This is a genomic window from Mediterraneibacter gnavus ATCC 29149 (assembly GCF_008121495.1).
Lineage (GTDB): Bacteria > Bacillota > Clostridia > Lachnospirales > Lachnospiraceae > Mediterraneibacter > Mediterraneibacter gnavus.
In genome coordinates this window covers 3,098,097-3,155,767 of record NZ_CP043051.1, presented here as the reverse complement: position 1 = coordinate 3,155,767, position 57,671 = coordinate 3,098,097, and the positions used below count along the sequence as shown (strand labels likewise).

Genomic DNA, 57,671 nt, shown 5'->3' with positions numbered 1-57,671 from the left:
CTTCTGGACTAGGTATCTTATTTCCAAATAAGCGTTGAAATTCCGCTTGCTTGTCTGGGTCATCACTATTTCTAGCTTCATCAATAGCATACTGCATTTCTCTGCGAATTTCAGATACCGAACAGCCATTTGTTTTAGCCATTCTTTTTATAAGCTCTTTACTATCCTTTTTACGAAATCTTAACATATAGACATACCCCTTTGCATTTATATTCTTCCATATTTTAAACTTTTTAGCCTGAATATATACTGAAAGAATTGTTCATTTATACAGAGTATTATATTACACTCTGCGAATGGTTACAATATAAAAAAGCAGGAAAGGAGAGGAAACTGTGGAAGTTGATTACAAAGCAATCGGACAGCGTATTAAAATTGCAAGAATTAAAAAGGGCGTAACACAAGAAACCGTTGCCGACCTTATAGACATTACGCCAGCACACATGAGCAATGTAGAAACAGGAAAAACAAAAGTCAGTTTACCAACCTTGATTGCGATTGCCAATGCACTTTCTGTATCAGTCGATACTCTTTTATGCGATAATGTGATTACTTCTAAAATCGTTTTTGAAAAAGAAGCAAAAGATATTTTGTCAGACTGTGATGAATACGAAGTACGTTTCTTAGTAGATTTAATGAAGTCTGCTAAAATAGCGTTTCGTAAAGACAAGGATATACGCAATCAATTTCAAAAATAACCGTAGCTGTAAGGCACATAAATGTGTATTACAGGCTACGGTCTTTTTATATCATTTATTCTACAATCTTCCAGTTGCTATCCTTTTGTAGCACAAGTTCATACTGTGATACTTGTGTTGCCTTTGTCTGATTATCAATGAATTTTACCGCAACCTTGACTTTCACATTGTCCCCGTCCTTTGTAAAGATAGGGTTTACCAATTCAGAATAAAGATAGTCCCTGCCGATAGGTTCAATCACATTTCCCGATACATAGTAGGCAAGTTCTTTTTCTGTGGCTGTCGGGTACAGCTTAAAGAATGTTTCCAGAAATGCGGTAGCGTCATTTACCGTATCAGCGTCTACGCTTGTGTCTGTTTCTGGTGTCTTAGGCTCATAGTCTGATTTTTCGATTGCTGGTGCAAGGGTAGGGTTCTGAACGATTACCATATCCCCGTCAGCGTCCACATGGACTTTTACGGTATAGGTTGCCGTGACATTACTTGTCTGTTCTCCCTCTTTTATCTGCTGATCTACTTCGTAGGTAGCAGAAAAAGTGTCCGTTCCCGATTGCTCGATATGCCATACAATCACATCTGTAACTGTGGAGCTGGTCGGTATATCCGTTCTGATTGTATCAACATTCAAATCCTGCAATTCTTTTGTCAGATAACCGCTGATTGCCTGCGTTCTTGCTTCAATCGCTTCTTTGCTGTTATCCCATGTGTAATAGGACTTCGCAAAATTCTTCACGAAATTTTCAATCCCGTTGGTGTCCTGCAAGCGAAGTTCAATGATTTCTTTTTCATGGGTCGTGTGCTGGTCGATAGCGGTAAAATTCTTATACACTCCAAAGCTCACGCTTGCGATAAGCACCACCCACAACGCAATCACGGTTTTCTTATGTGTGCCTACCTTAACAGTACGCACCTTTTTTTCTTTTGGTTCTTTGATAGTTTCTGTCTGTTTCTTATTCTTCTTAAACATATTTTTCAAGTCCTTTCTATTGTTTTACTCGTCCTGCACCGATTAAGTGCTGTTGCCAGTAACTACTACTTAGGTCTGCATATCCTATCGGGTCGCCTGCATGGTACATCTGATTATTTCCTACATAAATGCCGACGTGGGTTACATACGAACCAGCGTTATAGGTAGAATGGAAAAATACCAAGTCCCCAGCCTTTGCCTGCGAGAGTGGAAGATGTTGGGTAGCGTCATACTGTGCTTGTGCTGTTCTCGGTAAGGAGATACCAGCTTTTCCATAACACCATTGCACAAGTCCGCTACAATCAAAGGAAGTGTTCGGGTTACTGCCACCATACACATATTTCCAGCCTTGATATTTCAATGCTTCATTCATAATCGCTTGTGCCGTCGCATTATCAAAATGTGCCACGGTCAGATATTGATTGACTAATTCCACATAGAACATATTTCCATAGCCATACCGCCAGCCCCCATTCTTTGCAACGGCTATCGGGTTGGTATAGGTTACTTTCTTTCCACCCGATTTCTCACGGGCGAAGCTCTCTGCAAGGTTAAAGGTATGTTTCTTTCCTTTTCCTGCCACATATCCCACATAGCCACCGCCATAGTTATAGGACTGTATCGCTACATTCAAGTCGTCGATACCTTGATTTTTGCAGGAAGAAAGCAGGGACGCAAAATACTTACACCCCTGCTTGATTGAGCTTTCCGTATCTAAAGAGTTGGGCGGTAGTCCCAGACTTTCTGAACTCTGCATAACATCTTCTGCCGTACCGCCACTTTCTACTTGAATGATAGCCAATAGCACATTGACATACTCAGAAATGCCGTATTCTCTGGCGTACTTTTCCACCATAGGCTGATGTTTCAAGACTTCTGCGGATAAGTTCATACCCGTAATGCCAGAAGAAAAATTGCTGTTTTCGTCGTCGCTGTCTGCACTAATGAGGACACCAAAGAAAAGCACCAGAGAAAAGAGGATAGGAAACAGACTGCCAATGAGAGCGATATGTTTCAGTTTCATTTTTTCTTTTGTCCTTTCTTCGTTACAAGGTTACGTTTTTTCTCTGTGGTCTGCTGGTTCTTTTGGACGGTCTGCGTCTGCTGAACCTTTATCCTGCGGTCTTTGGTGTAATTCTGGCGTGTTTCCTGCGATACTACTTTTTCTACATTCTGCCTATGTACTGTCTGCGTAGGTTGGGTCGCTTTTCTATCAGAAGCACCAGAAGATAACGGACGCTCTTTGATAACATTTGTCTTGACTGGTTCACTTGCTTTTGAAGTGGTCGCTGTGGCAGGGCGTTTGACTTCCTGCATTTTTTCCGCACTCGGCTTTGAAGCTGTGGCTGGTCGCTCATGGGGACGGGTAGCTCCCGTTGTCGCTGATCCGTCAGACTTTCGCTGTGCCTGCCTTGCTTCTTGTGCCTTTTGAAGCTCCATACGCTTGTCAGCGATATTTTGTCTATGTTGTTCCTGCTTTTCCAAGCGTCCCGTCTGTCTGTACTGCTGTTCCTGCACCATGCCACGCTTGAAGTCGGACACGCTGGACTTTGCCTTTTCCTTTGCGGAATACACCGCATAAGCGGTCTGTGTCGGCATATCCTTGATGTTTTCTTTGACAGCGTTTGCTTTGTCTTTCACTTTATTTTTCGTATCTAAGACAGCACCCACCTTTGAGCCTGCACGCTGTCCCATGCTGGAAGTGGTATTGCCCCGATTTTCTTTAGAAGCTGTATTTTTTCTTTCAGCTCGTTTATTAGCAACGGCACTTCCAGCCACCGCACCAGCCACACCGCCCGAAATACCGCCAGCACTTACCGCCCTTGCAATACGGTGTTCCATACGCCTAGCCCTATGTCGCATAAACAGATACGGTCTGCGGAATATCCTGCGTCCCATGCTTTGACTGTCGCCAGCATTAAGTGAGAACATACTCATTAAGTCGCCCAGCTTCATATAAATACCAGCAAAACACACTATCTGCAAGAACGCCACCATGAAAAACGGGTAGTCTGTGGAGATGTTATAAAACATACTGGAAATGCTGAACGCCACCGTTACAATGAGCGTTATTCCTGCCCGTGTCATTATGGTATTAAATACCCTCACGATTGCCTGCTTTGCCATGCTTTCATAGCTCGGTATCATGGAGAGTAAAAAACTGATAGGCAAAAACATTGCAAAGATAATAAAAAGTATCTGGCTGAACAACATCATGCCCGTAAGCAAGAATACAAATATCGTTATCCCTAAATTGAAGAACAGTAGGAAAAACACCATACCTAAACGGTTTACGACCTGCGGTATCGTCAGATTGTTGTTGTCGTTATCCTCAATTTCTGTTTTCACGACTTCCTCTCTGGTCTTGCCGTCCTCGTCCTCTGGGCTTGTTGATACAAGAGCTTCGACACGGTCTGTCCCGATTTCTTCTGCGTTGCTGTTACCGAATTGCAGAAGTAGCCACGGCTGTTGTACTTGAATAGAAAATAAGCTGTCCCGTATCAAGTCCACGCTGTCTTTGCCCTCGCTGTCAGAGTTGGGGAGCATGATTTTTGTTCCCAAGTCCAAAGAAGCGGTACTGATGTCTGATGAAAATTCATTTATCTTCTTGATATAGTCGGGAGCGTAGGCAATAAAGGAAGCGGACAGCACGAACACCACCACAAAGTTGATAACAGCGTGAAGTGCCTTGCTGGTTTCCCGTTTTATCAGTCCCGTATAAGCAACATAAAGTCCCACCACTAAGATAATGAGAAGCAGGAAACCGACATAAAAGCCAGAACTGGAAAAACCGTTCTGTGTTACGCCTGCAAGGGTCTGTATGCTTTTTCCGATACTGTCTGCCATATCATTGATGAAGTCCAGCTTATAGGCTTCCTGCACCACATAGCCCGTAGCATTGCTTAAATAAAGGCTTATCGTCCAGACAAAGTTGGTAATGCAGTAAAGCCCGTACTGCACCGATTTTCCAATCCCGTCCAGCCAGTTCCACGGCAACCACGACCAGCTATTATCCACATAAAAATCAAGCTGGTAGTTGGAAAGAGAATATTTTGAATATAGATTTTCTGCGTTTATGGTATCGTCCACAAGCCCCGTCGCATGAGCTACCGTCCCCAAAAGTGAAAGCAGGATAAGGGAGAGTGCCACGACAAACAGAACCATTTTGAGAAAGTGGAAAATCTTCTTTTTTTTGAACGCACCTTTTATCCTTTCTTTCATCACTCCACCTCATTTCTCTGTACGGGCGGTCTGGTATCAAAGGCGTGTAGCAGTTCTTCAAAGACGGGGTGTATCTGCACCACACCGACACGCCCGTATAAGTCCTGCAATAAGCATTGTCCGTTCTCCAAATCACGAAGCCGTTTCTGGTTGTTCTCGTCGTCCTTGTCGATACCGAAAAATTCTAAGGTCTGCTTTATCTCGTTGATGTCAGTAGAACGGAAAGCGAATTTTAAGCCGATATTGTTTTTCAGACTTTCCTTTGACACGTCGCCAGAAGATTGTGTAACAAAATAAACGCCTGCCTGCATAGCTCGTCCAGCACGAACAAGCTTATTTGATAAGGTTTCCCCTTGTGCCACATTTAAGAACGCCCATGCTTCGTCCAAATCTACAATCTTAAAAATACTTCTGTCCGAATGGATAAAATCAAGGGCAAAGGTGCTAATCACAATTAGCATAGACACCGACAATAATTCAATGGTCGTGTATTCCTCAAAGGTCGTGTCTTTATCTGGCAACACAAGGTCGGCTACTTGAATGATATTGAGCTGGTTATCCAGACTGATAGCATTTTCTACCGTACCGTCCGAAAACAGCAGATGTGCAAAGTCGTAGTCCGTGAAGCTGTCGATATGGTCTGCGATATTTCTTGATATGGGCGTATCTTCACGGCGTAGCTCGTCTATCACATGGAGCAAGCCCCGACTGTCGCTCTGGGTAACGGAACGAACCGCTTTACGAAGTACGGGGAATTTTTCGCCGTCCCTAGAGGAAATACCCGTAAGGAATGTCAAGATGTCGATTGCCAGACTTTCAGCGTCCTTAACATTCTTCATAATCACGAATGGGTCAAGAAGTCCTGCATTGTCCTTGTCGCTGGTAAGATTTACGATATTGATTTCATGGGCGATTTCTGGAAGTGTTTCTTTCCAGTTGCCACGCTCTGATTTTGGGTCTAAGATAACCGCTTGTCCCCCAAACAACACCGAATAATACACAAGAAGATTGTTGCAGAACGACTTTCCACCGCCAAGCGAACCGACAAAAGCAGAAGCAAGGGCATTTGTAACTGTGCCTTTTACGCCCTGCGAAGCTAAAGACGGTTGCAGGTACACATTTCTTCCCGTATCAACGGAATAGCCCATATAGATACCCGTAGTTTCCCCTAACTGCTGGGTCGCTCCAAAGCCAAGCCCTGCCAAGAAGTCTGATTTTACATACTGCACATAGTCATTGATATATCGCTTGCTGGCTGGAAGAAATTCAGAATGAAGCCCCAGCATATCCCCAGCAGGGCGCACCAGCTTTACATTGAGGTCATCGTAAAAGTCCTTGACTTCATCACAACGGCGTTTCAGCTCGTCAAGATCGGGTGCAGACACCCGTATCACGTAGCTTAACTTATACATACTTTCTTTGCTCTGGTCTAAATCGGTTTCCAGCTCGTCCACGCTGTCTAATGCGTCCACCACATTTGAGCTGGTTTCACTTCCTGCTTGATAAGCGTGATTGTCAAGGTCTTTCAATTCCTTTTTCTTATTTCTTACTGTGGTAAGAGCCTTTCTGTTCTCCACGATTTCTACATTCATAGAAGTATCAACGGGGAATGTGAATTGCTGTTGCTGGAAATAAAAGATTTCACTTGACGGAAAATCAAGCTCGCCAACAATCGCATTGACGGTAAAGTAGGACACATAGCTTTCCTTGTCCTCATGTTCCAATCGTAAATACCGCTGGCTTTCCTCAATCACACACCTTGTCGGACGGATAAGGTCGTAGTATTTTATCAGCGTTTCTTTCTGCAATTTCTTCTTTGGTAGCTGGTACTCATAATCTTCATAGGCGATACCGTCCCTGCCGTAAAGATGTTCCATGAGATACCCAAAATCGTTGATTTCCAAGCGACGCACCTTAAAACGACGGGAGATTTTATTTTCCAGTAACTTTTCCATTTTCATGTAACGGTTGATTTCATCATTCGGCATGGAAACAAAGTCATTCATCAGCGTGTAGTTTACTTCATGGAGAAATTCCTTGAATGTCAGCCACGCCGATTTTTTGATGTTCTTCAGATTAAGCTGTTCTTCTGTAACCATGAGCTTAAAGCCAAGAAAAAAGCGGTAGTCCACTTGATTGTCCCCAATCATAGATACTAACGCTTCGGTCTGTTCGTCTATCTTCTGGTAGGCAACTTCCTTTAATTTTCCCGTTACCAGTTTCTTTGACTGCTCCTGCATACTTCGTATGGAGCTTTCTGTGGCAATCTGCAACGCATGAATTTTACCCTCACGGGACTGTGCAATGAGCTGTCTGAAACTGTCATGCACGATAAATTTCTGCTCTGCGGATAAGAAAGAATAGTTGTACGGTATCAGCTCATAGTAGGCGAATACCTCATTGTCCTTGTTCCAGACAAGGTTATTGTCAATATATTTTATCGGGAACATAGTTCACACTCCTTACTGCCGTGATTGTTTCATTCAAGGTCTGCTTATGCAGTTTTACGGCTTTTCCTGCATAAGTGATTTTAGGTCGCAGGGCATAGGTTATCTGTGATTTCAAAAAGCTGTACGGCTTCTTTCCGTCAAAGGTTTTCTGCGACATGAACCAAGTGAGAGCAACGGGAATACCAAAGTATTTGAGAAATGCTCCCTCAATCATGGAAAGTGGGGGAATATCCCCAAACAGAATGATGATAAATTCCGTAATCACAAACCATGTAATCTGTGTAAAGGTAACGGGAAAGGGTAAGTTAAAGTCATTGATTGCATACAAGACTTTTTCCACGTTCCAGATACCCGTATAAGATTTAATCTTTTTCAAGTTCTTTCAGCTCCTTTCGTAAGTTTCTAAATGGAAAGGACAGCCATGTTTCAGACTGTCCCTTAAAGAGAAATACGCTGTCAGTAGCAACCATGCTTGTCGCTGATCTTCCAGCGTTAATATGGTATCTCGCACATACCTCGGCTTGTTTCAATAAAGCAACCACCCATATCCAAATCTCGCCCGTAGGCTTCATAGTCAATGTAGTTCTGTAAGCTGGGTGGAATGTCCCCAAGTGCCTGCAATTCGTCTATGTAGTAGTAGGCAACGTCTGTCATGGTTTCACAGTCGGGATAATAATAAATATCGTCCTTGTGTTCCACAACTTCTTCCAGCGTCCCGTAGTGGCTGATAAATTCGTCCAGACACTCTACGATATAGTCAGGAAGTTCCTCTATGATTTCATACATCTCATTGAGTTCTTCAATGGAAACATACTCGCCAATCGCAATGGGGAAGTTGTCGGTATCATGGATTGCGTATTCCTCATACTGTTCATTCAAGCCGATTTTTTCTTTCACATCTTCCTCGTCAATAGGAAAAGTGAACCAAGCACCGACTAAATAGCCCTCATTGTATTTGCCAAGATTAGCAATATAAACCGCCATATCATCAATCATAAGCACCACCTCATTTCCTACTCTGGCAGTTCAAAGATACCGTGTTCTGTTACTAAAAATTTCCCGTGTTCCTGCAAGTGAGAAGCATAGGCTTCAAAGTCAAAGTAATATTCTTGACAGTCCTCGGATAAATGCTTGAATGTCGGGTCATTCATCAGCTTTTGCCTTGCAACATCTATCATGCTTTTGCAGTCGGGATAAACCGTAATCACGTTTCTGCAAATATAAAGTGCTTCTAAGTTTTCATACACGGTAAGAAGTGCTGTATATTCTTCCTGCATATCGCTTGAAAGCTGGCGGTACATAAAATCTAGTTCGTTGAGCTGGTACACGCTTGTATGTTCGTGGACTTCATCAGCAAAGGGCAGTACCTTTTCGATAATGCGGTAATCTTGACTTTCTGCACCGACACCTAACTTTTCTTCAAACTCTGCAACATCTATCGGCAGGTCGAACCAGTATGATGTTGTTTCTTTGCCAGTTGTTCCTCTCGTTTCCACCAGCACCCTTGTTTCCTGCATTGTTCCTCACGTCCTTTCTGTTGTTTCATCACATCTTTTAAGCTCTGGTACGACATACCAAACACATACTTTGAAAAATCTTCTAACTGTTTTTCTTCATAATCGGCAGGGTTCAACCGTTTCATTTCCTGCCACACCTTACGCTTGTAAGAGGGCAGGTCGGAAATGTATTCACAGCCGACTTTTGCCTGCATATCCTTAAAAATATCGTTCATGTAATCACTCCAATCTGAAATTTTAGGTAAGAAAAAAGCAGTCAATCCTAAGACCAACTGCTTTGCATATAAATATAAATTTGTAAACTAAAATTTTCGGAAGTTTTTTTGTATTTTGTGTAGCCATAGTCCAGCAATACCAGCTATAATTGCCAAGAAAAAAACTGCGGTAGGAATAGAATGATTTTTTACTATAATCGCAATTACCCCAGATACTAAAATACCAATCCCTACGAATAAAACAGGTTTTCCTAATTCTTTTGCATATCCTTTTTTGTTATCAGTAGTATCAAATACTTTACCATGAACAAAAGAGTAATTTCCCTTTAATAAAGAAATACTCACGAATATAAGGATAGCAGAAACAAACCACATCATTATACTAAATCCTAACATAAAATATCACTTCCTAAAGTTGTATTTTTATATCCATATTATATCACCCCATTAACAACATCACAATAAAAATTTATGCACCGATAATCTTGTTGAATAGCTCTAACAGTACATCTTTCACACCGCCGGCGTTAAATACCAAACCGACAGCAATCAAGGCAACTACCAAGAAGCCGATAAGTTTGGAAAACTCACGCTTGAACCCTAAGTAGATACCGATAACCACAATCGCCATAAGCACCAAGCTCTGTGCGTTTGATAAAAACCATTGATACAAATTGTTTCCGAAATTCATGTTATTTGTCCTCTCTTTCTTCTAATTGTTTCATTTCACAGTCAGCTTCTTTGCCGACAGTCAAAATACACATCAAGACTATGCCGATACCCATTCCCAGAGATACCAGCAGGAAGTCTTTTAATAATATCCACATTTTTTATCACTCCTAACTTTCCACCAAATCTTTTGCAGGGGTCGTCTGCTGTTTGATTATCATTTCATGTTTTTCTGTGAGCTTTGCCTGCTGTTCGATTGTTTCCATGTAGTCTGTACCGTTTCCCTTATCAATTCTTTTCAGCATTTTCAAGGTCGGTGCTACCTGCCTTTGTACCCAACGCAATGTACGGTCTAAGGTGTAAGGCTCTGGCTTTGTCGTCAGCTTCAAGCTCTGTCTGTTATCGCCGATAAACCAAGCCCAGCGGTCATTGAGTTTCCAGTCATTTTTCCGCTTGTCTGGTTCTTCATCAACAAACCGCACATACTGGTTGATGATAGAAAAGGCGGTCTGCTCTGCGTCATAATAGGTCAGCAAATCCCGTACTGCATAATAGGCACGTTCATTGCGAAGCCGTATCTCAAAACGGTTGATAATATCAGCTTCTTCCAGCGGTGTCCCCAGCTTGACGTACTGCTCATAGTCCTTTTCATAGATACAGAAATACACATCTGATTTCAGCGAACCAAGATAAAGGGTGCGTCCCATATATTCTCTGTCGTCCTCTCTGTGCTTGATAAGCTCGCCCGACTGGTAAAACTTATAACTTCTGGACTTTCCGATATATTCCCGTTTCCTGCATTTTTCCGCAAGCTCTGGAATATCCAAAATGCCCGTATGGTCGTTGATAGCAAGGTCGATACGCTTCATCACGCCACCGTCTACCAATGCGTCCATGAGGAAGTCATACCAGCTTCTTTGCTGTGCCAGCAGGTAACTTTCAAACTGCCTGCAACCACGCCCCTTTAACTCTAAAAGGACACCTTTTTCCTCGTCAGCCGACGTATAGATAAAGATGTCCCCTAAAGAATAATGCTCCGTATAGCTGTAATGTCCGTAATCTTCATGGAGCATATAATTGATATTCAGTTTTAATATATCTTTGATGATGTGCTGTATATCCAGCGTGGGAAAACGAATTTTCACATAATCAAACAGCATGGTAAGCGGTGCTTCTGGATTGAACCTTGCCAGTTCTTTATACAGAGTTTCCAGAAGTTCCTTTGACGGCTTCATTTTTCCACTTTCTATCTTGTTGAGATATTCCCTTGTGATACCAGAAGCCACCGCCAGTCTGCCTTGTGAGATACCGTAAGCAATCCGCTTCTCCCGTAATTCTTTTATCCATTGTTCTTCATTCAGAACCATACCCCCAATCTATAAAGTGTGAAGTTTTTTAAGGCGACTTCACAGCCGATTTTTGTTAGAAAATCATGCCAGAAGCCTTATGTTTCCTATGTTTTTTGTCTATTGTCTATTTGTAAACGTACCCCTCTGTTAGATACCGAGGGGTTTTATCAGCGGACGGGACAAGCCCCGTCCGCCAAGAACGGAACTTGCGGTTGAGAACCGCAAAACCCGTCCTTGTCGTCCGTGTCTGTGTCCTGCTGTGAACCTTGTATGCCCTCATAGATAACCGCAAAATCTATTCTTTCATCTGAAAGTGCTTCTTTCATTTCTTCAGACAGCCCTTTAAGAAATACATTACATTGCAGACAAGCCTTATCTAAAACTCGAAATCGAAAATAGATTATCCTGCTTTCAACGCAATGTCTACTTTCCAACCTCATTCTAAACTTATGAGGAATGTTGATTTTTTCACGAATAACATCATCAATGATTTTATCTATCCTTGAATGAAATCGCAGATTTGGATTGACAGAATAATCTAAAAAACAATCTAACATATATTTCCTGCAATCCGTTGTAAAAATATCTGTATTCAAGCACAAACAGAGGTAGTTTTTCTCTGTGGGTGCGTGATAAACATTTAATGTGTCCTTATTCAATCACATCTTCCTTTCCTTGTTGTTCTGGCATGACTTGTCTTTCTTGTGCAAGCCTGCCGATTGTTTGTAAAAAATCATGTCCTTTGGGGACTAAAGGCGTGTAAAATTCGCTTATCACGCTTGTTCCCATATCACAATAGCCACGCCCCTTGATACGCTTCTGGAAAAACTGCTTTTTCACATCTGAACCGAACAGCATACCGTAACCTAATTCGCTGATACGCCCAAGTCCCACACGGAAATTGAAGTTATCTCTGATACCGTCAGAGAAATACTTTGCGTCTGGACGCTGGCAGGCAACGATAAGGAAATAACCTGCTTGTCGTCCTAACATAACGATTTTCTTTAACTGGCTAAGCAAGCCCACGCTTTCCTTTGTCCCCAGCATTTCAAAAAATGCCACATATTCATCAAAGATAAGAAAGCAGGGTGGCAGTCCCAGATAGGCGTAGTTTTCGCCCGTCTTATAGTTCGGGTGTTGCTTCATTTCCTCACTTCGCTGTACCATTCCCTCATAAAAGGCATTGACACAATCAATCATTTCTTCTTTGGTGTGATACACATTTCCCATAACTGTCCCTAAGTCTGCAAGGTCAGCGTTCTTCGGGTCTAAGATGTAAAGGACAGCGTTGGTATGCAGTAAGGCTTCAATAAGCGTCAGCAGAAAATAAGTTTTACCGCCACCCGTTCCACCAGCAATCAGAGCGTGAGGGAGTGCGTCATATTCCCAGACAAGATTTTTCATCAGTTTCAGACAGCCGTTTTCTGCCCGTACTTCATCAATGGTAATGCGGTTCGCTATCATATCATAAAGCAGGGTATATTCAATATAGCCGTCATGCAGGGTCTTGTCGGTCAGCTCACAATATAAGCCACTTTCCAATTTATCCTCTAACCGTAAAAGCTGGTCTTGATATTTTCCCAGCGTAATTTCACAGCGGATATGAAGCAGTCCCTTTTCCATTTGATAATAAATCTTTGGAAACCAGACGATTTTTTCCCTTGATCTGCTTTGCAGGTCAGTAAAAAAACCGCTGTCTTGTACGGTATCGGCTTCATACCACTTATTTTCCAGTACCATTCTTGCCAGCTTTTGACGGTGCAGGAGCTTCTTGAAACTATCGTAACAGAAGTGGTAATACAGAAAAACGACCAATGCACAAACACCAGTCGCTATCAGTATAGTTATGAAGTTGTAAGGGGAAAGCGTCAAGCCGTTCTCTAACAAGCTGAAATGTTCCCAATCAGTACGCATGAGCTGTTTGATATTCAGTAGCAGGAGAACCGCCACGAATACAAACAGAAGCGTTCCTATGGAAAAGTGGTAGACAAGGTGCTTGTCGCTGGCTCTGATACGGTGTCCTTTGTTAAAAATCTTTTGCATAAATCAATCACTCCTTTCTGGGTATGAAAAAAGCAGTCAATCCTAAGACTAACTGCTAAAATAATATAACTGTTTATTTGGGCGAAACGTATTAGAGTAAATTTTTCTCTTTTAACATTTCAAGAAATTCTTTATATCCAACACAGTCGCAAGAAACTGTACAAATTTTTTTGTTTCCTACAAATATTTTCAATCCTATTTGCTCTTTTTCTGTGCAACGGGAAATATCATTAAATGAAATTTCTCTTGTTCTTCCAACAGCAGGAGTAATACGCAAATTATTTCCGTCAATTACTACCTTATGTCTTTTTAATGCCCACGCACAAAATTCAATCAATAGAACAAAAATAGCAAAAACAACAGAGTGTCCCACCGTATTATCAAATCCCATGAACAATCCTAAAGCTATTGCAATTCCTACCATTATCAATGAACAAATATGACATACTGTTTGATAGGCGTGTGATACAAAAACAGTATTTGTGAATTTTTCTTTTTTAGTTGCTTTTTGTGTCTTATCTAATACGAGAGATATAATAGGGACAACGAATACAGCAAATATAATAGCTCTTATCATAAACAGCACTCCTTATAATTAAATTTTTCATACCCATATTATAACAGTTTTATATATCCGCTACAACGAAAATCTATTCAGCAAGCCTATTTTTTCGGCTGTCCCTGCGGTGTATGGTTCTGTGGACTGCCTACGTTTTGATTGCCTTTATTCTTCAATACAATATCCTCTGCCTTTACATACCAGTCCACATCTGCACCCGTATAGGTCTTTCTTGATACCGTATCGGCTACTGGATTGACAAGCTCCACAACTGCATTGTACGGAAATTCTCTTAACGGTACTTCTGGCGGTACAGACACGGGGATAATTCCACCATGCAAACTGCACTTCAAATCATAGATACGCTTTTTAAGCTGGGTACTCGGTGTCCCGTCCTCATTCTGTAAGAACACATCACGCACCGCTGTAAATTTTAATTCTCCAAATGTTTTCTCTTTGTCAATAACAAACCCGTTTGATAATCTCATAAATTCTTCACTCCTTTACTTTTCTTCAACTGCTACAATATCATCAGCAACTAACACATAATCGGTATGTCCCATATCCCCGATTGCATAACCTCTGCCGTATAACTTCGGATTGACAAGTTTTACTTTCTGTTCATACTTGAACTTTTTTTCGCCAGCCTGCACGGGAATTTCTACCACAACATTTTCGCCTTTCTGTACGTCAGAATAAAGGTTATAGCTTCGTCTTGCTAAGACCCTGCGGTTATTTTTATCTCTTTCAAAGACTGGCTCACTTTCGCCTGCAAATTCAAGAGTTCCAAAAGACTGTACCATATCTGGCACGACATATTTCATTTCCATATTGTTTTACCTCGTTTCTTTCTATTTTTGATAAATTGATTGTGATTTCTTATTCTGGCGGTTTGGGAAGTACCAGCAATCCCACAGATAGTAAAGGGTAAAATCAATGCTTACGCACCCTTGACTATCCGTGTTCTTGCAGGTTGTTGGCAGACAAGCCAGAATAAGCGGAAGTCTGCCGTTTGACAACTTCGGCGGAGAGCGTGATTTTTCTTTTCTCATACCGTTACCGCCTTATGATTTTTTCATTTTACGGCGTTTGTAGAAGAAGATACCTGCCAGTCCAGCACCAGAGGTCAAAAGAAGTGCAAGCAGTCCGTAAAGGTTTGTGTTATCGCCCGTTTTGGGACTGTCGCTCGGTCTGTTTGGCTTTTCTGGTGTCGGTGGTGTTTCGGGTTTCTCTGGTTCTTTTGGCTTTTCCTTAAAGGTAATCGTCTGTCCCTTATCCTCAATATCCTTATGCTCGGTAACTTTCTTCGGATCGTCTGGATTGCTTAAATCGTACAATTCTTCAAAAGTTACAAGCTGTTTGCCGTCAAGGGAAGTAGCGTCAAGGGTAAAGGCAACTTCCACTTTCATAGTTTCGCTGTCAGCAGTAAAAGTGTAATCACTTTCCACACGTTTCCCATTGATAAGAAGCTCGGCATTTTCTTTTTTCAACATCTGCCAGCCCACCAGTTTGTACTGTGTACCGACTTCTAAGCCCTCTAAGGTTACGGTATCAATGATTGTTACCTCTTTTCCAGCTTCAAGCTCTTTGTTGCCGTCCTTATCGGTAGCAGTCGTATGAATTTTGATGATACGCTCTGTGATAAGTACGGTCTGCCCGTCGTCCTCAATGTCTTTATGCTCCGCAACTTTCACGGGTTCGTCTGGATTGCTGAAATCATACAATTCTTCAAAGGTAACAAGGTTCTTGCCACCTAAAGCAGACGCATTGAATATATAGGAAATTTCCACTTTCATTTCTTCATCATCAGCGACAAAGGTATAATCGTTTTCTACACGTTTCCCGTCAATGATAAGCTCGGCGTTTTCTTCCTTTAACATCTGCCAACCTTTCAACTGATACTTTGTGCCTTTTGTAAGCCCGTTTAATTTGACAGTATCAACGATTGTTACCTCTTTTCCTGCAAGGATAGTTTTTTCGCCGTCCTTGCTGGTCGCTGTGGTATGGATAGAGATTTCTTTTTCGTATTCATCAGTCAACGTTCCTAAATCAATCACAAGGTTATTTCTTGATACCACGATTTCAAAAGGTGGGATAAGTTCAAAGCCTTTGTTACTGTCGCAACGCATTTCTTCAATGATGTAGGTATCATAAGGTAATGCACCCTTGCTGTCGTCTGGTTCAGAAGTTCCAAACCACACACCGTCCTCGCTGGTCTTGCCTGCGTTGGTATTGTGCTTATGCGAAGCCCATTCAGAAGAAGTGGAAAACTGCCCGTTATCATCAGTTACAACTATATGATTTTCGCCCGTTGTCTTGCTTGTGATCCTAAAAGGAACATCAGCAAGACGCTTGTGTGTGCCTGCACCGATTTTTACACCCTCAATATCTCCACGCTTAATCTGATTATAGATAGAATGGGCTTCGTCGGTTAAGTCCACGATTTTTCCATTTTCTGTGATTGTAAAATCAATCGGTTTTGCACCGTCTGTCAAATATCCGTCTGGTGCTTCGCTCTCAACGATACGGAAGTTTCCATAAGGTAAAAGGTCAGCAGAAGTAGAAGCGATACCCTCAATATCGGTACGAATTGTCTTTACCACTTCATTTTTCTTATAGAGCTTGCCCTCAACCAATACTGCATTATCATTTAAGGAAATGATGTCAAAGGCAGTATCTTTTAAAGTTGCACTTCCTTGTGGTTTGGTATCGCCCGTTTCTAAATCTCGTTTCTGAATTTTCACACCGCCACGGATAACCTTATCTGATACGGAAAACTGGTTACTTCCAGATAATACGGCAAGGTCGCCGTCCTCGGTAATCTGTGTAAGGTATAAGTCTTTTATCTGTTCGGACTTATCGCCAGCCTGCATATATGCACCGTCTAACAAGTATCCGTTTGGAGCTTTTGTTTCTTCAACGGTTAGCGTTCCAAGTGGAAGAACCGCTTTACCGTCCTGCATATAGAAGCTATCGCCAGATACTTTGTATGCGTCCGCAAATTTTGTGATGTAGTGGGTTGACCCGTCGCTGTCTGTTTCAGCGATTGTCTTTGTAACCCATGTACGAGTAGCTTCGGCAGGGAGATTGTCTTTATTATAGAAGCCTGCATAATACTTCCATGTAAATTCCGCACCTGCTAGAGAAGCGTTCCCCTGCGGATTGTCTTTCTGTGTTTCCATATCAATCTTGAAAAGCTCAATCAACGTGTCCGTTACTTTTGGTGTATCAGATACTTTCAAAGTCGCTGTTTTTCCAGCTTCAACTTTTAAGGAATATATAGTTTTATCTACTTTATATCCTGCTGGTGCGGATAATTCCTTGATATAGACTGTGCCTGCTTTTACCTCTACAACATCTGTATTTCCGTTTTCATCAGTCGTAAGAGTGGCAAGCTGTTTCGTGCAGTTCTTATCAGAAAAGACACCGTATGTTGCACCAGCGATAGAGTAATTCCCGTTACCGTCTGTAATGCTGGTATTACTGGTAGCCTTTTTAAGTTTCGCATTTCCGATATTTAACTTCGCCCAGAATTGCCCCAATTCCTGCCCCTCGCCAGAGTAGATATAACCGCCACATTCATAACGTCCTTTATTTTCTTTGACAAAGGCTCTTGCACCAGAGAAAACTTCGTCCTGCGTTGCCTTTGGAATTTCATCATAAGAAGCTCTCACGTTGTCGCATTGCCAGCCAAGATGTACGCTCAATCTCTGCCAGACAACAAGCTGTCTTAAAAGGTAGGCGTGATTGTTGCTTATTCCGCTGTGGCTGTCTGTGTACTGTTTCACATATTCGATAGATAAGGCAACGTCGCTTATCTGGTCGGCACTCATACGGGTGCTTGCGTCAATTCTGGTCTTGTAGCCATTCCTAAAATCTGTGTTAATGTCGATACAGTAAGCGTCCTCGCCCTCGACGGTCAAATGTCCCTCGTTAAAAGTAGAACCAATCGAACCGTCATTCATTACTTTTTCAACGATACCGACACGCTCTTTTGACTCCGTCCAGTATTGCTTGCTTTCTGCATGAACGGGTGTCGTCGGTAAAGTAGTAACGACAGTTGCAAGAGCTAAGAAGCCAGTACACAATCGTTTTAACATCTTTTTCATAAATCTAATGCTCCTTTCATTTTGGGTAATAAAATAGCCGTCCAATAAGAACGGCTGGAAATAGAAAAGGAACGTCATGTTAGGCGTTCCATAGTCTATAAGTTATTCAATTTTTTCTTGTTTCAATACTGATGTGTTGTACCATATCTTTGCATATCTAGGAAAACTTGCGTATCAAGGCTCATTCGTTAGTAGTAAATAAGTAGTAAATTGATGTGTTTGTTTCCTTGAAAATGCTGATAGATACTGTGTTTTAGCGGATAATCAGATTTTTATTGTGTTTTTTTCTCAAAAAATACGATTTTCCCACCTCTAAAATATTAAATGTCCTCTTTCACAGTCATGACTGCACTGGTAATAGGAACTCTCAGCATATGCTCATTTCTGATATCGGATGTTTTCTGCAGGCACCGGTCTAGATATCCATTCAAAATCGTCAGCGGTGTACGCAGATCATGGGGGAGTGCAGTGCTCAGATCCTGATTGGCCTTTCTGCTTGCTGTCTCCTGCCGGATATTTTTATCCCTTTCTTTTCTATTTTAAGCTGTTTGATCTGTGTATATTATAGCGAATTTAAAAAAATACTATTTTTCTTAAGCATTTTTAAGATTTGCTTTTGGATTTTTTTAAGAAAATACCAGTATCATCGTTTCCAGGAGGTAGACAGAATATGAAAACTGAAACAATTACTGTAATTATCCCATGCTTTAATGAAGAGGAGGCTCTGCCTGTATATTATCAGGCAATGCAGCCCGTTATGAAGCAAATGGAGAATATTGACTTTGAACTGTTAGTTATCGACGATGGATCCACTGATCATACACTGCTGGAAATGAAAGCGCTGCACCAAAAAGATCCTCGCTGCAAATACTTTTCTTTTTCCCGTAATTTTGGAAAAGAAGCAGCCATTTATGCCGGTCTTTCCAATGCCGGCGGAGATTATGTTGCAGTCATGGATGTAGATCTGCAGGATCCGCCGTCACTGCTGCCGAAGATGTAAAAATTCTGTTAGAAGAGGAGTATGACAGCGTGGCAACCAGACGTTCTGACCGGGCCGGAGAGACAAAGTGGTCTTTAAGAAAACTGTTTGTATATTCCATGGAAGGAATCACCGGATTTTCTGTGGCGCCATTGTCACTGGCATCTGTACTGGGACTTTTGTTCTGTCTGGTTTCTTTTGTCATGATCATCGTGATCATCGTACGGACCTTGATCTGGGGAGACCCTGTATCCGGATGGCCTTCTCTTGCCTGCATCATCTTTATGGTAAGTGGCGTGCAGCTTTTATGTACCGGAATTGTAGGACAGTACCTGTCTAAGACATATCTGGAGACAAAACACCGGCCGATTTTTATTTTAAAAGATTCCAGCGAAGAGGAAACGAGGACACACTATGAATACGAACACTAAATGCAAACAATGGCGGATGCCTTTTCTTTTGATTCTTTTCACTTTGTTTTTCTGCTGGTTATTTTGCGGGAGATATGGTGTATTCGGCTCAAAAGTAGACTGGATCAGCCAGCACAGCGTATTTCCGGATTATTTCCGACAGCAGTTTTATGACACCGGAGACTTCTTCCCGGAATTTGCAGCGGGCATCGGAGGAGGACAGAACATTTATAACTTTGCCTACTATGGACTGTACAGTCCTGTTTTTTTGTTGTCCTATCTGCTTCCTTTTGTGAAAATGAGCGATTATCTGATTGCAGCATCCTTCACCTGCCTTGCATCAGCAGTTGTATTGCTTTACTTCTGGCTCATAAAAAGAGGGTTCTCCCAGACTGTCAGCTTTCTGACTGCACTGTTGTTTTTGCTGTCAGCACCTATGATTTTTCAGTCCTACAACCAGATTATGTTTGTCAATTATATGCCGTTTCTGTGTATGGCTCTTTGGGGTGTGGATTCTTTCCTGGAAAAAGGAAAACCGCTTCTCTATTTATCCGGTGTATTTTTGATGATCATGACCAGCTTCTACTTCAGTATCGGCGGAATTCTGGTCCTGATTTTATACGGACTGCACCGATACTTTATGCTGCAGGATTCGCTTGGAAAGAAAATCCGGTTTCTTGATTTTCTCAGAGACGGAATCCGGTTTTTAGGTCCGATCCTGACCGCGATTCTTTTAAGCGCCTTCTTTTTAGTCCCAACCGCAATGGCTTTGCACGGCGGAAGAGAAGGGGAAACAACACCGACAGATCTTTCCCTTTTTATTCCTACAGTAAAATTATCCTCGATCCTTTATCATCCTTATGCAATCGGACTGACCACACTGATCCTGACCGTTTTGATCGCCGGACTTGCCTGGAAGAGAAGAGGAGAACGGATCCTGATCTGGAGCACGATCCTGATTCTGACGATTCCGTTCTTTTCTTATCTGCTCAATGGCGGACTGTACATCCGGGACAAGGTTCTGATTCCGTTTCTTCCGGTTTTATGCTATCTGATCGCCTGCTATATGCAAAAACAACAGGAAGAAGCTCGCCCGCTCTGGCGCGGACTTCTGCCTTATATTCTGACGATCATACTGATATTTACCGGAAACACAGAATCCATGCCGTCCTTCAGCCGATTCTTACTTGCTCTGGACGTCGTCATCATGGCGGGATGCTACCTGCTCTTTTATGAATTGACTCGTTTCGGGATTCAGACAAACAGAAAATCCCTTCGCACCGGAAGTGTTTTGTGCCTTTTGATCCCGCCAATCCTGTTCCTTGGAATCTACGATCAGTCTTTCCAGACACAGGCAGACACGATGCTGGATTCCGGTTTTTATCAGAAAATAGCGGATTATGAAACGAAAAAAGCAACCGAATTTATCACGCGAAAACAAGAGTTTTACCGCATGGAACAAATCGGTACCCCAAAAGAAGAGTTTGCCGATCTCAATCGCATCTGGAGCACCGGACAGTACAGCAGCTCTGTGTATTCTTCTGTATATAATGCAGATTATCAGGAATTTCGGACAAAGACGTTTGAACTGGAAGAGCCCTATCGGAATTTTCTAATGCAGTCTGTTTCCAGAAATCCTGTCTATCAACGGTTTATGGGCATCAAATATCTGATCACCCAGGAGGATGTTCCCGGCTATCAATGGGACTGTACAATCGGAAATACGAAAGTTCTGAAAAATGACAATGTATCACCAATTGCCTATGCAACGAACCGGCTGCTAAATAAACAGACCTATGATACATTACCGTTTCCGTACAATCAGACTACACTTTTAGATTATGCTGTAGTAGAAAAAGGCGGACAAAAAGAGACTCCGGATTCTGACAGTCTGAAGATCACATCCGGAACAATGACGCTTCCGGCTCTCCAAAAGACCGGAAACACTCTGACACAAACAGACGAAACCATAACGGCAGTATTAAAACAGACTGAGATTCTTCATTTAAATCTTGCAGACTTATTTCCGAACTGGAATGAGAACGGACAAAATGAGCAGGAGCATGTTTTATTCCTGCAATTTCATGTAAAAAACAAGAAGCCATCTTCTGACGTATCCATCACACTGGAAAAAGAACGGAATAAATTAAGTGCCAGATCGCACATTTACTATAACCACAACACAACATTTACGTATGCGGTTCCATTGGAAAAAGGGCAGCAGCAGATCTCCCTCACCCTTGGAAAAGGAAGCTACCAGCTTTCCAATCTGCAGCTTTCTCTGGGAACCTGGCAGGACCCGGCTTCAAACGAAACACTATATCAGTCTGAATTTCACGCGGATAAAAATGCTTCCAAAGGCAATCAGCTCAAGGGAACGATCCAGGTTGATCAAAAAAGTTATTTTATCACAACCATTCCTTATGACTCTCATTTTGAAGTCCTGGTGGATGGCAAGAACGTATCTTATGAAAAAGTAAATACTGCATTCCTGGGCTTTCCGCTGAAACAGGGAAAACACAAAATCGAAATTTCCTACCATGCACCAGGCGCGGCTGCCGGAAAACTCCTGTCATTTGCAGGAATTTTAATCTGTTTGTTTCATCTCATTTCCGGCTTTCAGCATTCGAAACAGACGTCTCGCCGCATTGAGATATAATTCTTCGGCCTGTTCCAGTGCCGCATGCAGTTCCATTGGGGCATTGACTGTAGTCAGAATCGAATCGATTCCTGAATCGTAGATTCTTTCTGCACCCTGTCCCATGGAGCCAACAATGGCCACTGCCGGAATGCCGTACTTTTTGCTGTGCATCCCGACACCATGCAGTACCTTTCCAAACGCAGACTGCCAGTCTGTGCGCCCTTCTCCTGTAACCACAAGAGATACACCCTGAAGCCTGCTGTCAAAATCAACCAGATCCAGAACCGTTTCAATCCCTGATTTCAGCACCGCATTTAAAAAGACCACCAGTGCGGCCCCCAAACCGCCGGCTGCACCTGCTCCCGGAATTTCATTGACATCCACCCCAAACTCTCTCAAAAGAACATCCCGGTAATGGAGCATTCCCTCCTCAAGCCTTGCTAAACTCTCCGGGGTTCCTCCCTTTTGTGGACCGAATGTATAGGTTGCTCCATTTTCCCCACAGAGCGGATTATTGACATCACACATGACTGTGAATTTTGTCTTTGCAACTCTTGAATCCAGACCGGAAACATCAATTTCAGAAATTTTACCCAGATTTTCCCCGCATCCCTGCAAGATCTCGCCATTTTCATCCAGAAAACGAACTCCCAAGGCGCACATACATCCCATTCCTCCGTCATTCGTCGCCGATCCTCCGATTGCGATCGAAATATCCCGAAAACCACGATCCAATGCATCCAGGATCATTTCTCCGGTTCCATAGGTAGTTGTTTTTTCAGGATCTCGTTCCGGTTCTGTCAACAGTGGAAGACCGGATGCTGCCGCCATTTCCATGACTGCACGTTCTTCATCCAGTTTTCCGTAAAAGCAGTCTGTTTTTTTCCAGAGAGGCCCGCACACCACAAGTGGAATCCGCTGCCCCTGAACTGCAGACAATACAGCATCCGTTGTACCTTCGCCTCCGTCTGCAGTCTCAATACTGGTACAGGTGCAATCCGGAAAGGATTCTTTTGCTGCTGTCGTAAGCAGTTCTGCAATACGCGCAGAAGATAACGTTCCTTTAAAAGAATCTGATGCAAATAAAAATTTCATAGTGAGAAGCCTCCCTTTTTCATCTTGTATTTTTCCCTAATGAAGGAAGAGTGACAGTATAAAGATCTCAAGCATACCGGAAAGACCAAGCACGAGCGTTGCCATTGTCTGTGTTTTGTATCCTTTTTCCGGAGTCATCGCGCCGAAATTGGTAACTACCCAGAAATAGGAATCATTTGCATGAGATACTGTCATAGCTCCAGCCCCGATTGCCATTACCGCAAGCGTTGCCCGTATCGGGGAATCCAGTCCCAGAACCGGCAGGATAGGAGCTACGATTCCTGCTGTTGTCGTAAGTGCAACTGTTGAAGATCCCTGTGCACTCTTCAAAATCGCTGCAAGGATAAACGGGAAGAAAATACCTATTGTCTCCAGCAATTCTGCATTTTGTGTAATATAATCAATCATACTTGTAGAAGCGATCACTTTTCCCAACACACCGCCTGCAGCTGTTACAAACAAGATTGGTCCAACGGTTTTTAATGTTTCATTCGTCAAATCATAAAATTTATCGATTCTCCTTGCACCCACAAGCTGAATCACACCGAAAATGGTGCCAACTGCAAGGGCAATAATCGGCGTTCCCAAAAACTTCAAAATGTCATTTGCAGTTCCTGACCAGCCTGCCATTGATGCAATAGAGCTTGCTCCCATCAAAAGAATCGGTATGAGAATCGGTGCAAGTGCAATAAATCCATTTGGAAGTTTTCCGTATTCAGCAACCAGCTCTTCGTAAGATTTCTTTACATCATTACAGTTTGCTTCATCATCAGCTGTTACCTTTTTCCCGATGTATTTTGCATAAAAATATCCAGCAATCAGAGGAAATACAGAACATAATGCTCCAATTCCCATAACCATCAGTAAATTATCTCCAATCCCCAGTGTCGATGCCGCAGCAATCGGCCCCGGTGTCGGCGGAATGAATACATGCGAGATATACAAACCGCAGGAGAGTGCGATGGACATTGCAACGGATGACACACCGGTACGATTTACCAATGCTTTTCGGATTGGATTCAAAATAACAAATCCAGAATCACAGAATACCGGAATGGAAACAACCCATCCCATCAGTTCCATAGCCAACTCTGGATGGTTTTTTCCAACCAGATGGATGACCATGTCTGCAAGTTTCAATGCAGCTCCGGTCTCTTCCAGAATGCTTCCGATTAATGCTCCAAGAATAATAACGATGCCAATACTGGTGAATGTACCGGAAAATCCGGCTCCAATCACTGTTGCCAGACCACTGGTAACAGTTCCGTCCGATGCGGTCTGGTCGACCAGCGGAATTCCTGCCACCAATCCCAGAATCAAAGAAACACCCATAATCGATAAGAACGGATGAATCTTAAATTTGGAAATAGCTACAATCATGAATACAATTGCAACAATAAAAGCGATGATAAGTGGAAATCCTGTCATATTAAAGCCCCCTTTGTTTTTTTTTGCTTTTATTTAATTGTATTCATTGTAGCAGAATATTTTTCAAAAATTCAGAATACTTCAACCAAAACTTTCTCCATATTTTGTGTTTCACGCACAAAACATGTGTTCTATAATTTTAAGTATAAATACAAACAGATCAGCATCCATGTATCGTCCATTGAACGCTGATGGTCCAGACGCAGAACCTCTCTTATTTTATTATAACGGTAGGTAAACGTATTCTTATGCATAAAGCACTGCCGCGCTGCATTTTGGATATTGAAATTATTCTGAATCAGACTTCCCACAATTTCAATATAATTTTTTCGAAAGTCTTCCGGAAGTTTCTGTGCAAACACATTAAAAATCTGCTGTAATTCCTGTCTTGGAATGCAAGAGGTGATATATTCTCCTATAAAATCATAAAAATAAAACGCCTGATGTTCTCCAAAAATGTGAGTTTCCAGCCATTTGCAATGCTGATACGAATAATAATACTGAGAAAAGCTGGTCTGAAAGGTTCCAACGTAGAATGTACAGCAAATCTCTTCTTCCCGCATCCATTTCAACGTACTTTTCAAATAGTCGGCAAGCAAAAATTTATAATCTGAAAAAAGATGTTCCCCTTTTAGTGTTTTGAAGATCAAAATATATCGATCTTCCATCTGAAAACTGATATCCTGCGTAAGATGTTCCCGTCCGTTCTTGATTGAATGTAAGAAAGCCTCCTGATCTGAAGCGGACTGCAGATGACAAAGAATTGGAATTCGGATCAAATCCTCCCGGTAATTCAATTCTGCTGCCAGCTTTTGTATATCCTGTGGCGCACGATATTGCTTTTGCGTCAACATCTCCATGAAACGGTCCTTCCTTGTCTGTCTTCGAAACGCCTGCATTTTCTGATTTTCATATTTGATCAGCGTTTCTATCGCCATCTTGATAATGAGTGCGATCGGTCGTATCTCATCTGGATTTCCCGTCACGCCTACCACGCCTTCCCGTTTTCCCTCAATCTCGATTATCATATTGATCCCGCTTAATACTCCCGGGTATTCATTGTCATTTTCAGTGACCATGATATCCGTTGTTCCATGCACGATCTGCCATGCAACTTCGTGAAATTTCCCGATTCGCTCCGGATTACGGCTCGCGATGATCACACCCTGTTCATTCATAATATTGACATTATAACTGGTGTATTTTGTAACCTGTTCGATTAGTTTTTCCGCCAGTGAATTCTCCAGCATCCTATCCCGCCTGCCTTTCCATTATTTCTTAAATTGTAACAAGATTCCTGGGAAACTTCCAGTTTTTTCAATCCGTATTTTTTTGATTGACACCCGTTCTGTCCTCATTTTATAATGAGAAAAATACAGTTTCCATTTTGTATTTTAGATGTCATCCAAAGGAAAGGAGTCAGAGTGTTATATATCATTATACCGATTGTAGTACTGTTACTTATTTTCTTATTTGCAGGCTATGTAAAGGCTCCGCCGAATAAAGCGGCGATCATTACCGGACTGTCAAAAAATCCAAGAGTTCTGCTTGGAAAATCAGGGTTTAAAGTACCATTTTTTGAACGTGTTGACTGGCTGGAAGTCGGGCAGATCAACATCAATGTTGTAACAGAAGATTATATTCCAACTAAAGATTTTATCAATATCAAAGTTGATGCCATTGCCCAGGTAGCAATGGAAGTTTCCAACAATCAGGTTTCTGCCGTTGCCATGCGAAACTTTCTAAACCGGAAGGCAGATGATGTGCGATCTATGATCACCGAATCTTTACAGGGAAATCTCCGTGAGATCATTGGAACCATGGATTTAAAGAGCATTTGTCAGGACAAGGCAAAATTCAGTCAGGAAGTCAAACAAAATGCAGAACAGGATATGAAAGAACTGGGAATCCGCATTCTTTCTTTCAACGTCCAGAATGTCAACGACAAAGACGGACTGATCGATGACCTTGGAATCGATAACCGCGAGACAATCCGTAAGACTGCACGGGTTGCAAAAGCAAATGCAGATCGTGATGTAGAGGTTGCATCTGCAGAAGCTGCAAACAAAGCCAGTGAAGCAAAAGTTGCAGCAGAACTTGCTATTGCACAGCGTAACAATGATCTGGAGATCCGCAAAGCTGAATTAAAAATTGGGGAAGATACAAAAAAAGCCGAAGCGGATGCCGCATACGAAATTCAGAAACAAACCTCCCGAAAAACGGTAGAAATCCGGGAACAGGAAGCAGATATTGCCCGCCGGGAAAAAGAAATTGAACTGCAGACAAAAGAAGCCGAAGTTGCTGAGAAAAAGCTGGATGCTGAGATCCGTAAAAAAGCAGAAGCAGACAAATATGCAGAAATGCAGAATGCAGATGCGGAATTATACCGCCGCCAGAAAGATGCCGAGGCACAGCAGTACGAAGCAGAGAAAGAAGCTGCGGCCATCCGTGCGAAAGGTCTGGCAGAAGCAGAAGCCATCCGGCAAAAAGGTCTGGCAGAAGCAGAAGCTCTGGACAAAAAGGCAGAAGCTATGAAAAAATACGGACAGGCAGCAATTCTGGAAATGATCGTAGGAGTTCTTCCGGATATTGCAAAAAGTGTGGCAGAACCATTATCTGCGATTGATAAAGTCACGGTAATTGGCGGAAACAGCGATGGGGTATCTGACCTTGCAGGAAATGTACCGATCATCATGGGGAAAGTCATGGAATCCGTAAAAGAAGCGACCGGAATCGATATGAACGAAATCATCCGTGCAGAAACTTTTGAAGGAAAAACAACAAAAAACATCAACTTTACAGGACTGGATCAGGTAGGAGAAGAGATTGCACAAGGTGCTGCTCAATCCGTATCTGAGACATTGCAGGAGACGGAATAGACACAAAAGATACAAGGGATTTGGATGACAGAAAGGAAAGGGCTTTGTGAAGGTACAAAGCCTTTTTAATTTCAGAAAAGATACGCGGAACAGCAATCGGTGATAAGTTTGATGCAGTGCAAAATATAACACTTTCCTCTTATCTTTATGGAATTTTTGATATATAATGGTGTTGGTAATTTATAAAATTCAGGTTAGGGGGGATACTGTGGATTCAGCAGTAAAAAGAAACAGATATGAAATAGACATGTGTAACGGTACCGTTTTGGATAAGTTGATTTCATTTTCCATTCCTTTGATGTTATCAGGAATTTTACAACTTTTATTCAATGCCGTAGACATCATTGTGGTTGGAAGATTTACAGGAAGTCAGGCATTGGCAGCAGTTGGATCAACAACTGCTTTGATCAACGTATTTACGAATTTGTTTATCGGAGTTTCACTTGGAGCAAATGTTCTGGCCGCGCGCTTCTATGCGTCAGGTCAGGAAAAGAAGATGTCAGAGACTGTACATACCGCAATTACATTCGCTTTGACCAGCGGAATTGTAATGGTTTTTGTCGGTTTGTTCTTCTCAAGGACCGCTTTGGAACTTATGGATACGCCTGCAGATGTAATTGAACAATCTGCTCTGTATATGCGGATTTATTTTGCCGGAATGCCGTTTTTTATGCTCTACAATTATGGAGCTGCCATTCTCCGTGCAGTAGGAGATACGAAACGTCCGCTTTTTTTCTTGATGATTGCGGGCGTAACAAATGCATTGCTGAATATGTTTTTAGTCATCGTTCTGCATCTTGGAGTTGCAGGAGTCGCGATTGCGACCGTAATCGCACAGATGATTTCCTGTATGTTAGTGCTTCGGTGTCTCTACAGGTCAGACAGCAGCTATCAATTCAGATTTTCTAGGATGGGATTGAAATGGATTTATTTAAAGCAGATTTTTCAGGTAGGAATTCCGGCCGGAATCCAAAGTACGGTGATCAATTTTTCGAATGTCCTTTTGCAATCCTCTGTAAATTCATTCGGTTCTGTGGCAATGGCTGGATATACTGCTGCCAACAATATTTTTGGATTTTTGTTTGCATCCGTAAATTCCATCACACAGGCCTGTATGAGCTTTACCAGTCAGAATTACAGTGTTGGAAAGTGGAAACGAATGGATAAAATTCTTCGAAACTGTATCCTTTTGTCGGTAGCAGTCTCAATTGTTATGGGAGGCGGATCCTATCTGATGGGGCCGCAGCTTTTGCGGGTTTACACATCGGATGCAGCAGTAATACAATGCGGCATGGAGATTCTCCTGTATACGACAGTGACTTATTTTATGTGCGGACTGATGGATCTGTTTCCGGGAGCACTGCGCGGCATGGGATTTTCAGCAGTTCCAATGCTCCTGTCTGTAATCGGAACAGTAGGAACCAGGATTGTCTGGATATTTTGGGTATTCCCAAAACATCGTTCTTTAGATGTACTTTTTATTTCCTACCCTGCATCATGGTTTCTTACCATTGTATTACAAGTAATCTGCTACTGTTTTGTGCGGAGAAAGCTCAAAAAAGCCATCGTGACGGCTAAAATCTGAGAATTCTTATTCCGCTGAAAAGTCATCGTGATTGAATTTGAAGGAGAAAAGAAATGTCAAGTATATATGACAGAACCGATATTTATGATTTGTTAGAAGATCAAACCCATTGGAGTGCCTATAAAAAACATTGGAAAACGTTGTTACAAGGAAAGAATGTTCATTCTTTTTTAGACGTTAGTATTGGATCAGGAAGTGTAACGTTGCCGTTATGTGAGTTGGGTGTTCAACTTGCAGGTTCCGATTTGAGCGAAGAAATGATAAGAAAATGCAAAGAAAAAGCTTCTGCGGCAGGATATGAGATTGAATTAAAGAGTTGTGATTTTAGGAAGCTTTCTTGCTGGGAAGGCAAACAATTTGACTGTGTTGCCAGTACGGGAAATTCATTGCCGCATGTAAATAATGATGATGTACTTACAGCTTTAGAGCAAATGAATTCGTTGGTAAAAAAAGGCGGATATTTATATCTGGATACTAGAAATTGGGAAAAAATTTTGAATGAAAAAAGAAGATTCTATCTGTATAATCCCGTTTTTGCAAAGAAATGCAGAGTCAATTTGGTTCAAGTCTGGGATTATAGTTCTGAAGACACTATAACTTTTAATCTTTTATATACATTTGAAAAAGAGAATCAAATAGTTCAAAGAGAAATATTTGAAGAAAAATATTATCCAATCAAGAAAGAGATGATTCTAAGTAAACTGAAGATGATGGGTTATACGAATATTTCTGTGTATTGTTTCCCATCATATTTCAAAATGCCAGAATTCGAACTGGTTGACTGGTACTGTATTATGGCAAAAAAGAATGATTAAAATTAAAGTCTTGTGTGGTAGAAATATTTTGAATAAAGCTTGGAAGCATTTTTTATCTAGGAGGAACAGGTATTGGTATTGCTGTCATTGATAGTCCATTGCTTGTTGACCATACAGAAATCAAAGATAACCTGAAATTCTATCAATCTTACTCCGATGAAAACCAGATTGCCCGTATACACGGTGTGGCAACGGCAAAAGAGTAAAAGGTGACGTGGAATTAAACAACGCTATTCGAAAAGCAAGAGAAAACAATATCGAAGTATTATGTCTGATTCCCAAAAATAAAATAAACAAATTCCAGAGTCTGACAAGAATCTCCTATACAGATGTAACCGACTTCAATAATTATATGCCCTATGATTCTGCCATAACACCTTTTGGAAGCGTGTATGTTCCAACCGCTAAAAGTACACATGCATCTAATTGCGGAAAAGAGAATTATACCTATAGCTGTTGGGGCGGAATGAGTTCCATCGTACCTTATGTTGCAGGTATGTACGCTCTGGCATGTCAGGCAGATGATTCGATCACTTTCGATGAATTTTACAAGCTGGCCAGTGAAACAGCCTATCGTTCAGAGTATACTTTTGCAACGTACGGAATGCAGGAGTATCGGATCATCAATCCTGGCGGAATCATAGAAGAACTGACTGAGAATGATGAGAAAAGTTAGGTATAGGCTTTTGTGCGGATCTTTGTTACAATATAATCAACAGAGAAGGGGTGTGAATAACATGGGTGAAGAAAAGAAACGCCTTCCGGTAGGATTGGAAAATTTTGAGCAGATTATAAAAGATAACTATTATTATGTAGATAAAACAGGATTGATTTCTGAACTGATCCGTAATGGTGGAATGGTAAATCTCTTTACCAGACCAAGGCGCTTTGGAAAAACTTTAAATATGAGTATGCTGGAGTACTTTTTTTCCATAGAGGGAGATAAAAGTATTTTTGATGGTTTGGAAATTTTAAAAGATCCGAAGCTGTGCGACGAATATATGGGAAAATATCCTGTGATCTCTGTTTCCCTGAAAGGAATCAATGCAGCTGCTTATGAGGGCGCTTTTGATTTTGCTGTGCAGATTATGCAGAGAGCGGCAGAAGCGTTTCAGTTTCTTTGCGATAGTGAATGCTTGAGCGAACATGATAAAGAGGCTTACAAAAAGCTTTTGGACAGTAACATGAGTGAGGCTGTTTTTTGCAGCGGACTAAGAAGGCTGTCGGAATTGCTGGCGAAGCATTACGGCACAAAAGTGATCCTGCTGATTGATGAATATGACGTTCCGTTGGCAAAAGCCTTTGCAAATGGATACTATGACCAGATGGTATTTCTGATCCGCAATCTGTTGGAACAGGCGTTAAAAACAAATAGCAGTCTGAAGCTTGCAGTGCTGACCGGATGTATGCGTATCTCGAAAGAAAGTATCTTTACAGGACTTAATAATTTTACAACCTTTACGATCGCAGATGTCGATTTTGATGAATATTTTGGATTTACAGATCAGGAGGTACGTGACCTTTTAACGTATTATGAATGTGCGGATAAGTATGAAAGTATCAAAGAATGGTATGATGGATACCGCTTTGGAAACGTGGACGTATATTGTCCATGGGATGTAGTTTCCTATCTTCGAAGTCTGCGTACAAACAGAGAAGCAATTCCTCAGAATTACTGGATCAATACAAGTAGCAATGCAGAAGTGAAGGAATTTATCCGGCAGTCAAAAAATCTGACCACAAAGAGGGAGATTGAGCGTTTGATGGCCGGGGAGAGTATCACAAAAACCATTCATCCGGAACTGACTTATAAGGAAATGTATGAGTCCATTGAGAATATCTGGAGTGTACTGTTTGCAACCGGGTATTTAACGCAGTCCGGTCAGGTGGATGCGAGAAAGTTTAAGCTACGGATCCCAAATTTGGAAATTCGGGATATTTTTAAAACCCAGATTATGGAATATTTCAAAGAAAGTGTTGCAAAAGACGGGGATATGCTTGGCAGATTTTGTAAGGCACTGAAAAACGGAGAGGAAAAGAAGGTTGAAGATATTTTTGAAAGTTACCTGAAAAAGACCATCAGTATCCGGGACACCTTTGTAAGAAAGGAAATGAAAGAAAACTTTTATCATGGTATTCTGCTTGGAATTTTGGGTATCAAAGAAGAATGGGGAGTCTTTTCCAATCAGGAAACCGGAGAAGGCTACAGCGATATCCTGATAGAAACAGAGAACAGTGAAACTGCAATTTTGATCGAAGTGAAATATGCAGGTGACGGAAACCTGGATGTTGCCTGTGAAAGAGCTTTAAAGCAGGTAGAGGAAAGAAAGTATGATGAGGAACTTAGGGAAAACGGAGTGGACAAAATTTTGAAATATGGGATTGCGTGTTATATGAAACGGTGTAAGGTAAAACTGGCAGAGGAATCCTACATCGAAACATAATCAGATGACAGAAAAACGGAGCTGTGAGAATGCAGTTTCGTTTTTTTGGCATGGATAGGCGGGAATTGATGTGAACAGTAACGAGTTTATATTTGACATTCCTATATCTGAGAAAGATTTGCTTGAACTCCTTCCGCAAAAAGTATATAATATGGCGGGTTAACGTGCTGTTTCAGAATGTATTCTGCTGCTTCATATTATAGTATTGAATAATGTTATGCAGTGCTATGTATTTTATGCAAGACCATGAAAATGGTGTATAATTATACATAGCGCTGCACAGTAGAGAAAAAGTAAATTTGTTACGCAAGGGCAAAAACGAGGTGAAAAACGCTACTGAAACTCATAAAAAAACAGCTATTTTTCGTGAAAATCGGAAGAGAAAAGAAGGTTAATTTTTTGTATATATTAAACAAAAATGAAAGGAGAAATATGAGAAAACTAGCTTTAAATGATGAAATATTACTAAAAATCGAGAAGCCGGCCCGGTATATCGGGAACGAAGTGAACTCTGTGATGAAAGACAAGAACGAGGTGGATGTCCGTTTCGCTATGTGCTTTCCGGACGTCTATGAGATTGGAATGTCACATCTCGGAATCCAGATTTTATATGATATGTTCAACCAAAGAGAAGATGTCTGGTGTGAACGGGTCTATTCTCCGTGGCTGGATCTGCACAAGATCATGAAAGAAGAACAGATTCCGCTATTTGCACTGGAATCTCAGGATCCGATCCGTGATTTTGATTTTCTTGGAATCACGATCCAGTACGAAATGTGCTACACCAACATTCTGCAGATTCTGGATTTAAGCCGGATTCCTCACCACAGTCGTGACCGTGGTGAGGCAGATCCAATCGTTATCGGAGGAGGTCCATGTACGTATAATCCGGAACCACTGGCAGAATTTTTTGATATTTTCTATATCGGAGAAGGGGAGACTGTCTACGACGAACTGCTGGATGCCTATAAAGAGTATCGGGCAGCAGGAAAGAGCCGTATCGAATTTTTGGAACGCGCCGCACAGATCGAAGGATTGTATGTGCCGATGTTTTACGATGCCACATACCATGAAGACGGAACGCTTGCTTCCTTTGCACCGAACAACGAGCATGCACCATCTGTGATCAAAAAACAAATGGTACTGGACGTAACCGAAGCACCGTATCCACAGGCCCCTGTCGTTCCTTTCATCAAAGCAACACAGGACCGTGTCGTTTTGGAAATTCAGAGAGGATGTATCCGCGGATGCCGTTTCTGTCAGGCAGGCATGCTGTATCGTCCGACCAGAGAGCGCAATGTGGAGCGCTTGAAGCAATACGCCAAAGCAATGCTGGAAAGCACCGGACACGAAGAGATTTCTTTAAGCTCCTTAAGCTCCAGTGATTATTCCGAATTAAAAGAGCTCGTCACCTTCCTGATCGATGAATTTAAAGGAGAGGGAATCAATATTTCCCTTCCGTCGCTCAGAATTGACGCGTTCTCGCTGGATGTTATGAGTAAAGTACAGGATATCAAAAAAAGCAGCCTTACCTTTGCTCCGGAAGCCGGCTCCCAGAGAATGCGTGATGTGATCAACAAAGGACTGACAGAAGAGATTATTTTAGAAGGAGCCGGACAGGCCTTTGAAGGCGGCTGGAACAAGGTAAAACTGTACTTTATGCTGGGGCTGCCGACAGAAACAGAAGAAGACATGAAAGCCATTGCCCATCTGGCAGAAAAGGTTGCCAGAAGATATTATGAAATTCCGAAAGAACAGCGCAATGGAAAATGTCAGATCACGGCCAGTTCTTCGTTCTTCATTCCGAAACCGTTCACCCCGTTCCAGTGGGCACAGATGTTTCCAAGTGAAGAATACATTCGCCGTGCAACGATTGTAAAGCATGAATTCTTACAGCAGTTGAACAAAAAAAGTTTGAAATATAACTGGCACGAGGCAGATGTCACAGTGCTGGAGGGTGTATTTGCCCGCGGGGACCGCAAGGTTGGAAAGGTGATCGAAGAAGCATACCGTCTGGGATGTCTGTATGATTCCTGGAGCGAAAGCTTTGACAATGAAAAATGGATGCAGGCATTTGCAAATACCGGAGTGGATATTGAGTTTTACACCATGCGGGAACGCTCCATGGATGAGCTTTTTCCATGGGATTTCATCGATATCGGCGTGACCAAAAACTTCCTGAAAAAAGAATGGGAGAGAGCAATGAACGCACAGGTTACTCCAAACTGCAGAATGCAGTGTTCCGGATGTGGTGCGGCAAAATTTGGAGGAGGTGTCTGTTTTGAAGGCAAGAATTAAATTTAAAAAATACGGTGCACTGCGCTTTATCGGACATCTGGATGTTATGCGCTTCTTCCAGAAGGCAATCCGCAGGGCGCACATTCCGATCGCCTATACCGGGGGCTACAGTCCTCATATGATCATGTCCTTTGCAAATCCGCTGGGAATCGGGATTACAAGCGAAGGAGAATATTTTGATATCGAACTGAAAGAGTCCATTTCCAGTGCTGAAGCGGTATCCCGTTTAAATGCCGTTATGGTAGAGGGAATCGAAGTTTTAAGTTTCCGCCAGATCGCAGAGGAAAAGAAGATGACCGGAATGGCGATTGTCGCGGCAGCAGACTATCTTCTTGATCTTGTGCCGGGAACACTGCCGGACGACTGGGAAACACAGATGGATGCCTTTCTCGCGCAGTCTGAGATCCGCATCTTAAAACAGACAAAACGCAGCGAAAAAGAAGTGGACATCAAACCTTTGATCTACCGGATGGAAGTGCAGGATCACAAGCTCTTTATGCAGCTCGCTGCCGGAAGTGTGGAGAATTTAAAACCGGGGCTTGTCATGGAAGCATTCTGCCGGTTTTTAGATGCAGATGCCACACAGTTAAAATTTGCACTGTGCCGTCTGGAAATGTATGCTGATTCCGGGGATGAGAACGCACGAAATCTGGTAACCTTAGAATCTCTCGGTTCAGTGATCGAATAAATCCTGCTGTGTTTGGACAGTACAAAAAAGAGAGGTATCATAATAAATGGCAGTACGAAAAATTTTAATGCTGAAAAAAGAAGGGAAGATCTGGACTTTTCTTCTTGAAAATGATGTAATCGCAGAGATCCACTGCAGTCTTCCGGACTCTGATCAGCACAGACAACCTGTACTCGGAGATATTTACATCGGAAAAGTAAAAAATATCGCGGCGAATATCGGAGCCGCTTTTATCGAGATCGCTCCGGGAAAAGAATGCTACTACGACCTAAGTCAGGCGCCTCAGGCGATCTTTACCCATAAAATCGGGAAAAAACCGCTTTGTATCGGAGACGAGCTGGTCGTTCAGATCAGCAGGGAAGCAGTCAAGACAAAAGCGCCGACTGTCAGCAGCAATATCAATTTTACCGGGCGGTATGCAGTACTGACAACCGGAAATACCAGGATCGGTACTTCCGGGAAGCTTCCCCGTTCTCTTCGGGATACGTACAAAGAAAAACTGAGTCATCTCAAAAATGAGGACTACGGGCTGATCATTCGTACGAATGCAAAGGACGTTCCCTTTGAGACGGTACTTGAGGAGATTCAGAAACTGGAGAATGCCTGTGTCAAGTTAAAAGAAACTGCTCCGTTTCGGACTTGCTTTTCCTGTCTGCAGGAGGCCCCTCCGTCTTATATTACAGATTTGAAAAATGTATACGCAGACGGATTGTCAGCAATCATTACCGATGATCCCAAGCTGTATCAGCAGATTCACGGATTTTTGCAGGCAGAGCAGCCGGAAGATCTCTCCAAACTTCAGTTTTATGAGGAACAGCTTCTGCCGCTTTCCAAACTTTACAGTACCGACATTGCCGTGGAACGCGCACTCAAAGAATACGTCTGGCTGAAAAACGGCGCTTATCTTGTCATTCAACCGACAGAAGCACTGACCGTGGTAGATGTCAATTCCGGAAAATATTCTGCGAAGACAAAAAAGAAAAGTGCGGAAACGTATTTAAAGATCAATCTGGAAGCGGCAAAGGAAACAGCACGGCAGATCCGCCTGCGCAATATTTCCGGAATTATCCTGATTGACTTTATCAACATGGATGATCCGGACATGATGCAGGAGCTATTAAAACAATTCCGCCGTTTTCTTGGAGAAGACCCGATTCAGACGTCCGTTGTGGATGTCACAGCACTCCAGTTAGTAGAAGTAACCCGTAAAAAAGTACGGCGTCCGCTTCACGAATGCGTCCGTGACAAAGCCGAAAAATCACCAGAAAGAAGTGAACACGTTGAGTAAAAAAGAATTAAAAACAAACGCCATGCGCATTTTGGACCGCAGCAAGATTTCCTACGAATACCAGACTTATGAATGTGACAATTTTACCGATGGGATCAGTACAGCCGACACACTGGGGCTGCCTCATGAACGGGTGTATAAAACCTTGGTCACAACCGGAAAGAGCGGTTCCCATTATGTGTTTGTCATCCCCATTGAAGCAGAGCTGGATCTGAAAAAAGCAGCCCGGGCAGTAGGAGAAAAGTCTGTGGAAATGCTCCCTGTCAGAGAGATCACAACTGTGACCGGGTATGTACGGGGCGGCTGTACCGCGATCGGTATGAAAAAAGCATTTCCGACAACCATTCAGGAGAACGCCCAAACGCTGGATTATATCTATGTCAGCGGCGGAAAGCTTGGAATGCAGCTGAAGCTTTCTCCGGATGACTTAAAGAACGTGACACAGGCACAATATGCTGATGTTACTTTTTAACATTTCGGAGTACACTCGGTTTTTTTGAAATCTATGATTTACAATCCTGAAAATACCCTGTATAATAGGAAAGCGAAATGATAGAGCGTGCGTTTTACAAACATCTATGCATCTAATTTGAAATAATATACAGTTGGAGGAAAGAAGATGAAGAAAGTAGTAAAATTCGGTGGAAGTTCTCTCGCCAGTGCCGAACAATTCAAAAAAGTAGGAGATATCATCCGGGCAGACAAGTCCAGACGCTATGTAGTACCTTCTGCTCCGGGAAAACGCAGTTCCAGCGACACAAAGGTCACAGATATGCTTTACAGCTGCTACAATCTTGCGATCCGTGAAAAGAAATTCACAAGCCTTCTGGATGAGATCCATGCAAGATATAACGAGATCATCGACGGTCTGAATCTGGAACTTTCACTGGATCATGAATTCGATATGATCCGTGAAAATTTTGGCAAAAAAATCGGAAGAGATTATGCTGCATCCCGGGGAGAATATTTAAATGGTATCATTATGGCAAATTATCTGGGATTTTGTTTTATCGATGCAGCTGAAGTGATCCGCTTTCATGAAGACGGCAGTCTGGATGACGAGAAAACAAACGAATTGCTCTCCCTTCGTCTTGAAGGGGAAGAATTTGCTGTCATCCCTGGATTCTACGGTGCGAAAGAAGACGGAACCATTGTCACTTTTTCCCGCGGCGGTTCTGATATCACAGGCTCTCTGGTTGCCCGTGCAGCTATGGCTGACCTGTATGAAAACTGGACCGATGTATCCGGATTTCTGATCGCAGATCCACGCATTGTTACAAATCCAAAATCCATCGAGACGATCACCTACCGTGAACTTCGTGAACTTTCTTATATGGGGGCAACTGTACTTCATGAGGATGCGATCTTCCCTGTCCGTAAAGTCGGCATCCCGATCAATATCCGCAACACCAATGCTCCACAGGACAAGGGCACACTGATCGTAGAGAGTACCTGCAGACAGCCAAAATATACCATTACCGGAATTGCCGGGACAGATGGATTTGCTGCCGTGACCATTGAAAAAGCAATGATGAACTCCGAGATCGGATTCTGCCGCAAGGTACTGGAAGAGTTTGATAAAAACGGTATTTCCATCGAGCATATGCCTTCCGGCATCGATACAATGACAATTTTTGTACATAAAGATGAGTTCGAAGAGAAAGAACAGCAGGTACTGGCCGGAATCCATAAAGCTGTGAATCCGGACCACATTGAACTGGAGTCTGATCTTGCTCTGATCGCTATCGTCGGAAGAGGAATGCGTTCCACACGCGGCACTGCCGGAAGAATTTTCTCCGCCCTTGCCCATGCCCATATCAATGTCAAGATGATCGACCAGGGATCCAGCGAGCTGAATATCATTGTCGGTGTAAGACACGATGACTTCAAAAACGCCATCCGTGCACTGTACCAGATTTTTGTAGAAACACAGATTTAAAGACAGAGGTGACACGATGAACATTTTGTTCTTTTTACATCCAAAACAGGAGGTTGCATATGTCTATGATGACTGCACACTCCGTCAGGTTCTGGAGACAATGGAACATCACAAATATGCTTCAATCCCCATGCTGAACCGTCAGGGAGAGTATGTTGGAACGATTACAGAAGGTGATCTGCTCTGGGGGATGAAAAAATATACCAATCTGAATCTGAAAGAAGCAGAACATATCTTTATTCATGATTTTGAGCGAAAAGCAGATTATATCGCAGTGGCTGCAGATTCCGATATGAAAGATTTGATCAGCCGGGCAATGAGCCAGAATTTTGTTCCGGTCGTAGATGACCAGAACAAATTTATCGGTATTATCACAAGGCGCAGCATCATCGAATATTGCTATGACAAATTGAATGAATGCGACAAATAATACATATTTTTAAAATATTTTTCTGCTTCCTATTGACTTATATGGAATATGCGTGCTATACTAACACGGTATGCCGCACAGCGAGGTTTTCAAGTTCTGATTCAGACACCGAAGCTGGCGAGTAATGATAATAGGAGGTGCCATATGTACGCAATTATAGCAACAGGTGGTAAACAGTACAAAGTAGCAGAAGGCGATATCATTAAAGTAGAAAAACTTGGTGTAGAAGCTGGAGAGACTTATACATTTGACCAGGTGCTGGCAGTAAGCAATGACAAATTAGTTGTTGGAGAGCCTACAGTAGCAGGTGCAACAGTTACAGCTTCTGTAATCGGTGACGGAAAAGCTAAAAAAGTGATCGTTTACAAGTATAAGAGAAAAACTGGATACCATAAGAAAAATGGTCACAGACAGCAGTACACAGCAGTTAAGATTGAAAAAATCAACGCTTAATCTGTCATATGATCAAGGTAACCGTTTATAAGACAGTAAATCATGACTATGCAGGTCTGGATGTACTCGGACATGCGGGGTATTCGGAAGCGGGAAGTGATGTGGTCTGTGCGGCAGTGTCTGTACTGGTCATCAACACACTCAATTCGATTGAACGTTTCACATCAGATAAGATTTCTCTTGTTTCTGATGAAGAGACCGGGATGATTGAATTTCGATTCATCCGAAAACCTTCTCATGATGCCAAGCTGCTGTTCAAATCTATGGTTCTTGGATTACAGGAGATAGAAGAAGACAGCGAATATGAACCATACATTGATATCATTTTCAAGGAGGTGTAACAACCATGATGAAATTAAACCTTCAGTATTTTGCTCATAAAAAAGGAGTTGGTTCCACACGAAACGGACGTGACTCTGAAGCTAAGAGATTAGGTGCAAAGAGAGCTGACGGACAGTTCGTAAAAGCCGGAAATATCCTTTACAGACAGCGCGGAACAAAGATTCACCCAGGTGTGAACGTAGGACGCGGAGGAGATGACACATTGTTCGCATTAGTTGACGGTGTTGTCAGATTCGAAAGAAAAGGAAGAGACAAAAAACAGGTTTCTATCTATCCGGTAGCTGAATAATTACCGTGAGAAAGCCTCAGACTTCTTAGTCTGAGGCTTCTTTTTCGTAAAACACCACACACATTTTGGTACCAAAACAATTGATTCTAATTTTTGAAGAGGAAAAAACAATGTTTGCAGACAGAGCGAAAATATTCATCCGTTCCGGCAAAGGCGGGGACGGACACTGCAGCTTCCGCCGGGAACTTTACGTGCCAAACGGAGGTCCGGACGGCGGAGACGGCGGAAGAGGCGGTGATCTGATTTTTGAAGTAGATGAAGGACTCAACACACTGATTGATTACCGTCACAAACGAAAATATGCTGCCGGAGATGGAGAAGAAGGCGGCAAGAGAAAATGCCACGGAAAGGACGGCAAAGATCTGGTTCTTCGTGTTCCGGAAGGGACCGTGATCAAAGAATCCAAGACCGGAAAAGTCATTGCAGATATGTCAGGAGACAACCGCAGACAGATCGTGTTAAAAGGCGGAAAAGGCGGACTTGGAAATCAGCATTTTGCAACTGCTACTATGCAGGTTCCGAAATACGCGCAGCCTGGACAGCCTGCCATGGAACTGGAAGTCAATCTGGAACTGAAAGTCATTGCTGACGTCGGATTGATCGGATTTCCAAATGTCGGAAAATCCACCTTCCTTTCCAGAGTCACAAATGCACAGCCGAAGATTGCCAACTACCACTTCACAACACTGAATCCAAATCTTGGAGTGGTAGACCTGGAGGGAGCAAAGGGATTTGTCGTTGCCGATATCCCGGGACTGATCGAAGGAGCTTCCGAGGGTGTCGGACTTGGACATGAATTTTTACGTCACATTGAGCGGACAAAAATGATGATCCATGTCGTAGACGCAGCCGGAACAGAAGGACGTGATCCGGTAGATGACATCTATAAGATCAACGCTGAACTTCAGGCCTACAATCCTGAAATTGCAAAGCGCCCGCAGGTGATCGCAGCAAATAAAACAGATCTGATCTACAGTGAAGATGACGATCCGATTCAGCGCCTGAAGGAGGAGTTTGAGCCACAGGGCATCAAAGTATTCCCAATCTCCGGAGTATCCGGACAGGGCTTAAAAGAACTGCTCTACTATGTAAGTGAACAGATTCAGACTATGGATGTACCTCCGATCGTATTTGAACAGGAATTCTTCCCGGAGGACGAACTGATTTATGAAGAGCTTCCTTACACAGTAGAAAAAGAAAAAGATGTCTATGTGGTAGAAGGTCCGAAAATTGAAAAGATGCTTGGTTACACCAATCTGGATTCCGAAAAGGGATTCGCTTTCTTCCAGAAATTCTTAAAAGAAACCGGTATTCTGGACAAATTGGAAGAAGCAGGTATTCAGGAAGGCGATACCGTGAAAATGTACGGCCTGCAGTTTGATTACTATAAATAAATTTCATATATTTTAACAGGAGATTGAATATCATGACAACAAAACAGAGAGCCTATTTAAAAAGTCTTGCCATGACCATGGATCCGATCTTTCAGATTGGAAAATCCAGCATGACTCCAAGCCTTACACAGGCGATCAGCGAGGCTTTGGATGCACGTGAACTGATCAAGATCAGTGTATTGCAGAACTGTGCGGATGATCCGAGAGCTTTGGCAGAAATGGTGGCTGAGCGCACCCGTTCTCAGGTCGTACAGGTCATCGGCAAAAAAATTGTATTGTACAAAGAAGGAAAAGACGATAAGAAAAAAATCGTACTTCCGTAGGAGATTTCTATGAGAATCGGAATTATGGGCGGAACCTTTGACCCGATTCATATCGGACATCTGCTGCTTGGTGAATTTGCCTATGAGCAGTTCCATCTGGATGAAGTCTGGTTTCTGCCCAACGGAAATCCGCCTCACAAAGAAGTGGAAGATACAGAAGAAGCGCTTGCACACCGGGTTGAAATGGTGCGGCTTGCTGTGAGAGAAAACCCGCATTTTCAACTTTCCCTTCACGAGGCAAAAAAAGACTGTCATTCTTACACGTATAAAACTCTGCAGGAATTTCATGCGCTGTATCCTGAGAATGAATATTTCTTTATTCTTGGAGCGGATTCTCTCTTTTCCATCGAACAATGGAAATATTTCAAAGAGATTTTTCCATCCTGTACCATTCTGGCAGCAATGCGGGATGATAAAGATTCTTTTGATATGCAGCGTCAGATTCAGTATCTGGAAACGAATTACCAGGCAAAGATCGAACTTTTACAGGCACCGCTTCTGGAGATTTCATCGACAACGATCCGAAATCGTGCTGCCCAAAATCGTTCGATCCGCTATATGGTTCCGGATTCTGTTGCAGATTATATTCAAAAACTGCAATTATATACCAAAAGAGAAGAGGAGAGGTCATGACAACTGAATTAACTGCCATCCGCAAAAAGCTTGAAAAGAAGCTGAAAGAAGAACGTTATATCCACACTCTCGGCGTCATGTACACCGCTGCTTCCATGGCTATGCGCCATGGAGCGGATGTCCAAAAAGCCATGACTGCCGGTCTTTTGCATGATTGTGGAAAATATTGCGACGTCAATGAACAAATCCTGCTCTGCAGGAAGCATCACATTAAACTGTCAGATGCCGAACTGGAGGTTCCTGCGCTGATCCATGCCAGATTGGGTGCCTATTTTGCAGAATACGAATACGGCATCACAGATTCGGAGATCCTGGATGCGATCACCTATCACACAACCGGGCGTCCGGCCATGACCATGATTGAAAAAATCGTCTATCTGGCAGATTATATCGAACCCGGAAGAAAAAAGATTCCGGGGCTGGCCGAAGTGCGAACTGCCGCATTTGATGACATCGACACCGCTGTCTGCATGACAGCAGAATCAACTCTGGCATTCTTAAAAAGAGCCGGAAGAAAAGTAGATCCTATGACAGAAAAAACCTGTCAGTATTATAAAAATAAAGCCGCAATATCCCTGTAAAGGGATATCGGACAATCCGGAAAGGAGAACAAATTATGGAACAGTCAAAACTTATGGCACGTCTTGCTTATCAGGCACTGGACGATAAAAAAGGCGAGGATATCCAGGTAATTGATATCTCTCAGGTTTCCGTCCTTGCAGATTATTTTATCATTGCAAACGGAAACAGTGAAAGCCAGGTACGTGCACTGGTAGACAACGTGGAAGAAGAACTTTCAAAAGCCGGATATGAAATGAAACAGAGAGAAGGATATGGCTCCGGAAACTGGGTGCTGATGGATTTCGGCGAGATCATCGTCCATGTTTTCGACAAAGAAAACCGTCTGTTTTATGATCTGGAACGTATCTGGAGAGACGGAAAGCATGTAGATTTTTCTGAGTTGTAAAAAGAATAGAAGATCAGTAAAAAAGCGGGAATCAGTCTGATGTAAGCGTCGTCTGATTCCCGCTTTTATAATAATGTATCCGTCTACCGGAAGAAGCGAAATACTCCAATGACTTTTCCGATAATGGAAACATCTTTTACGATGATTGGATCCATAAAATCATTCTCCGGCTGAAGGCGGATGATTCCTTCTTCCCGATAGAAGGTCTTCACAGTCGCACCATCCTCAATCAATGCAACCACCATATCTCCATTTTCTGCCGTATGTTCTTCCTGAACAAGAACCATATCTCCATCCAGAATGCCGGCATTGACCATGCTTTCTCCTTTTACCTCCAGAAGAAACGTCTGCTTATTTGGCATCATCTCTACCGGTATCGGGAAGTAGTTCTCAATATTCTCCTGTGCCAGAAGCGGCTCCCCGGCAGCCACACGCCCGATCAGAGGGACATTGACAACCTCTCTTCTGAGAAGATTAAATTCATCGTCCAGAATCTCAATCGCTCTTGGCTTCGTAGGATCTCTGTGGATATACCCGTTTCTCTCCAGTGTCTCCAGATGAGAATGTACGGAAGACGTGGACTTCAGATTCACTGCCTCACAAATCTCACGTACTGCCGGTGGAAACCCGCGCTCTAATATCTGTGATTTGATATATTCTAAAATCTCTCTCTGCTTATCTGTAATCGTTCCTTTTGACATAATAACCCTCCTGCAAGTTCTTTCCGACTCATTATTTAGTTCATTTTATCATAGCACACTGCAAAAATCAAACATTTGTTTGGAAACTATGTTCGATTTCTATATTTTCTTATGATTTTTTGTTTTCTGCTTGACCATCGTCTTACTCTATAGTTTATTGTAGATAAGGTGACTAAAACAGACATACTTTTTTTAGGAGGTAATCTACTTATGCAACTTATTCTTCACTACCTGAAGCGATACAAGAAGCTGTTTGTTTTAAATATTATTTCCGTATTCGGATTTGCACTTGTAGAGCTTGGCATTCCGACGATCGTATCTGAAATGATCGATAATGGGATCATGAATCAGGACAAACAGTATTTAATCCGCATGGGAATCGTGATCGCAGTGATTTCTTTGATCGGTGTATCCGGAACGATCCTGCTTGGATACTGCTGTGCCAAAATTTCCACATCTGTAACACGGGATATCAGAGAAGATGTATTTCAGAAAGTACAGACATTCTCACACAATGAGATGAATCAGTTTGGTATCGCTTCTTTGATCACCCGGACAAACAATGATGCATTTCAGATCATGACGTTTTTGAATGTGATTTTACGGACCGCACTTTTGACACCGATCATGATCATTGTCAGCTTCACTCTGACGATCCGTTCCTCTTTGAATCTCTCTTTGATCATTGCATCCACCGTCCCTGTAATCATCCTGGGCGTTGTGATCGTAGGAAAAATATCGGGACCGCTCAGTGACAGACAACAGAATTCTCTGGATCGTATCAATCGCATCTTCCGTGAAAATCTCACCGGAATCCGTGTGATTCGCTCTTTTAACAATGATGGCTACGAATCCGAACGCTTTGACAGTGAAAACAGCTACTTCATGAAACAATCTCAAAATCTGTTCAAGCTGATGTCTTCCACAGAACCGGTCTTTTTCCTTTTGATGAATCTGGCCGCTTTGTGTATCTATCTGACAGCAGCAAACATGATCGATGCACAGACTCTGCAGGTCGGAAAGCTGGTGGCTTTCATGGAATATCTGTTTCATGCTATGTTTTCTGTCATGCTTTTCTGTATGGTTTTTATGCTGTATCCGAGAGCCAGCATCTCTGCAAAGCGAATTATGGCCGTATTGAATACAGAAACTTCAATTGAAAATCATCCCGGGAATGCTCAGACAGATTCTGGGTCCGGTGAACACAGCGTGATCTTCGAGCATGTGGATTTCGTTTACCCGGATGGAGAGGAAGCTGTACTGAAAGATATTTCTTTTTCCGCAAAAAGCGGAGAGACCGTTGCCTTTATCGGAAGCACAGGTTCCGGAAAAAGCTCCCTGATCCAGCTAATTCCAAGATTTTATGACCGCGCTTCTGGAAATATTTACATTGACGGTCAAAAAATCGAAGATCTGGATATCAATGCTCTTCGAAGTAAAATCGGATTTGTTCCGCAGAAAGCACACCTGTTTTCCGGAACAATCGAAGAAAATATCCGCTTTGGAAAACCGGATGCCACAATGGATGAAATCATTCATGCCGCAAAGATTGCCCAGGCATATGATTTTATTATGGAAAAACCACATCAGTTCCAGGAACAGATCGTTGAAGGAGCAACCAATGTCTCCGGCGGTCAGAAACAGCGTCTGTCGATCGCCCGTGCTTTGATCCGAAAGCCGGAGATCTACATCTATGACGATTCCTTTTCTGCTCTGGATTTTAAGACAGATGCCCGACTTAGAAAAGCTCTGAAACCGGAGATTAAAAACGCCATCGTCTTTCTTGTGGCACAACGGGTTTCTACGATTCTGGACGCAGATAAGATCGTAGTTCTGGATGAAGGCAAAATTGCCGGAATCGGAACTCACAGGGAGCTGCTTGCATCCTGTCCGATTTATTACGAAATTGCAGCTTCCCAGCTGAGCAAGGAGGAATTGACTTATGCCTGAGAATAAACTGACCTTTCGAAACTGTATCCGTGAACTGCTCGGGTTCGTCCGTCCATACCGTATCAGGTTGTCGATCGCACTGTTTATGATCATAGTGACCAATCTGACATTTGCCCTGAATCCTATGATGGAAGGAAAGATCACCACGCAGCTTGCCAGTGACGGTGCGAAAATCCTGCAGGGAGTCCCGGGAGCGCACGTTCAATTTTCAATCCTGTTCCGTTTTATGGGGATTCTGTTGTGTCTGTACATCCTAAAGACGATCTCACAGCTGATTACATCAGTTTTCCTCACAGACGCCATTCAGAAAACTATGCATGACATCCGCAATGCACTGCAGAAAAAAATCCAGCGTCTCCCGGTCAAATATTTTGATGACCACGCATTTGGAGATATTTTAAGCAGTGTTACAAACGACGTCGATACACTGAGTAATGCACTCCAGCAAACGCTTTCCCGCGTATTTGCAGCAATCCTCACCTTCCTGTTTGTCATCTTCATGATGTTTTCCATCAATGTCTGGATGGCACTGACAGCACTTTTGATTATTCCTCTGACCATACTGATCACATTTGGATTTGTAAAACGTTCACAAAAACTGTTTGATCTGCAGCAGGAGATGGTAGGAGAGTTGAACGGAACGATTACAGAATTATACGGCGGATTTAACGAAATTCTCCTTTTCAACCGACAGAAAGATTCCTGCAACAGATTTTCTGCAGTCAATCAAAAGATGGCAGATGCCGCATTTAAGGCTCAGTTCCTTTCTTCCTTGATTTCGCCGTTTGTATCCCTCGTCACCTATCTGACGATTGGAAGCATTGCCGTCATGGGAAGCTTTTTTGTCATAAACGGTTCTGTCACCGTAGGGAATCTGCAGGCATTTATCCGTTATATCTGGCAGATCAATGATCCGTTATCCCAGGTATCTCAGCTGTCTTCCCAGGTACAGTCCGCCTATGCTGCCATGAACCGGATTTTTACGCTGTTAAATGAAACAGAAGAGGTACAAAAAGGCAGTGTTAAGATTGATGTCTCCCAAATTCAGGGAAACGTAACATTTGACCACGTGCAGTTTGGTTACACAGATGAACTTTTGATGAAAGATGTCAGCTTCTGGGTACAGTCCGGACAAATGGTTGCGATTGTCGGGCCTACCGGTGCCGGAAAGACCACGCTGATGAATCTGCTGCTTCGTTTCTACGATGTGAACGGCGGATCCATCAAAATTGACGGAATTGATATCCGGGACATGGACCGAAGTGATCTTCGCAGCCTGTTTTCTCTCGTTCTTCAGGATACCTGGCTGTTTTCCGGCAGTATTTTTGAAAACATCCGTTACGGATCTTTGACTGCCCGAAAAGACGAAGTAGTTGACGCAGCAAAAATGGCAAATATCCACCATTATATTTCTACGCTGAGCCATGGCTATGACTCTATGATCAATGAAGAGTCCAACAATATTTCTCAGGGAGAAAAACAGCTTCTCACAATCGCAAGAGCTATTTTAAAAAACCCGAGGATTCTGATTCTCGACGAAGCTACATCAGCAGTCGATACCCGTCTGGAACGGATGCTCCAGGACGCAATGCAGAAAGTCATGGCAGGGCGAACCTCTTTTGTCATTGCCCACCGGCTTTCAACGATACGCAATGCCGAACTGATCCTGGTCGTAGATAACGGAAATATCATTGAGCAGGGAACGCATGAAGAACTCTTAAGAAAAAACGGTACCTATCAGAAGCTGTATCACTCCCAATTTGCAAACCTGGAAACCATAACAGCAGAAGAGTAGTCTTTCCAAAAAAACAGATAATAACCTAGTTGACAAACATACGTTCTGGTGATATACTTCTTTGTGTAGTAAGAACGTATGTTCTTTTTGCTTGTTTCATTATGTTCAGGGGGATTTTACAATGAGAAAAAAGAAAAAGATGTCAGCAGTTATTACACTTATTTTATTTTGCGGGTGCTTTTTATTTGGAAGCTTTCTGTCTTTTGCACAGAATTCAAGAACGGAAGAGCCTGTGCAATTCAAATGCTACAAAAGCATTGTAATCCAGGAGGGAGACTCTTTGTGGAGCCTTGCAGAACGCCATATAGACTCAGAATCTGAAACAGCTGTGAAAGAATACATCAAAGAATTGAAACAGATCAATCAGCTGGAATCTGAAACCATACAAACCGGAGAACATTTGATCATCCCGTATTACACAACAGAATTTCCACAATAATTGTTTTTATATCATACAGATATCATTTACACCCCATGTAATTGATATAAATTCACTCCAAAAAGGAATGCTGTCAGGCAGATAGAGCTTATCTGTACTGCAGCATTCCTTTTTTATAAAAGCATTGAAAGTATGAATCACATACTTTATAATATATCCATTAAACAAAAAAGATCAAAACAGGAACAGAAAGAAGGTAAACAAATGTTAATAGAATGTCCGGCAAATACACGATTACAAGATTATCTCTTACAAAACGATATCCACATTTTGACGGCCTGCGGCGGTCGCGGAAACTGTGCAAAATGCGTTGTCCGGATTATAAAGGGACACGCCACAGTAAATACAATGGATCAAATATGGTTCTCAGAAGAGCAGCTTCTTGCCGGTTATCGGTTAGGTTGCCATGTATATGCAAAAGAACCGCTTACAGTAGAAATTCCCAATTAACTGCTCAAAACAGCAGTGTTTTCAGTCGTTTCAATCTATACGACAAATACTGATTTTTCCAAAAGATTAGCGTTTTTTTAACAACTACTCCAGAATGATCCTGTTTTGAACCTGTTGTGGGTTCTGCAATGGCCATTCAAAGATATCATTGTTGCCTATCTTTCAATATGTTATAATAACTTCATAAATAAAAAAGAACGAGGCGTTTTATTTTATGGAATCAAATCAGACAACTGAGCGAAAAACTTATCATGAACAAAAATATATTGACAATACGTTGCGTCTGCGGGAAATCTTAAAAACACTTCCGGCTTTTGCAAAAGATTATTTCCGTGCTGCAGAACCTACCACCTCTGCAAAAACAAGAATTTCTTATGCATATGATATCCGAGTATTCTTTCACTTTCTGATGGAAAACAATCCTGTATACAAGGATTATACCATCGATCAGTTTACCCCGCAGGATCTGGAGCAGCTCTCTCCTGTCGATATCGAAGAATATCAGGAATATTTAAAGGTTTACCAAAATCCGGAGGAAAAACAAATTACCAACACGGAAAAAGGACTTGCCAGAAAGATGTCTGCCCTACGCAGCTTTTACGGCTACTATTTCAAGCATCAGATCATCGAGAAAAATCCAACACTGTTTGTCGATATGCCAAAGCTGCACGAAAAAGCAATCGTCCGTCTGGATACGGACGAGGTGGCTTCTCTTCTGGACTTTGTAGAACACGGTGGCGATGAGCTCACCGGACAGAAAAAAGTTTACTATGAAAAGACTAAAAACCGGGATCTGGCGATTATCACATTGCTCCTTGGTACCGGAATCCGTGTATCAGAATGTGTGGGACTTGATATCCAGGATGTTGATTTTAAAAATAACGGGATTACGGTCGTCCGAAAAGGTGGAAATGAAATGGTCATCTATTTTGGCGAGGAAGTCGAACATGCCCTGAAACAATACTTGTATACAACGCGGGAAGCTGCCACTCCTCTTCCGGGACATGAAAACGCACTGTTTTTATCCACGCAGCGCCGCCGTATGGGAGTCCAGGCAGTTGAAAATATGGTGAAAAAGTATGCCCGCCAGGTGACGCCAAATAAAAAAATCACCCCTCATAAACTGCGGAGTACTTATGGAACTACACTTTACAAAGAGACCGGTGACATCTATCTCGTCGCAGACGTACTCGGACACAAGGATGTCAATACAACCAAAAAACACTATGCAGCAATAGATGAGGACCGCCGACGCATGGCTGCAAAAGCTGTCACTTTGCGGGAACCCTAAGAGAATTGACAAAAGAAAGGATAAATCTTATGCAAAAAGAACGTACAATCGGAACAACAACTTTAAAAACTCCATATATCGGAATGGGTACCTGGGCAATTGGCGGAGGCACCTGGTGGGGAGAAAATGATGATGCACTCTCCATTCGCACCATCGAGGAAGCAATTGATCGGGGAATCGTATGGTTCGACACTGCTCCGGTCTACGGGATCGGACACAGTGAGAACGTAGTTGGCAAAGCCATAAAGCAAAATCGTTCCAGGATCCTGCTCTCCACCAAATGCGGGCTGGAATGGGATCATGAGACACCTTGCTTTCATAAAGTCATGGAAGGACGCAATGTTTACCGTGATCTTTCCGCCGCTGCAATTCGTAAAAATCTGGAAGACAGCCTCCGACGTCTGCAGACAGACTATATCGATATTTACTATACACACTGGCAGACTCCTGACTTTTCCCTCTATCCGCTGGAAGAAACGATGGATACTCTTCTCCAGTTGAAAAAAGAAGGGAAGATCCGTGCCATCGGAGCCTCCAACGTTACTGCCAAAATCATCGAAAAGTACTGCTCTCTTGGACAGCTGGATGTAATTCAGGAAAAATACAGCCTTCTGGATACACATATTGCGGATGAATTGTTACCTGTATGCCAGAAACATCATGTTTCCATCCAGGCGTACTCGCCTCTGGAACAGGGACTACTCACAGGAAAAGTGACACAAGACACGGTGCTTTCTCCGACAGATGTGCGCAACAAAAATAAATTCTGGGCACAAAAGTCCCGTCTGCACATATTGAACGTTTTACAGAAATTAACCCCGTATACTGAAAAATATAGTTGTTCCCTCAGCAACCTGATCATCTATCTGACTGCAGCTTCTCTTCCGGACTTGCATGTCCTCTGCGGCGCAAGGAAACCGGAACAGATCATCGACAATGTAAAAACACTCTCCCTGAATCTGGAAGAAGCTGACCTGTCAGAAATGAGTCAGTTATTTGAACAGCTTCGAAACTCTATCAGATAAATTTTAATGTCATACGATGGAAAGAGACCTCGCAGATTTCTTTACACAAGACTGTATAGGTGTCTTTCCATTCCCATGATATATAAGGAATCAAAAGTCTGCAGATTCTTTCTGTAAACCGTTTTTTTTCATACTCCTGATCTCCATGCATTTCCTGCCCGAAAAAAGTCAGCAGCTTTATAAGATAGATCAGATTTTCATACTCGTCCCACTCCAGTTCTTTTCTGAAAACTCTTCGTTCCCACAACTGCTTTATAAGACCATTGTATATCGTCATGATCTTCTCCGTCCATTCTCTGCTCATTTCTTGAAATACGGGTACTGTTTTTTGAAGTCTGCTATAATTTTCATACACAATAGCTGCATTCTTCTGAAACTGTTCCACTGCTTTCAAAAATCGAAGCAGCAATTCCAAAAGTGTTCGATTCTCATATTCCCAGAACGGCTTTCCTGAAATCTCTCCTCTTTCCAGATCGATTTCAAACAGCTGGATGCTCTCTGAAAAAGTTTCCTGAATATCGTTTAAACGCTCCTTCAGCAGATCTTCCTTTTTCGAAAAGTAATATGTCAAATTTCCCACTGCAATTCCTGCCTCCGCTGCAATCTGCCGCATAGATACCTGTTCATATCCCTCTCTTTCAAATAGCCTCTTTGCACAATCGCAGATTCTTTCCCGCATTAGCTCTTTTTGATCCTGTGCTTTCATTCTACTACCCTCTCTGGTTGATTCCTTTTTTGTCAAAGCCACTATAACATACTCCTTTGTAAAACGCAAATTTCTCATTTCTCGAATTAGTACATAGTACTATTTATTTTTCTATTTATAGTACAGCGTACTACATTCTGTTTTAAAGGAAAATGCCGACAAATCATACTCCTTCATTGTAATTCCATCTCTTTCACCTTATAATAGGAACATAAACCCAAAGAAAGGACCTTTACCATGGAACTACAGAAGTTATTAAGCTATACCCGAAAAGCGGTTGATGAATACAGAATGATTGAAGAAGGCGATCATATTGCGGTCGGAATTTCCGGCGGAAAAGACAGCCTCACTCTGCTCTATGCACTACATGGACTCAAGCGCTTCTATCCGAAGAAATTTGAACTCAGTGCAATCACCGTAGATCTGGGATTTGAAGATTTTGATCTTTCTCCGATTCAGGCACTATGTCAGGAACTGAATATCCCCTACCGAATCGAATCTTCTGATATTTATGAGATTCTTTTTCATGTCCGTAAAGAATCCAATCCCTGCTCTCTTTGTGCCAAAATGAGAAAAGGCGCCTTAAATCAGGCAATTAAAGAAATGGGATGCAATAAAATTGCCTATGCCCACCATAAAGATGACATTATAGAGACAATGCTGCTCTCCTTGATCTTCGAAGGACGTTTTTATTCATTTTCTCCGAAAACCTATCTGGACCGTACTGATCTGACTGTTATTCGTCCAATGATGTTTGTAGATGAAAAAGACGTCATCGGTTTTAAAAACAAGTATCAGCTTCCGGTAGTGAAAAGCAAGTGTCCTGTTGACGGATATACAAAACGTCAATATGTCAAAGAACTTCTCCGTCAGTTAAATCACGAAAATCCAGGTGTCCGCGAAAGGATGTTTCATGCAATCCTTGATGGAAATATCGAAGGCTGGCCCGAACGGATCATTCATCCAAGAGCATAAAAAGTCCCCCTGCAGTAAAAGTCTTTATCTTTTCTGCAAGGGGAACTGTTTTTTAACTTCTAAAGAATTTTGTCATCTCTTTGAATCTGCTCTTTCAGCATTACATACTGCTCGATTGCTTTTGCTGTCCCTTCAATTCCAAGTTCTGAACTTGAGAGACACAATTCATAGCTTTCAGAGTCTGACCATTTTTTATTCGTGTAATAATTATAATAACTTGCACGCTTTTTATCGGTTTTAATGATCATATCTTTTGCCTTGGCATCCGTAAGATTATAAATTCTTGCGATCCTGCGGATACGTGCATCCAGATCAGCATGGATAAATACGTTCACCACATTATCATAAGATTCCAGAGCATAATCTGCGCAGCGTCCTACCAGAATACAAGGTCCTTCATCCGCAATCTTTTTAATCGCATCAAACTGTGCAAGAAATACTTTATGGTTGATTGGCATATCGGAGTAGGATCCGCCCGAATACCCCATAGAATACGTATCCATCACGAGAGAATACAAAAAGCTGTTCGTCGGCTTTTCATCATGTGTTTCAAAAATTTCCTCACAGATACCACTTTCTTTCGCTGCTCTGCTGAGCATCTCTTTATCATACAGCTTGATTCCGAAATAATCTGCGATCTGATACCCGATCTCCCGTCCTGCACTTCCGAATTGTCTTCCTATTGTAATAATCGTGTTCGTCTTCATATTACTCCACGCTCCTTTTGCCTGTCATATTCTTGAAGTTTCTATACGCTCATTATACAACAATCTGCACTAAATAACAATAAAAAGACTGCATTTATCCGTCATTCAATACAATTTTCAAACAGAGCTTTCATTTTCAGGGGTTGCAGCGATTACACGGAGAGTACCCCTGATCGATCAATTCTTCCCTTGTTTCTGATGTTTCTTTTCGATTCTGCTGCTTTGTATCGCGGATACTGCTACAGTCTGGTTTATGGAATTTTTTTGTATTTGTGTTGACTACATAGGTAACTTCTTCATCCTTTTTTTCGCTTTCTGCAGTTTCACTCTCCCTGCTTTCTCCTGTTGCATAATCAATCCAAATCCCCGGCTGCACATTGTAGACAAACACATGAAAACGAATTTCTTCATCTTCCACAGAAGCTGCCTCCATAATGACTCCACTGGCTACCAGATTATCGCCTTCATAAACCGGTGTCACACGGTACAGGACATGATGATTCGTCTCATGGACATAATCTGCCACCTGATTCTCAAACGGGAGCATTCCCTCCACATTAAAATATCGTGTTCCTGTGATAAGATTTTTTTCATTCGCATTCTCTTCGGCAAGCTGAAATCCGATCAGATGCGCACGATTATACAAATATTTCCCATCTACACAGTCATATTTCACTGTATGCCATCCAGAAGGCTTGATCATGCCTATTTTCCCCCGTTCCTGAGTCGGCATGATCTCCTGACAGATATTGGCATAAGCAGCCTGACAACGCCCCAGTGCATCCAGATCGCTGTATTGTTCAAAAACTTCCGTCGTATACTCTGACTCCTGAAAATCAGGTATGTTATTGTTTAGCTCCACATAAGGTGAGCCTGTATATTCCGGAATATTCTGTGCCGTATAGGTTGTCTTATTTTCACTTGCCGTAACCAATTGATCTTGCCCGGAGACAGCATTATTTTGCTGACATCCACATATGAGCATCACTGTCGCAAGAATCGGAAGCAGCAATTTCTTTATCTGCATAACTTAAATTCCTTTCTTTCTCTTTTCATACCTATTCGATCACAAGCTGATTGAATGAAATCTTTTCACTGACAGCCTCTTTGGCAAGACTGTCTGCACGTTCATTTCCCTCTACGCCGGTATGTCCTTTTACTTTGATAAAATGAAGCTTCACGGATGTGCCATTCATAAAATCGCGATATTTCTGTGTTCCTGCCTGTTTTGCCGCCCAATCTCCGGTCACCCAGGATTCAATGCCCTGATAATCGTAAAATATCGAAAGCTCTGCAATTTTCCTTTTTTCCGCTTCTTTTACTGCTTTGATACATCCCAGAAGCTCTCCTGCCACATTGTGCATTTTCGCAAGATCCGGATGATCTCCTGACCCCTGCAGAACAACTTCCTCCTCGTCAGACAGTTTTAAAAAACCCCCAAACCCGTAAACCCCCTGAAAATAAGATCCATCCACATAGGCATATGGATAGGCAGTATGAGAAATATGTGTCTCTTTTGCCTTCGCGCTCTGCCCCGGATGAAGAAAAGACTGTGCCTCCTCTTCTGTCACAAACCCTTTAAAGACCGCCCCCGGATAACCCGTCACTTGTTTCTGACATTCGCTCCAGGTACGATAAATTCCCGGTATCCTTCCTTTTCTTACTGCATAATACTTATTCTTCGCCATCTTTTTTCTCCTTATGTTTCATTTTTTGAAATACCGGCACATACATGCACAGTGTCACGATCATAATGCCCATCATTATCATAATGATTCCATTGACTACAGCAGCCTCAAGCTGTGAAAACAAAAACAGGACAAGAAGTCCTGCAAACAGAACTGCAGTACAGACCTTGCCAAACCACATCGCTCCATCCAGCATCTTTCCTTTCTTCAGGAATATGAGCCCCATAACCCCCATGTAACCTTCCTTGACCAGCATCAATGCAATCAGCGCCCACATCATAGGATAGCGGGTTGCAAGGCAGATTGCCAGTGCTGCATGCGTAAGCTTATCAGCGATCGGATCCAATGCCTTTCCCAGCTCTGTCACCATATGAAAGCGCCTTGCAATCTTCCCGTCAAACAGATCTGTCAGGCTGGAGAGCAGAACAACCAGCGCTGCATACAAATATTCGCGTTCCGTTTCTGCCGTGATATACAGGTAACAAAACACCGGAATTAACAGAATCCGAAAATATCCCATCAGATTCGGAATCGAAAAAATTTCTTTTTTACTGAATCGTTTCATTCTCTTCTCACCTCATATGTATTTATTTTTTTATTATATAACACAAACATGTGTTTGTCTCCCTAAAAATCAAAAAAGGAATCGAATGTGCACATTTCTGACATATCCGTTTCCTTTTTTCCTAATTTCCTGTCTGCTTTCTCAATTTTTTTAAGAGTTCTTCAAAATACTCCGGCAACGGGGCATCAAACTGCACATACGCTCCCGTAGAAGGGTGTACAAAGCCAAGGATCCTTGCATGCAGCGTCTGTCCCTGCAGTCTGAACGGACACTTCGTCGGTCCGTAAACCAAGTCTCCCAATATCGGATGTCCGATGCTTGCCATATGAACACGGATCTGATGTGTCCTTCCTGTTTCCAGTTCACATTCGATATGCGTGTAGTTTCCAAAACGTTCCAGCACCCGATAGTGCGTCACTGCCTCTCTTCCATGGGGTGCATGGACGCTCATCTTCTTGCGGTCCGTCGGATGTCTCCCGATCGGTGCATTGACCGTGCCGCTATCCTCCTTTAAGTTTCCATGAACGATTGCTTCATATCTTCGGGTGATCGAATGGTCTTTGAGCTGCTCGGCCAGAATCTGATGTGCCCTGTCATTTTTACAGACCAAAAGAGAGCCTGTCGTATCCATATCGATCCGATGTACGATCCCTGGACGCATCACACCATTGATCCCGGAAAGATTTTCCCTGCAGTGATACATCAAAGCATTGACCAGAGTCCCTGTATAATGCCCTGGCGCCGGATGTACGACCATCCCCTTAGGTTTGTTTACCACAAGCAAATCGGTGTCCTCATAAAGGATGTCAAGAGGAATCTCCTCTGGCAGAATATCCGGCACTTCCAGTTCCGGAATCTGCAGCTTCACCTCATCCTCACTGCCCAGCTTATAATTTGTTTTTACCTGCTTTCCATTGACTTCAACCAATCCATCTTTGATCAGTTTCTGAATATAGGAACGGGATCTGTCCGGCATCTGCGCAGACAAAAATTTGTCGATCCGCTCATTTGTCACTGTCTCTTCTGCTGTAAAAAAACGTTCTTCTCTCATGATCTGGAGCCTTTCTTTTGCAGTACCCAGTCAAATTCCTGATCTTTATAATAGAAAAGAATCAGGATTCCAAAAAGGATGCAGCCAATTACCACATAACAGTCTGCCACATTAAAAATCGGAAAATCAATCAGGTTGAAATAGCAGAAATCCACTACGTAATTCCTTGCCAGACGATCGATCAGATTTCCGATGGCGCCGGATGCCAGAAGGATCGCACATACTCTTAACGGAACAAATCTTCTTTTCTGCGGAATTCTCCCGTAAATGAAGACGACCGCAAAAAAAATCAACAATGCTCCAACTGCAAATACAATCTGCCGATTCTGCAGGATTCCAAATGCAGCCCCACGGTTTTCCAGATACCGAAACTGAAATACTCCCGGTATTATAATCAAAGGATCCTGATCTTTCAGATAGGTAACCGCCAGCCATTTTGTAAATTGATCTGCGGCCACTGCCAGAAGAAATGCAAATAGTGCCCACAGATAACTTTTCCCTGTTTTTTTTCTTTCCTCCATTGTATTACTCCTGCCTCTGTCTTTGTTAAATATATTTATAAACAGATACATAAATTCTGTTCTTTTTCGTCTTTGCTCCCGTTCCATTATAACGGAATTTGCCATATCCTCTGACGGATATCACATCATTTTCTTTTAATTGATAACTGTTCGTTGTGATCAGTTTTCCGTTCACAAACACTTTTGCCCCTTCTATGAGACCCGAAAGCTTTGTCCGTGATGCAGAAAATGCAAGCGAAAGCAGACTGTCCAGACGAACAGACGCCACCGTTCCCCGGATTTCCTCATATTTGGGTTCATACTGAAAATCCTCTCTTGAAATCTCTTTTACCAGAACCTGTGTATGCCGGACTCTGGTCAATTCCTCCATCAAAAAAGACTGTAATGTGCGATGTACAAAAACAACCGCATCAGTTCCATCTACAAGGATATCACCTATCTTTGCACGTTCGATACCCAGTCCTAAGATCGTCCCCAGATAGTCTCTGTGAGTCAGCTGCTCTGCATATTTCGCATGCAACGGAGAAATCCTTAGAATATCAAATGGATAGTCACCCCATTCCTCCTCGCTGCACCATGACATTTCTCCACGCAAAGAAAGAGCATCAGGGAGAAATGCCGCCATCTGACGCTCTGCCAAGCCATATCCGCCAAAAGTGACAAACTTTGTGTAAAGTCTGTCCTTTGGC

The 57,671-nt window shown here is 42.4% G+C and carries 59 protein-coding genes and 1 pseudogene (2 of these 60 cut by a window edge); 29 read left to right on the top strand and 31 right to left on the bottom strand.

Annotated elements, in window-relative coordinates; genetic code table 11:
- Positions 1-187, bottom strand: the 5' portion of a protein-coding gene (locus FXV78_RS15745) for a sporulation initiation factor Spo0A C-terminal domain-containing protein (protein WP_004843369.1). Its footprint begins 38 nt before the window's first position; only the first 187 of its 225 coding nucleotides appear in the window; it begins with the start codon at positions 185-187; its stop codon lies beyond the left edge, outside the window.
- A gap of 148 nt (positions 188-335) precedes the next feature.
- On the opposite strand from FXV78_RS15745, the gene FXV78_RS15740 reads away from it, so the two are divergent.
- Positions 336-698, top strand: a complete 363-nt coding sequence (locus FXV78_RS15740) for a helix-turn-helix domain-containing protein (protein WP_004843367.1) — start codon at positions 336-338, stop codon at positions 696-698.
- Positions 699-753: 55 nt separating this feature from the next.
- Here FXV78_RS15740 and FXV78_RS15735 read toward each other — a convergent pair whose 3' ends face one another.
- The 18 genes from FXV78_RS15735 to FXV78_RS15645 form a co-directional block, all read right to left on the bottom strand.
- The gene (locus FXV78_RS15735) at positions 754-1,665 is read right to left on the bottom strand and encodes a conjugal transfer protein (protein ID WP_004843366.1); all 912 of its coding nucleotides are present in this window, start codon (positions 1,663-1,665) and stop codon (positions 754-756) included.
- 16 nt (positions 1,666-1,681) lie between these two features.
- Positions 1,682-2,689, bottom strand: coding sequence for a bifunctional lytic transglycosylase/C40 family peptidase (locus FXV78_RS15730; RefSeq protein WP_004843365.1), 1,008 nt, complete (start codon positions 2,687-2,689; stop codon positions 1,682-1,684).
- Positions 2,686-4,887, bottom strand: coding sequence for a CD3337/EF1877 family mobilome membrane protein (locus FXV78_RS15725; RefSeq protein WP_004843364.1), 2,202 nt, complete (start codon positions 4,885-4,887; stop codon positions 2,686-2,688). The genes FXV78_RS15730 and FXV78_RS15725 overlap by 4 nt, the downstream gene beginning before the upstream one ends.
- Positions 4,887-7,337: a conjugal transfer ATPase TcpF gene (gene tcpF / locus FXV78_RS15720; protein WP_004843363.1), complete on the bottom strand. Its 2,451-nt coding sequence runs from the start codon at positions 7,335-7,337 to the stop codon at positions 4,887-4,889. Before tcpF ends, FXV78_RS15725 begins: the two co-directional genes overlap by 1 nt.
- On the bottom strand, positions 7,315-7,713 hold the full coding sequence (locus tag FXV78_RS15715; RefSeq protein ID WP_004843362.1) for a conjugal transfer protein: 399 nt from the start codon (positions 7,711-7,713) through the stop codon (positions 7,315-7,317). The genes tcpF and FXV78_RS15715 overlap by 23 nt, the downstream gene beginning before the upstream one ends.
- A 116-nt stretch (positions 7,714-7,829) precedes the next feature.
- A complete protein-coding gene (locus tag FXV78_RS15710; RefSeq protein WP_004843360.1) occupies positions 7,830-8,333 on the bottom strand; it encodes an antirestriction protein ArdA in 504 nt (167 codons plus the stop codon).
- A gap of 17 nt (positions 8,334-8,350) precedes the next feature.
- Positions 8,351-8,854: an antirestriction protein ArdA gene (locus FXV78_RS15705; protein ID WP_004843359.1), complete on the bottom strand. Its 504-nt coding sequence runs from the start codon at positions 8,852-8,854 to the stop codon at positions 8,351-8,353.
- On the bottom strand, positions 8,773-9,069 hold the full coding sequence (locus FXV78_RS15700; RefSeq protein ID WP_004843358.1) for a hypothetical protein: 297 nt from the start codon (positions 9,067-9,069) through the stop codon (positions 8,773-8,775). Before FXV78_RS15700 ends, FXV78_RS15705 begins: the two co-directional genes overlap by 82 nt.
- A gap of 87 nt (positions 9,070-9,156) precedes the next feature.
- The gene (locus tag FXV78_RS15695; protein ID WP_004843356.1) at positions 9,157-9,465 is read right to left on the bottom strand and encodes a hypothetical protein; all 309 of its coding nucleotides are present in this window, start codon (positions 9,463-9,465) and stop codon (positions 9,157-9,159) included.
- A gap of 73 nt (positions 9,466-9,538) precedes the next feature.
- Positions 9,539-9,760, bottom strand: coding sequence for a hypothetical protein (locus FXV78_RS15690; protein ID WP_004843355.1), 222 nt, complete (start codon positions 9,758-9,760; stop codon positions 9,539-9,541).
- Between the two features lies 1 nt (position 9,761).
- On the bottom strand, positions 9,762-9,896 hold the full coding sequence (locus FXV78_RS15685; RefSeq protein ID WP_004843354.1) for a DUF3789 domain-containing protein: 135 nt from the start codon (positions 9,894-9,896) through the stop codon (positions 9,762-9,764).
- Between the two features lie 12 nt (positions 9,897-9,908).
- Entirely contained in the window at positions 9,909-11,105 is a 1,197-nt protein-coding gene (gene mobT, locus FXV78_RS15680) for a MobT family relaxase (RefSeq protein WP_004843353.1), read from the bottom strand.
- Positions 11,106-11,254: 149 nt separating this feature from the next.
- A complete protein-coding gene (locus tag FXV78_RS15675; RefSeq protein ID WP_009905022.1) occupies positions 11,255-11,746 on the bottom strand; it encodes a hypothetical protein in 492 nt (163 codons plus the stop codon).
- Entirely contained in the window at positions 11,739-13,130 is a 1,392-nt protein-coding gene (locus tag FXV78_RS15670) for an FtsK/SpoIIIE domain-containing protein (protein ID WP_004843351.1), read from the bottom strand. Before FXV78_RS15670 ends, FXV78_RS15675 begins: the two co-directional genes overlap by 8 nt.
- Before the next feature lie 91 nt (positions 13,131-13,221).
- Positions 13,222-13,707, bottom strand: a complete 486-nt coding sequence (locus FXV78_RS15665) for a DUF6560 family protein (protein ID WP_004843350.1) — start codon at positions 13,705-13,707, stop codon at positions 13,222-13,224.
- Positions 13,708-13,793: 86 nt separating this feature from the next.
- On the bottom strand, positions 13,794-14,177 hold the full coding sequence (locus FXV78_RS15660; RefSeq protein ID WP_004843349.1) for a YdcP family protein: 384 nt from the start codon (positions 14,175-14,177) through the stop codon (positions 13,794-13,796).
- A gap of 15 nt (positions 14,178-14,192) precedes the next feature.
- Complete coding sequence (locus FXV78_RS15655) at positions 14,193-14,519, bottom strand: YdcP family protein (RefSeq protein ID WP_004843348.1); 327 nt, start codon at positions 14,517-14,519, stop codon at positions 14,193-14,195.
- A 234-nt stretch (positions 14,520-14,753) separates the two neighbouring features.
- Entirely contained in the window at positions 14,754-17,798 is a 3,045-nt protein-coding gene (locus tag FXV78_RS15645) for an SrtB-anchored collagen-binding adhesin (protein WP_009273766.1), read from the bottom strand.
- Between the two features lie 670 nt (positions 17,799-18,468).
- On the opposite strand from FXV78_RS15645, the pseudogene FXV78_RS18900 reads away from it, so the two are divergent.
- Both FXV78_RS18900 and FXV78_RS15635 read left to right on the top strand, forming a co-directional pair.
- A pseudogene (locus FXV78_RS18900) lies at positions 18,469-19,208 on the top strand (glycosyltransferase family 2 protein).
- Positions 19,192-21,846, top strand: coding sequence for a YfhO family protein (locus tag FXV78_RS15635; RefSeq protein ID WP_004844886.1), 2,655 nt, complete (start codon positions 19,192-19,194; stop codon positions 21,844-21,846). Before FXV78_RS18900 ends, FXV78_RS15635 begins: the two are co-directional and overlap by 17 nt.
- Here the strand turns inward: FXV78_RS15635 and FXV78_RS15630 are convergent.
- The 3 genes from FXV78_RS15630 to FXV78_RS15620 all read right to left on the bottom strand — a co-directional run bounded on the left by FXV78_RS15630 (position 21,775) and on the right by FXV78_RS15620 (position 25,601).
- The gene (locus FXV78_RS15630; RefSeq protein ID WP_023923600.1) at positions 21,775-22,923 is read right to left on the bottom strand and encodes a glycerate kinase family protein; all 1,149 of its coding nucleotides are present in this window, start codon (positions 22,921-22,923) and stop codon (positions 21,775-21,777) included. The two genes, FXV78_RS15635 and FXV78_RS15630, sit on opposite strands and share 72 nt — an antisense overlap.
- Positions 22,924-22,959: 36 nt before the next feature.
- The gene (locus FXV78_RS15625) at positions 22,960-24,351 is read right to left on the bottom strand and encodes a GntP family permease (RefSeq protein WP_004844883.1); all 1,392 of its coding nucleotides are present in this window, start codon (positions 24,349-24,351) and stop codon (positions 22,960-22,962) included.
- Positions 24,352-24,482: 131 nt separating this feature from the next.
- On the bottom strand, positions 24,483-25,601 hold the full coding sequence (locus tag FXV78_RS15620) for a CdaR family transcriptional regulator (protein WP_004844882.1): 1,119 nt from the start codon (positions 25,599-25,601) through the stop codon (positions 24,483-24,485).
- 114 nt (positions 25,602-25,715) lie between these two features.
- Between FXV78_RS15620 and FXV78_RS15615 the strand changes: the two genes are divergently transcribed.
- The 19 genes from FXV78_RS15615 (at position 25,716) to rsfS (ending at position 43,118) form a co-directional block, all read left to right on the top strand.
- On the top strand, positions 25,716-27,230 hold the full coding sequence (locus tag FXV78_RS15615) for a flotillin family protein (protein ID WP_004844881.1): 1,515 nt from the start codon (positions 25,716-25,718) through the stop codon (positions 27,228-27,230).
- Positions 27,231-27,477: 247 nt separating this feature from the next.
- Positions 27,478-28,815 carry an MATE family efflux transporter gene (locus FXV78_RS15610; protein WP_373157411.1) on the top strand — a complete coding sequence of 446 codons (1,338 nt, stop codon included), beginning with the start codon at positions 27,478-27,480 and terminating at the stop codon, positions 28,813-28,815.
- Positions 28,816-28,868: 53 nt separating this feature from the next.
- Entirely contained in the window at positions 28,869-29,630 is a 762-nt protein-coding gene (locus tag FXV78_RS15605; RefSeq protein ID WP_004844879.1) for a class I SAM-dependent methyltransferase, read from the top strand.
- A 214-nt stretch (positions 29,631-29,844) separates the two neighbouring features.
- On the top strand, positions 29,845-30,306 hold the full coding sequence (locus FXV78_RS15600) for a hypothetical protein (RefSeq protein ID WP_004844877.1): 462 nt from the start codon (positions 29,845-29,847) through the stop codon (positions 30,304-30,306).
- 61 nt (positions 30,307-30,367) lie between these two features.
- On the top strand, positions 30,368-32,074 hold the full coding sequence (locus FXV78_RS15595; RefSeq protein ID WP_009244623.1) for an AAA family ATPase: 1,707 nt from the start codon (positions 30,368-30,370) through the stop codon (positions 32,072-32,074).
- Between the two features lie 432 nt (positions 32,075-32,506).
- Positions 32,507-34,372, top strand: coding sequence for a TIGR03960 family B12-binding radical SAM protein (locus FXV78_RS15590; protein ID WP_009244622.1), 1,866 nt, complete (start codon positions 32,507-32,509; stop codon positions 34,370-34,372).
- Positions 34,356-35,060: a TIGR03936 family radical SAM-associated protein gene (locus FXV78_RS15585; protein WP_004844874.1), complete on the top strand. Its 705-nt coding sequence runs from the start codon at positions 34,356-34,358 to the stop codon at positions 35,058-35,060. Before FXV78_RS15590 ends, FXV78_RS15585 begins: the two co-directional genes overlap by 17 nt.
- Positions 35,061-35,106: 46 nt before the next feature.
- On the top strand, positions 35,107-36,348 hold the full coding sequence (locus FXV78_RS15580; RefSeq protein WP_004844873.1) for a ribonuclease E/G: 1,242 nt from the start codon (positions 35,107-35,109) through the stop codon (positions 36,346-36,348).
- Entirely contained in the window at positions 36,341-36,820 is a 480-nt protein-coding gene (ybaK, locus tag FXV78_RS15575; protein ID WP_004844872.1) for a Cys-tRNA(Pro) deacylase, read from the top strand. Before FXV78_RS15580 ends, ybaK begins: the two co-directional genes overlap by 8 nt.
- A 147-nt stretch (positions 36,821-36,967) precedes the next feature.
- A complete protein-coding gene (locus FXV78_RS15570; protein WP_009244618.1) occupies positions 36,968-38,287 on the top strand; it encodes an aspartate kinase in 1,320 nt (439 codons plus the stop codon).
- Between the two features lie 16 nt (positions 38,288-38,303).
- Positions 38,304-38,717, top strand: coding sequence for a CBS domain-containing protein (locus tag FXV78_RS15565; protein ID WP_004842921.1), 414 nt, complete (start codon positions 38,304-38,306; stop codon positions 38,715-38,717).
- 144 nt (positions 38,718-38,861) lie between these two features.
- Positions 38,862-39,170: a 50S ribosomal protein L21 gene (gene rplU / locus FXV78_RS15560; RefSeq protein WP_009244617.1), complete on the top strand. Its 309-nt coding sequence runs from the start codon at positions 38,862-38,864 to the stop codon at positions 39,168-39,170.
- A gap of 8 nt (positions 39,171-39,178) precedes the next feature.
- Entirely contained in the window at positions 39,179-39,511 is a 333-nt protein-coding gene (locus tag FXV78_RS15555) for a ribosomal-processing cysteine protease Prp (protein ID WP_004842919.1), read from the top strand.
- A 5-nt stretch (positions 39,512-39,516) separates the two neighbouring features.
- A complete protein-coding gene (gene rpmA, locus FXV78_RS15550) occupies positions 39,517-39,801 on the top strand; it encodes a 50S ribosomal protein L27 (protein ID WP_004842918.1) in 285 nt (94 codons plus the stop codon).
- Between the two features lie 110 nt (positions 39,802-39,911).
- Positions 39,912-41,195 carry a GTPase ObgE gene (obgE, locus tag FXV78_RS15545; protein ID WP_009244616.1) on the top strand — a complete coding sequence of 428 codons (1,284 nt, stop codon included), beginning with the start codon at positions 39,912-39,914 and terminating at the stop codon, positions 41,193-41,195.
- A 32-nt stretch (positions 41,196-41,227) separates the two neighbouring features.
- The gene (yhbY, locus tag FXV78_RS15540; protein WP_004842915.1) at positions 41,228-41,518 is read left to right on the top strand and encodes a ribosome assembly RNA-binding protein YhbY; all 291 of its coding nucleotides are present in this window, start codon (positions 41,228-41,230) and stop codon (positions 41,516-41,518) included.
- 9 nt (positions 41,519-41,527) lie between these two features.
- A complete protein-coding gene (gene nadD, locus FXV78_RS15535) occupies positions 41,528-42,151 on the top strand; it encodes a nicotinate-nucleotide adenylyltransferase (RefSeq protein ID WP_004842914.1) in 624 nt (207 codons plus the stop codon).
- Positions 42,148-42,732, top strand: a complete 585-nt coding sequence (yqeK, locus tag FXV78_RS15530; protein WP_004842913.1) for a bis(5'-nucleosyl)-tetraphosphatase (symmetrical) YqeK — start codon at positions 42,148-42,150, stop codon at positions 42,730-42,732. The genes nadD and yqeK overlap by 4 nt, the downstream gene beginning before the upstream one ends.
- A 35-nt stretch (positions 42,733-42,767) precedes the next feature.
- Positions 42,768-43,118, top strand: a complete 351-nt coding sequence (gene rsfS, locus FXV78_RS15525) for a ribosome silencing factor (protein WP_004842912.1) — start codon at positions 42,768-42,770, stop codon at positions 43,116-43,118.
- Between the two features lie 83 nt (positions 43,119-43,201).
- Here the strand turns inward: rsfS and lexA are convergent, their stop codons facing one another.
- Positions 43,202-43,819 carry a transcriptional repressor LexA gene (gene lexA, locus FXV78_RS15520; RefSeq protein WP_004842911.1) on the bottom strand — a complete coding sequence of 206 codons (618 nt, stop codon included), beginning with the start codon at positions 43,817-43,819 and terminating at the stop codon, positions 43,202-43,204.
- A gap of 210 nt (positions 43,820-44,029) precedes the next feature.
- Between lexA and FXV78_RS15515 the strand changes: the two genes are divergently transcribed.
- The 6 genes from FXV78_RS15515 (at position 44,030) to FXV78_RS15490 (ending at position 50,769) form a co-directional block, all read left to right on the top strand.
- Positions 44,030-45,769 (top strand): ABC transporter ATP-binding protein, encoded by a 1,740-nt coding sequence (locus FXV78_RS15515; RefSeq protein ID WP_009244615.1) that lies wholly within the window; start codon positions 44,030-44,032, stop codon positions 45,767-45,769.
- Complete coding sequence (locus FXV78_RS15510; RefSeq protein WP_004842909.1) at positions 45,762-47,564, top strand: ABC transporter ATP-binding protein; 1,803 nt, start codon at positions 45,762-45,764, stop codon at positions 47,562-47,564. Before FXV78_RS15515 ends, FXV78_RS15510 begins: the two co-directional genes overlap by 8 nt.
- 121 nt (positions 47,565-47,685) lie before the next feature.
- Positions 47,686-48,003 (top strand): cell division suppressor protein YneA, encoded by a 318-nt coding sequence (gene yneA / locus FXV78_RS15505; protein WP_004842908.1) that lies wholly within the window; start codon positions 47,686-47,688, stop codon positions 48,001-48,003.
- Between the two features lie 204 nt (positions 48,004-48,207).
- Positions 48,208-48,453 carry a 2Fe-2S iron-sulfur cluster-binding protein gene (locus FXV78_RS15500; protein WP_009244613.1) on the top strand — a complete coding sequence of 82 codons (246 nt, stop codon included), beginning with the start codon at positions 48,208-48,210 and terminating at the stop codon, positions 48,451-48,453.
- A gap of 214 nt (positions 48,454-48,667) precedes the next feature.
- Positions 48,668-49,744 (top strand): tyrosine-type recombinase/integrase, encoded by a 1,077-nt coding sequence (locus FXV78_RS15495; RefSeq protein WP_009244612.1) that lies wholly within the window; start codon positions 48,668-48,670, stop codon positions 49,742-49,744.
- A gap of 29 nt (positions 49,745-49,773) precedes the next feature.
- Positions 49,774-50,769: an aldo/keto reductase gene (locus tag FXV78_RS15490; RefSeq protein WP_004842902.1), complete on the top strand. Its 996-nt coding sequence runs from the start codon at positions 49,774-49,776 to the stop codon at positions 50,767-50,769.
- Here the strand turns inward: FXV78_RS15490 and FXV78_RS15485 are convergent.
- Positions 50,762-51,475, bottom strand: a complete 714-nt coding sequence (locus FXV78_RS15485) for a TetR/AcrR family transcriptional regulator (protein WP_023923606.1) — start codon at positions 51,473-51,475, stop codon at positions 50,762-50,764. The two genes, FXV78_RS15490 and FXV78_RS15485, sit on opposite strands and share 8 nt — an antisense overlap.
- Positions 51,476-51,712: 237 nt before the next feature.
- Here FXV78_RS15485 and FXV78_RS15480 point away from each other — a divergent pair, with 237 nt between their 5' ends.
- The gene (locus tag FXV78_RS15480; protein WP_004842900.1) at positions 51,713-52,450 is read left to right on the top strand and encodes a tRNA lysidine(34) synthetase; all 738 of its coding nucleotides are present in this window, start codon (positions 51,713-51,715) and stop codon (positions 52,448-52,450) included.
- A gap of 59 nt (positions 52,451-52,509) precedes the next feature.
- Here the strand turns inward: FXV78_RS15480 and FXV78_RS15475 are convergent, their stop codons facing one another.
- The 7 genes from FXV78_RS15475 to FXV78_RS15445 form a co-directional block, all read right to left on the bottom strand.
- A complete protein-coding gene (locus tag FXV78_RS15475) occupies positions 52,510-53,157 on the bottom strand; it encodes a cytidylate kinase-like family protein (RefSeq protein WP_004842899.1) in 648 nt (215 codons plus the stop codon).
- Between the two features lie 136 nt (positions 53,158-53,293).
- Complete coding sequence (locus tag FXV78_RS15470; RefSeq protein ID WP_004842898.1) at positions 53,294-54,184, bottom strand: DNA/RNA non-specific endonuclease; 891 nt, start codon at positions 54,182-54,184, stop codon at positions 53,294-53,296.
- Between the two features lie 31 nt (positions 54,185-54,215).
- The gene (locus FXV78_RS15465; RefSeq protein WP_004842897.1) at positions 54,216-54,845 is read right to left on the bottom strand and encodes a ribonuclease H1 domain-containing protein; all 630 of its coding nucleotides are present in this window, start codon (positions 54,843-54,845) and stop codon (positions 54,216-54,218) included.
- Positions 54,832-55,410, bottom strand: coding sequence for a CDP-alcohol phosphatidyltransferase family protein (locus tag FXV78_RS15460; protein WP_004842896.1), 579 nt, complete (start codon positions 55,408-55,410; stop codon positions 54,832-54,834). Before FXV78_RS15460 ends, FXV78_RS15465 begins: the two co-directional genes overlap by 14 nt.
- A 121-nt stretch (positions 55,411-55,531) precedes the next feature.
- Complete coding sequence (locus FXV78_RS15455) at positions 55,532-56,461, bottom strand: RluA family pseudouridine synthase (RefSeq protein ID WP_004842895.1); 930 nt, start codon at positions 56,459-56,461, stop codon at positions 55,532-55,534.
- Complete coding sequence (gene lspA, locus FXV78_RS15450; protein ID WP_022038089.1) at positions 56,458-56,982, bottom strand: signal peptidase II; 525 nt, start codon at positions 56,980-56,982, stop codon at positions 56,458-56,460. The genes FXV78_RS15455 and lspA overlap by 4 nt, the downstream gene beginning before the upstream one ends.
- A gap of 25 nt (positions 56,983-57,007) precedes the next feature.
- On the bottom strand, positions 57,008-57,671 hold the 3' portion of the coding sequence (locus FXV78_RS15445) for a YlmH family RNA-binding protein (RefSeq protein ID WP_004842892.1). 125 nt of this gene lie beyond the right edge of the window; 664 of the gene's 789 nt are visible here — the last part of the coding sequence; its start codon lies off the right edge, out of view; the stop codon is at positions 57,008-57,010.

Coding starts and splice junctions, on each gene's coding strand:
- FXV78_RS15510 (WP_004842909.1), top strand. CDS start 45,762: ATGCCTGAGAATAAACTGACCTTTCGAAACTGTATCCGTGAACTGCTC.
- FXV78_RS15695 (WP_004843356.1), bottom strand. CDS start 9,465: ATGTTAGGATTTAGTATAATGATGTGGTTTGTTTCTGCTATCCTTATA.
- FXV78_RS15615 (WP_004844881.1), top strand. CDS start 25,716: ATGAGAAAAATACAGTTTCCATTTTGTATTTTAGATGTCATCCAAAGG.
- FXV78_RS15605 (WP_004844879.1), top strand. CDS start 28,869: ATGTCAAGTATATATGACAGAACCGATATTTATGATTTGTTAGAAGAT.
- FXV78_RS15460 (WP_004842896.1), bottom strand. CDS start 55,410: ATGAAACGATTCAGTAAAAAAGAAATTTTTTCGATTCCGAATCTGATG.
- FXV78_RS15465 (WP_004842897.1), bottom strand. CDS start 54,845: ATGGCGAAGAATAAGTATTATGCAGTAAGAAAAGGAAGGATACCGGGA.
- lspA (WP_022038089.1), bottom strand. CDS start 56,982: ATGGAGGAAAGAAAAAAAACAGGGAAAAGTTATCTGTGGGCACTATTT.
- FXV78_RS15660 (WP_004843349.1), bottom strand. CDS start 14,177: ATGAGATTATCAAACGGGTTTGTTATTGACAAAGAGAAAACATTTGGA.
- FXV78_RS15705 (WP_004843359.1), bottom strand. CDS start 8,854: ATGCAGGAAACAAGGGTGCTGGTGGAAACGAGAGGAACAACTGGCAAA.
- FXV78_RS15620 (WP_004844882.1), bottom strand. CDS start 25,601: ATGCTGGAGAATTCACTGGCGGAAAAACTAATCGAACAGGTTACAAAA.
- yhbY (WP_004842915.1), top strand. CDS start 41,228: ATGACAACAAAACAGAGAGCCTATTTAAAAAGTCTTGCCATGACCATG.
- rpmA (WP_004842918.1), top strand. CDS start 39,517: ATGATGAAATTAAACCTTCAGTATTTTGCTCATAAAAAAGGAGTTGGT.
- FXV78_RS15490 (WP_004842902.1), top strand. CDS start 49,774: ATGCAAAAAGAACGTACAATCGGAACAACAACTTTAAAAACTCCATAT.
- FXV78_RS15595 (WP_009244623.1), top strand. CDS start 30,368: ATGGGTGAAGAAAAGAAACGCCTTCCGGTAGGATTGGAAAATTTTGAG.
- mobT (WP_004843353.1), bottom strand. CDS start 11,105: ATGGTTCTGAATGAAGAACAATGGATAAAAGAATTACGGGAGAAGCGG.
- nadD (WP_004842914.1), top strand. CDS start 41,528: ATGAGAATCGGAATTATGGGCGGAACCTTTGACCCGATTCATATCGGA.
- FXV78_RS15710 (WP_004843360.1), bottom strand. CDS start 8,333: ATGATTGATGATATGGCGGTTTATATTGCTAATCTTGGCAAATACAAT.
- FXV78_RS15665 (WP_004843350.1), bottom strand. CDS start 13,707: ATGATAAGAGCTATTATATTTGCTGTATTCGTTGTCCCTATTATATCT.
- FXV78_RS15730 (WP_004843365.1), bottom strand. CDS start 2,689: ATGAAACTGAAACATATCGCTCTCATTGGCAGTCTGTTTCCTATCCTC.
- FXV78_RS15610 (WP_373157411.1), top strand. CDS start 27,478: ATGTGTAACGGTACCGTTTTGGATAAGTTGATTTCATTTTCCATTCCT.
- FXV78_RS15670 (WP_004843351.1), bottom strand. CDS start 13,130: ATGCAAAAGATTTTTAACAAAGGACACCGTATCAGAGCCAGCGACAAG.
- lexA (WP_004842911.1), bottom strand. CDS start 43,819: ATGTCAAAAGGAACGATTACAGATAAGCAGAGAGAGATTTTAGAATAT.
- FXV78_RS15645 (WP_009273766.1), bottom strand. CDS start 17,798: ATGAAAAAGATGTTAAAACGATTGTGTACTGGCTTCTTAGCTCTTGCA.
- FXV78_RS15565 (WP_004842921.1), top strand. CDS start 38,304: ATGAACATTTTGTTCTTTTTACATCCAAAACAGGAGGTTGCATATGTC.
- obgE (WP_009244616.1), top strand. CDS start 39,912: ATGTTTGCAGACAGAGCGAAAATATTCATCCGTTCCGGCAAAGGCGGG.
- FXV78_RS15580 (WP_004844873.1), top strand. CDS start 35,107: ATGGCAGTACGAAAAATTTTAATGCTGAAAAAAGAAGGGAAGATCTGG.
- rplU (WP_009244617.1), top strand. CDS start 38,862: ATGTACGCAATTATAGCAACAGGTGGTAAACAGTACAAAGTAGCAGAA.
- FXV78_RS15685 (WP_004843354.1), bottom strand. CDS start 9,896: ATGTGGATATTATTAAAAGACTTCCTGCTGGTATCTCTGGGAATGGGT.
- FXV78_RS15590 (WP_009244622.1), top strand. CDS start 32,507: ATGAGAAAACTAGCTTTAAATGATGAAATATTACTAAAAATCGAGAAG.
- tcpF (WP_004843363.1), bottom strand. CDS start 7,337: ATGTTCCCGATAAAATATATTGACAATAACCTTGTCTGGAACAAGGAC.
- FXV78_RS15485 (WP_023923606.1), bottom strand. CDS start 51,475: ATGAAAGCACAGGATCAAAAAGAGCTAATGCGGGAAAGAATCTGCGAT.
- FXV78_RS15555 (WP_004842919.1), top strand. CDS start 39,179: ATGATCAAGGTAACCGTTTATAAGACAGTAAATCATGACTATGCAGGT.
- FXV78_RS15655 (WP_004843348.1), bottom strand. CDS start 14,519: ATGGAAATGAAATATGTCGTGCCAGATATGGTACAGTCTTTTGGAACT.
- rsfS (WP_004842912.1), top strand. CDS start 42,768: ATGGAACAGTCAAAACTTATGGCACGTCTTGCTTATCAGGCACTGGAC.
- FXV78_RS15630 (WP_023923600.1), bottom strand. CDS start 22,923: ATGAAATTTTTATTTGCATCAGATTCTTTTAAAGGAACGTTATCTTCT.
- FXV78_RS15725 (WP_004843364.1), bottom strand. CDS start 4,887: ATGAAAGAAAGGATAAAAGGTGCGTTCAAAAAAAAGAAGATTTTCCAC.
- FXV78_RS15570 (WP_009244618.1), top strand. CDS start 36,968: ATGAAGAAAGTAGTAAAATTCGGTGGAAGTTCTCTCGCCAGTGCCGAA.
- yqeK (WP_004842913.1), top strand. CDS start 42,148: ATGACAACTGAATTAACTGCCATCCGCAAAAAGCTTGAAAAGAAGCTG.
- FXV78_RS15735 (WP_004843366.1), bottom strand. CDS start 1,665: ATGTTTAAGAAGAATAAGAAACAGACAGAAACTATCAAAGAACCAAAA.
- FXV78_RS15500 (WP_009244613.1), top strand. CDS start 48,208: ATGTTAATAGAATGTCCGGCAAATACACGATTACAAGATTATCTCTTA.
- FXV78_RS15480 (WP_004842900.1), top strand. CDS start 51,713: ATGGAACTACAGAAGTTATTAAGCTATACCCGAAAAGCGGTTGATGAA.
- FXV78_RS15635 (WP_004844886.1), top strand. CDS start 19,192: ATGAATACGAACACTAAATGCAAACAATGGCGGATGCCTTTTCTTTTG.
- FXV78_RS15690 (WP_004843355.1), bottom strand. CDS start 9,760: ATGAATTTCGGAAACAATTTGTATCAATGGTTTTTATCAAACGCACAG.
- FXV78_RS15625 (WP_004844883.1), bottom strand. CDS start 24,351: ATGACAGGATTTCCACTTATCATCGCTTTTATTGTTGCAATTGTATTC.
- FXV78_RS15475 (WP_004842899.1), bottom strand. CDS start 53,157: ATGAAGACGAACACGATTATTACAATAGGAAGACAATTCGGAAGTGCA.
- yneA (WP_004842908.1), top strand. CDS start 47,686: ATGAGAAAAAAGAAAAAGATGTCAGCAGTTATTACACTTATTTTATTT.
- FXV78_RS15515 (WP_009244615.1), top strand. CDS start 44,030: ATGCAACTTATTCTTCACTACCTGAAGCGATACAAGAAGCTGTTTGTT.
- FXV78_RS15495 (WP_009244612.1), top strand. CDS start 48,668: ATGGAATCAAATCAGACAACTGAGCGAAAAACTTATCATGAACAAAAA.
- FXV78_RS15470 (WP_004842898.1), bottom strand. CDS start 54,184: ATGCAGATAAAGAAATTGCTGCTTCCGATTCTTGCGACAGTGATGCTC.
- FXV78_RS15455 (WP_004842895.1), bottom strand. CDS start 56,461: ATGAGAGAAGAACGTTTTTTTACAGCAGAAGAGACAGTGACAAATGAG.
- FXV78_RS15700 (WP_004843358.1), bottom strand. CDS start 9,069: ATGAACGATATTTTTAAGGATATGCAGGCAAAAGTCGGCTGTGAATAC.